The organism is Halorussus aquaticus (genome assembly GCF_024218795.1).
GTDB classification, from domain to species: domain Archaea; phylum Halobacteriota; class Halobacteria; order Halobacteriales; family Haladaptataceae; genus Halorussus; species Halorussus aquaticus.
The window spans coordinates 1,721,430-1,775,589 of the sequence record NZ_CP100400.1 but is presented as its reverse complement, the minus strand read 5'-3'; the positions used below and the strand labels follow the sequence as shown (position 1 = coordinate 1,775,589).

The window sequence follows — 54,160 nt, the reverse complement described above, 5'->3', positions numbered from 1 at the left end:
GTTCGGGGAGTCACTCGTCTTCGGTCTGGCGTTCGCGGTGGAACGACCCCGTGCCGCCGACCGACTCGATGGCGGACTCGGCGCGGGCGGCGCTCTCTTCGAGTTGGGACTCGGCGGTCTTGTAGTTGGGCGCTCGCACCCGAATCCGGTACTCGGGCGCACCCACGTAGGTCACGTCGAGTTCCACCTCTTCGGGGATGTCGCCGTTTCCTTCCGCGGCCTGCAGCGCCTCTTTGATGTCGTCGACGCCGCTTTCGGACGGGCTTTCGAGGTCCACGTAACCCGTGACGGTGACGTAGGGCACCGAGACGTTCTCGCGGGCGGTATCGACGATTCGCTCTATCTCCTCGTCGGTGAGGTCGGTCGATTCGAGCGCTTCGGGTCCGTGAATCGCGGCTTGCTCGAATCCGCCGTAGAGACCGCCGAACTCCGCGAGCATCGCGTTGGCGACGTGGGCGTACTTGTCGTCGTCCACGTCCTCGCCGAAGGCCAGTTCCATCCAGTTGTCGGCCTTCTGCTCGTTCTTCCACTCCTGAATCTTCTCGGAGTGCTGGTGGTCGTTGACGTCTTTGAGCGAGAGGTCGATCTGCTGGGCGCTCTCGTCTACGTCCAGCACCTTGCAGACGACCGTCTGGCCCTCGTTGACGTGGTCGCGGATGTTCTTGATCCATCCGCTGGCGACTTCGCTGACGTGGATGAGACCGTGCTTGCCCTCGTACTCCGAGAGGTCCACGAACACGCCGAAGTCCTCGATCTCGTCTATCTTCCCGACGACGAGTTCGCCGGGTTCGGGCCAGCCGCTGTACTTCATCGCGCTTCTACCGTCTCGGTCACTTCGCCTTCGAATTCGGCGTCGCCGCCGGTCGGCCGAGCGAGCGTCGCGCCGCAGACGGCGCAGGCGACCTCGGTCGCGGCCTTGCCGAAGACGGTCTGTTCGTTGTCACAGTCCGGACACTGAACGGTGTAAAAGTTTCCTGCCATGGGTTAGTCCTCCAGTTCGAGTCGGCCCGCGCGCCATCCCTCGCGGAGGTGGGCCTTGCCGCATTCGCTGCAGCGGTACTTCAGGTCGGTCTTCTTCGTGGGCTTGTCGCCACCGGGCACCTTGGAGAACCGGCCGCGGTTCCCGATACCCTTCGAGCCTTCGCGCTGCTTCCGCTGGTCCCACTTCATTCCGGTCGAGCGACCGGTTCGGACCTTCTGGACTTCGTGTTCTTCGTGAGCCTTACAGTGCGGGCAGTACGTGTTGAAGCGGCGTGGCATCTGCATAGATATCTACCTTGGCGTGACGTAGGGGCACGGGGCTTAAAACCCGTTTGGTTCACAATCGCCGTCGGCGACCGGAGCGGATCGTCGGTGGACCGTCCGCCCGAACCGGACGCCATCCGACCGAGCCTCGTCTGCACGACCGGCCACGTCCGCGCGACCCCCTTCGTTCGCCACTTGGGACAGTTTTACTTTCGCCGCGGGTGGCGCGATTTTAAGTTGGCTCTCCCCGTACAATTGGATAACGACCGCGGAACGGCGGACGTGGTGGTGTGACGACGAACCGACCCGCCGGACTGCGGTCGTCGGAGGAGACTATGCAATTCCGAAAGAGATTCGAACGACACGAACGGGAGAAAACGGGGTCGCCCGGACGCCTGCGCTGCAGGCGTCGACGGGGAGGTGGACGATGACCGGCGTCGTCGAACTGCTGGCCTCGGTGGGGTCGAGTGCGCCGATTCAGCGCGTTCGGAACTACCACCTGACTCGGCGAGAGGCGCGCCCACGAGCGCATGACTTCCTCACGGCGATGCGCCGGACCGACGGCGGGGTCTGCGCTCGGTGGGCCGGACCGCCCGGTGACTGCTTCGTCCGCTACACCGATCCCGGTTGGCAGCGTGCAGAGTACAATCGGTTCCGCGGCCGACGGACCGTGGAACCGCTCGACGTAGAGCGGGTGCGCGAGTGGTTCCGGAACAGTCGCCCCGAACTGGTCGCTTACGACGAGGTACGCGACGTGTTCCGGGAGTCACCGGACGCCAGCGTCGAGTCGGGAATCGGCGTCTCCGCAGACGGCGGGTGCGTCTCCGACGAGCGAGTGCGCGTCGCCCGGTACGCGGACCTGCTCGGCGACCCGACGCTCGACAGACGGGACGCGGACGCGCTCGCTGCCGCACTCCCGGCCGGGCCGCGCGAAATCGTCTTCGACCTCCCCGGAGTACTGGCCGAAGAGTCGGTCCTCGAATCGGTCGCCGCGAGCGACCGGGTGTTCGTCGCGGAGGTCGTCCCGGAACGCGAAACCGAACGGGCCTACTACGTCCGACAGGACCGCCGAGGGTGTTGGGTTCCCAAGGGAGAGGCGACCGTCTACGAACTCGCCGACGGAGCGGCACTGGACCTCGAACGTGCGGAGTCCGGCGAGTCGGTATGATGGTCGAACATCGCTTCGAGTGCGTCCACTGCGACCACCGGGTCCACGCGACCGGTGAGGACAGCGACGCCGCCCGTCAGCGGGCGCGCGAGCGAGGGGCCGACCACGTCAACGACGACCACGCCGACCGACTCGCGCGTTCGGTACACTGGCCCGACGAACTCCCGGCCGAGGAGTTGCTGACTGGCGAGGCGGCTTACGGGTCGCTCAGGGGGTGGCTCGTACCCGCCGACGACCTGCTCGTCTGCGCCGACTGCGGCTACTACTTCGGTCGTGAGACACCGGAGCGCGCGCCGGTCGGCGACGCCGGTCTCGTCTGCACCGTCTGTTACCAGCGCCGTGTGGAGAATCGGCAGAACTCGGTGACCGATGCCATCGAGGATTTCCTACGGTGACTTATTCTCCGATACGAGTTAAAATTTTATTTGATTGTAAGAAAATAATAAGTGGGCGGGTTCTTTTCGTGTTAGTATGTCGTTCAACCGACGGACGTTCCTGAAGCGTAGTGCAGTGACCACCACCGGACTGGCGCTCGTCGGGACATCGGGCACCGCGGCGGCCTACGACGTCCCGCTACTCTCGACCCGCGACCACTACAACGACGACGGGTCGCTCGTCTCCGGCGAGAGCCAGTACAGTTACGACACCAACGGACTGGTACCGGGAATCGACACGGGATGTGCCGGCGACCTCACCGTGTTCATCCACGGATGGGACAAGAACAGCAGCGAGTCCGGTGCGGAGCAGGCGGCCCGAGAGAAGATCCAGCACGCCCGCGACGAACTGACGGGTGCCGGATACGGCGGTACCGTGGTCGGGTACACGTGGGACAACGACGTCGGCGGCGGCGTGGACTTCGGGTGGGGCGAGGCCCAGACCGTGGCCCAGAAGAACGGTGCGAAACTCGCACAGTTCGCGGTCGATTACAAGTCCCAGTGTCCGGGGTCGAACGTCCGGTTCGTCAGTCACTCGCTGGGCGCGCAGGTGCTGTTGAGTACGCTCCGCTCACTGAACGGATCGTGGTTCACCGACAACGGGTACGACGTCTACTCGACCCACCTGCTGGGGGCCGCACAGGACAACGAAGCGCCGACGCAGGAGAATCCGGATACGTACGACGCCATCTCCAACGTGGTCGCGAACGCGTACAACTACCACAGCCACGAGGACGACGTTCTCCAGTGGGTGTACAACTCGTTCGAGTTCGACCAAGCGCTCGGCGAAACCGGCTACGAGGACGGGAAGACGCCCGCACCGAACTACGACGAGTTCGACGCCACCTCGCAGGTCGGGAACGACCACTCGGGCTACCTGACGAACCTCTCGGACGAAATCGTCTCGGACATGTAACGCCCGAGGACGGTCGGTCGAACTCCCTCGGCGACCGTTCCCGAAGCGTTTAACCCCGCGCCTTCCGAATCGCCGCGCATGAAGCGACTCATCATCCACGGGGACCCCGGCATCCGGAAGAACGCCGTCATCAACTACGACGGCGACGAACGCGTCTGCCTCGCCATCAGTCGGCAGGGCGACTGGCACGGTCCCGACGAACCGCAGTTGTGGTGTACTATCGGTACCGAGGACGAGCGCGAGGACTTCGAGAAGCGCAACTACGTCCCCCACTGGTTGGAAACCGAGTCCGTCGACGCCGAAGACGTCGATATCGTGAAGCGCGCCGAGGATATCGCAGTCTCGTAATCCCGCAGTTTCGTCACGAGCGTCGCTTCGGTTTCTCACGTGGTTCGAGTCGGACCCGGCAGTAGTTCGAGCAGAGCAGTCGAGACGGTCCGTAGTGGACGACGCTACTTCTCCTCGAACGACTCACACTGCCACCGTATCGTAACTGTACAGCCACGGCACCACGACGGACACGAACTACGCCAGTACCTCAGCGGAGTTGTCGCGGGGCCGGTAGTCCAGTTTCCGCATCGTCTCGGTCAGCGAGAGGTAGCGGTCGTCGTTCCGGGAGACGGCGTGGGCGGTCACTGACGACTCGGGGAGGTCGGCGTCCACCGCGGACTGGATCGCCTCCCGGCAGTCGGGGGGACTCAGCCACATCGCTCTGGCGAACCGGGCGCGCGCCTCGTCGTCCCCGTCATGGGTCTCTCCGAGTTGGTCCTCGTCCATCAGCCACCCGATGCGGAGGTTGACCACCTCGATGCCGTGGCGGTCGGCGTAGAACTCGCCGAGCGCCTCGGCCGCCACCTTGCTCACGCCGTAGTAGGAGTCGGGCCGGGTCGGGTCGTCGGGTCGGACGGCGCGGGCGTCCTCGCGCATCGACTCGGGTTCCGCGGGGTCGTCGACGTTGTGCATCTGGACCGCGTGGTTCGACGAGGCGAAGACGACCCTGTCGAGGTCGTTCTCCCGGGCGGCCTCGTAGGCGTTGTAGCTCCCGCCGACGTTGGGTTCGAAGACGCCCTCCCAGTCGGCGTCGGGCGAGGGGTTGCCCGCGAGGTGGACCAGCACGTCCTGCCCGGAGAGCGCGTCTGCGAACGCCTCGGCGTCGGTCACGTCGAGCGTCGGACCCTCCAAGTCCTCGTGTTCGCGGTGCGTGACGGGCGTCACGTCGTGGCCGCAGAGTGCGAGCAGCGCCTGTCGTCCCACCTTGCCCGCCGCACCTGTGATTGCCACGTTCACGGCGGGGGTACCACGACCTGCCGGAAATACGTGGTCGCCGACCGGCCGAAGAGACGCGGTCGGGTCCGCGTCAGTCGTCGGCCGCCGCGGCCACGTGGTCGGGCGCGGGTTCCGTCGTGAACAACCACGCGAACACGACCGACGAGACCACGATGAACCCCGCGGCGGTCCAGAAGGCGACGAGGACCGAGGTGGCGTCCCAGATGGCTCCGACGAGGACCGGGCCGCCGACCTGTCCGACCTTCCACGCGATGGACCGGAGCGAGAGGCTCGACCCAACCGCGTCGAAGTGCTCGCCCTCCTCGACGAACAGCGCCATGCTCGCGGGGAGTCGGAGGCTGTCGGCCACGCCGAGGACCGCGTAGGCGGTGAACAGGACGAAGAACGCGCCGGGGAGCGCCAGCGACTCGCCGAGGGCGGCGAGAGTCACGCCGGGGACGTACCCCTCGGCGAACCCCGCCAGCGGGATGAGCGCGGTCCCGACCGCGTAGGTCAACGCGCCCGCGAGGATGAACCGGTACTTCTCGCCGAAGCGGTCGGTCAGGTCGCCGACCTTCCCCTGCGTGAGCGACTTGGTGAGTTTGCCCCCGGCCATGATGCCGCCGATGACGAGGGCGTTGATGCCGAACTCGGTCCGGGCGTAGATGGGCAGGAAGATGATGACCGCCATCTTCCCCACGCTGAACGACCCCCTGAAGAACACGAGGGCCTTGATGGCCCGTCGTCCCATCAGGTCCGTGAGGGTCTCGTACCCGGAGGCCTCCTCGGGGTCGGCCCGGCCGCCGGGGTTGTCCCGGAGGAACGCGAACACCGAGAGGAACGCCCCGATAGTGATGACCGACAGGACCGCGTAGGTGACCTCGAAGTCGTAGAGAAACAGCAGGAGGCCGCCGAACACGTCGCCCAGCAGACTGGAGAACGCCCCGACCTGATTGTACGTCCCGATCCAGAGTCCGCGCGACTCGTCGGGGCTGATTTCGCCGACGACGGTGGTGCCGGTCAACCAGAGGATGCTCGCGGAGAAGCCCTGCACGACCCGAAGCAGGATGACGTGTTCGACGCTGGAGACGAACGCGAACCCGACGAACACGGCGACGTTGAGCGCGAGACCCGCGAGCAAGAATCGCTTGGAGTCGCGCAGGTCCACGTATCGGCCGAGCGGCAGGACGATGAACAGTTGGACCGCGGCGAACGCGGTCCCGAACAGTCCCTCGACGGTTCCCGAGGTGTCGAACATGTCGGCGTACAGCGCCAGCGCGATGAGAATCGTCGAGTACGCCTGACTCCGGGCGAACGCGGTGCTGGCGAGCGCCACGAACTCCCGATTCCGGAAGAGGCGGAGCGACCCGCCGCTCGACTCGGCCACTGTTACGAATCGAAATAGCAGATGTCCCGGTAATAAATCCACGGCTCCCGGAAAGGGAGGAAGCCCCGACAGGGTGGTAGCAGCCACGTAACCGCCGGACGGCGGGAGATTCCTCCGGAAGCGATAGCCTTCGGTGCGACCGCCGCCGTCGAATCACGCCGAGACGGAGTCGGTCACCATCGAGACGGAGACGCAGCTGCCCTCGTGGCGCGAGACGGAAAAACGGGGACCGAACGGTCTCAGTCTTCGAGCGCGTCCGCGATGCGCTGGAGCTGTCGGGTCGTGTCGCGGACTTCGTCGCGTAGCTGACGGACCTCGCGGACGAGTTCCTCGCTACCGACGGACTCGCTCTCGCCGGGTCGGCCGCCGGGGCCGCCGGGACCGCCGCCCATCGCACCGCCGGGACCGCCACCGCCGCCCATCATGCCGCCCATCATCTGTGCGAAGGGGTTGCCGCCGCCCATGCCGCCGGGGCCGCCACCGCCGCCCATCATCTCTTCCATTCGCTCGCGTCGGTCGCCTTCCTCGCCCTCGCCGTCGCCCTCCTCGGCGCGCTTCTCTCGAATCTCCTCGACGCGCTCGCGGAAGGACTTCTCCTCGCCCTCGCCGCCTTGGGATTCAGTTTCGTCCGGTGCGTTCTCGTTGGAGTCGTCGTCTGCCATGCGTCGGGCTTCGGGGTGGAAGTGGAAAAGCGTGGTGTCTCGGCAGAGGCAGAACTGGTGGGCCGTCGCGGGGTTCGGCGACGCTGTAGGGCGCGCTCCCGGGGCCCACACGCTCGAATCTGAACCCAGCGGACCGTCACGCAGCCACCGTTTCCGCCTCGGGTGTTCTCGCTCACTGCGTTCGCTGCGGGCACCGCTCGGCGTCATCAGAACGCTCTGCGTTCTGATTGGCTCACGAGACGCAAAGCCTCTCGTGAACGCAAGAGTCCAGACCGAAAATTCCGACAGCGCCACCGGTCGGGGACACGCCGCGTTTCGCTCGGCGTACAGTCGCAGTTACCGTTCCTCGCTGTCCGCTCACGGCTTCGCCGTTCGCGTGGACCGAAGCGCTATCGCTCTTCGGAGTCCAGCACTCGAATCTGGTCCCCGCGGACCGTCACCGGAATCGGGACCGTCGCCTCGTAGAGTTCGACCGTCACTTGGTCCTTCCCTTCGTCGATGCGCTGGACCTGCGCCTTCTCGCCCTTGAACGGACCGGCGATGAGTTCCACGATGTCGCCCTCCGCGATGCCTTCCACGTCCGGCGTCGGCGAGAGGAAGTGTTCGACCTCGGAGATGTCGCTCGCTCCGGGCACCATGCTCCGGGCGTGCGGAATCTCTTCGAGAACGCGGCTGATGACCGCGTCGTCGTCGGCTTCGACCATCACGTAACTCGTCAGCGAGTCGGGCGCGAGCGCGGCGTGAATCTCCGGCTCCTCCCGGTTGATGATCATGTCTGCGACGGTGCGTTCCTGACTCGCGGTCGTCTTGACTGCGTACATTGGCATTCTGAATCACCTACGCTGGGAGGAAACTCATGACGGCGAAGATGATAAAGCCGAGCAGTCCCACGAGGATGATTCCGGCACCGGCGATCTTCGAGATCTTCGAGAACTCCTCCCACGAGGGCGTGCTGGCGAGTTTCAGCACCCGCACGTACGACGAGAGGTCGAGCTTGACGTCCATGTTACCGGGGGTTAGAGACCGTCCTTTTTCTATCTATTGCTATCGGGTCGGGAGTTCGTTTCCAGACACGTTCCAGTCCCCTCGCTACCAAACGACACTCACACCGGAGTCACTTTAAGAATGCGGTGAAGGCGGTCAGCGCGTCAGTCTTCGGTCGGCCCGCGTCCGAGCGGGCGTCCTCGAAAAGCAGACGACCCAGTGCGTTACTCCCCGAGAATCAAGCGAGAGGGGAACGGGGCAGGGCGACACCCGATAGCTCCCGAATCCGCGCTCGACGGGGGCGGACGCGGCTACTCCACGTAGTCGATGTCTTGGAGTCGCTTGTTGGCCTTGGCCTGCTGGGCCTCGTTGCGGCCGTAAATCTGGGGCGACTCGACGCCGGTGACGACTATCATCGTGCGCATCTCGCCGTCGAGTTCCTCGTCGATGGAGGTCCCCCAGATGATGCGGGCGTCCGGGTCGATGCGGTCGTATATCTCCTCGACGACGCCCTCGGCTTCCTCGATGGACATGTCGTTGCCGCCGGTGACGTTGACCAGCGCGGAGTTAGCGCCCGAGATGTCCACGTCGAGCAGCGGCGAGCGCATCGCGGACTTCACCGAGTCCTGTGCCTTGGAGTCCGAGTCGCTCTCGCCGAGTCCGATCATCGCCACGCCGCCCTTCTCCATGACGGTGCGAACGTCGGCGAAGTCGAGGTTGACCAGCCCCGGTTTCGTGATGAGTTCCGTGATGCCCTTGACCGAGCGCATCAGCACCTCGTCGGCGACCTTGAACGCCTGCCGGACGGGGAGTTTGCCCACGGAGTCGAGCAGGCGGTCGTTCGGCACGACGATGACCGTGTCGGACACGTCGCGCAGGCGCTCAAGTCCGGCCTCGGCGTTGGTCCGGCGGACCTCGCCCTCCGCGGTGAACGGCGTCGTGACGATGGAGATGGTCAGCGCGCCCGACTCGCGGGCGGCCTTGGCGACCACGGGAGCCGAACCGGTCCCCGTCCCGCCGCCGAGTCCGGCGGTGACGAACACCATGTCCGACCCCTGAATCGCGTCGTAAATCTCTTCCTGACTCTCGAGGGCGGCCTCTTCGCCGACCTGCGGGAGCGAGCCAGCGCCCCGGCCCTGGGTCTTCTGCTCGCCCATGAGAATCTTGGTGTCGGCTTCGATCTCCACGAGGTGCTGTACGTCGGTGTTGGCCGCCACGAGCTTCGCGCCGTGGATGCCTTCCTCGGCCATTCGATTGACCGTGTTGCCACCGGCTCCGCCGCAACCGACCACCGTGATGTCGGTCTGGAGGTCCTGTAGAACGTCCTTGAGTTCCTCGTCGGTCATCGTCCCCGAGGCGTTGGCGGCGTTCGCCTTGGACCCAGCCCCCGAACTGGGCTGTTGGGAGTCCTGTCCCCCCTCGGCTTCCTCGATGGCGTCTTCGACTAGCGAGTCCATGCTGAAGTTGGCTTGAGAACGGAGCTTAATTATCTTTCCCCTCTATGTCGGACGAATGTCTGACATATGCTGTCATTTAGCGCGATATCACTGGAACGGGGGTTCGATTTGACAGTTTCTCGGAGACTGATACGACATTCCGGGTGCCGGACGGTCGGCGGAAGCAGTTGGCGCGTTCGAGATGCCCACCCACCGACGTCGTCCGTCCCGCTTCGAACGCACTGCCACAACCCCAAAGTCCGCGTCCGTGGAACTGAGATAGCATGCCCGGACAGGAGACCGAGAGGGACGACCGCGAGCGGAGCGAGGGGAGACGAGTCGGGGAGAGCAGTCGCCTGCGCGACGGGGCGTCCGTCGCGGTCGCGTTGTTCGCGGCAGTCTTACTCGGCAGACGAGGCGGCGAGGCGAGCGTCGAGAACGCCCGGGAAACGCGGACGGGGATGACCGACGAGACGGGGCCGACCGAGGGAACGGGGCGGACGGGCGGAACGCGACTGACGGAGGCCGTGACTCGCGTGCGCGAACGGATGCCCCCCGTCGCGACGGGAAGCCGGGACGGAAACAGGACGACAGACTGGCCGGAGGTCCTGCGGAACGTCGCGACGAACAGGCGCTTCCAGTTGGGCGCGGCGCTCGCGACAGCGCTCTTGGCGGGAATGCTGCTCGCCGGGCGAGGCGACGAGGCGAGCGACGCGGAGGCGAGCAGCAGAGCCAGCGCCGTAGAGAACCTCGCTGAGGTAGAACGCGAGCAGGACCACGAAGCGGGGACTCCTCCGGCCGACGCCGAGGTCGATGCGATTCGACCCGGGGAAATCGAGGCCTCCGGAATCGAGGGCGACGTGTCCGACTACACCGCACCGAGGACGCGCGGGATGCCGATGCTCGGCCTCGGCACCTATCAGGACGCGGACTACGACGAGTGCGTCGAGAACGTCCGGACGGCCCTCGAGATGGGGTACCGACACGTGGACACGACCGAGCGACGAGAGGCCTACTACAACGAGACCGCCGTGGGCGATGCCGTCGCGCAGGTGGACGTGCCACGCGACGAACTCTTCGTGGCGACGAAAGTCGGCCCCGAGGACCTCGACTACGACCACGTGTACAGGAGCGTCGAAGAGAGCCTCGACAGACTCGGGATGGAGTACATCGACCTGCTGTACGTCCACTGGCCGACCGGCGACTACGACGTCACCGAGACGCTCGACGCCTTCGCGGACCTCCGCGAGGAGGGCCTCATCGAGAGAATCGGCGTAAGCAACTTCACGGTCGACCTGCTGGCGGAGGCCGTCGCGGTCGCGGACGAGCCGATATTCGCCAATCAGGTCGAGATGCACCCGCTGCTCCCCCAGACCGAACTCCGGGAGTTCTGCGCGCGCGACGACGTGAACGTGGAACTGGTGGCCTACTCCCCCATCGCCCGCGGAAACGTCGAAGCGGTCGGCGAGTTGTGGGAGGTGGCCGAGAAGCACGGCGCGACGCCCGAACAGGTCAGCCTCGCGTGGTTGCGCGAGAAGGGCGTGACCGCCATCCCCGAGTCCACCAGCGAGGACCACCTCCGGGAGAACTGGCTCAGCCTCGGCGTGGACTTAGACCCCGAGGACGTCGAGACGCTGGACTCCATCGACGAGCACCGCCGCATCGTGGACCCGGACGAGGCCCCGTGGAACTGGTGACCGGGACGGACTCCCGGTGCGCGTCGGTCGGCCCGACTGCACTGCTGTCCGGCCCGACTGACCTCGACCGACCTGCCCGACTCGCGGCGCTCGTGCCAGAATCAGACCGAAAACTCGCGAACCTGCTCGCTCCGGACTTTCTGGGGGTCTATCTCTCGGCCGCCCACCGTGACAGGCTCTCCCGCCGAGAGTTTGCCGAACGCCGGACCCTCCTCGACGCCGAGCGTGCGGGCCTTCTCCGGGTCGAACGTGGTCTGTCGCGCGACGATTCGGCCGTCCTCGCGCGCGACCGAGTCGTACTTCTCGCGGAGGAAGTCGGCCAACTCGTCTACCAGTTCCTCCCGGTCGCTCCGGTCGAGGACCGCCGCGCGGCCCGCCGCGCGCGTCCCGCTCTGTTCGGTCTCGAACGCCAGCGTGCGGGCCGCGACCGCCTCGCGCGTCGCGTCGGCGTCGATACCCTGCGCCTCCACGAGCAGGTCGTCGGGCAGGTCCGCGAGTTCGTACGCCGTCGCCTCGGGGTCGCAGCTCTCGGCGGCCTCGCCGAATCGGAGACCCGACGAAATCGGCGAGAGGTCGGATTCGAGGTCGGCCACGAGGTCGAGCGGAACCCCCGTCGTCTCCCGGACCCACGTCTCGCTCACGACGCCGTAGCCGAGGTCCGCGACGGTCTCTTTGAGTTCCGGGTAGTCACCTTCGATAACTGCGCGGTCGGCCCGACTCCGCTCGAAGGCGCGCCGAATCACGTCGCGGTTGGCCTCGGGCGCGCCCATCGCGTCGAGCACCCAGTCGGCCGCGATGTGACCCACGGCCCAGTCGGTCTCGCGCTCGATTCGCTCGAACCGCGGGACGTAGTGGCCGCCGCCGAAGCCGACCAACTGCCTGTCGCGGTGGGGTTCGACGCCGTTCAGGTCGAGGACGGCCCGCGCGACTGCTCGCGCACCCTCGGGGTCGCTCCACTGCTCCTCGCCGCTCCCGAGTTCCGCGAACAGGGAAGGGACGCCTACCTCCGAGGGGCCGTGGTGGGTGCACTCCATGCCGACCTCGTAGGAGTCGGGTGCGTGGTCCTCGAAGGCGTCGAGCAGTCGCGCGTGGGCGTTCGGGCACGCCTCGGCGAGGCCGCCCGTGACGCCGCCGAACTCGGCCGGACCGAAGTTCCCCGTGAAGTGGGCGGTCAGCAGCGCCCCGGTGTCGCCGGAGTGGCGGGAGACGAACACGAGCAGGTCGGGGTCGGAGAACGGGGCCGCGGTGTCCTCGATTTCGAGGTGGAGGTCGTCGAACTCCCGGAGTTCGAAGCCCTCGCGGGAGTAGACCGTGCCGCCGCCCTCGCCGTCGGGGAGCGAGTCGTCCTCGCGGGCGTCCCAGTCGGCGAGGTCCAACAGGTGGTCGCCGATGCGTTCGGAGGCCGAATCGGCTCTGCTGACGACGATGGCAATCACGGCCGAACCTACGGCGGGAGCGAAGGAAAAGCGCGTCGGATGGGAGTCAGTCGGCGTGTTCGACTGGTTCGGACCCGCCCGGCAGAGCGTTGCGGGCGTTCGCGGCAGTGCGGTCGAAGATGGACCGGAGTTCGCCGCGCCGTAGGACGAACAGCGCCGCGCCGAGGACGAGGTAGAGGGCGGTGTAGGCGTAGAGGATGAGGATGCTCAGTTCCGTCGCCTGCGCTTCGCCCATCGTCTGGATGACCCAGAACTCGGCGACGACCTGCGAGGTGAACAGCACCAGAAGCACGACCGCTTCCCGGACGCTTATCTCGAAGTTCGTCAGCACGCCGATGGCGAAGAAGCTCTGGGCCGCGGTGATCCAGATTTCGGCGGCCTGCTTCTCGTCGAAGGGGAGCGTTCCGATACTCCCCGCGGCGATGCTGTAGACGACCGCGAGGGTCCCGATGAGGAGCGTCCACTGGTTGAGCTTCGAGGAGATGAGCGCGTTGAATCCGGCGGTCGAGCGCGCCTTGTTGACGAGGTAGGCGACGACGATGAGTTCCGGACTCTCACTCGCCAGCGGCGCGATCCACTGGATCATGAAGAACGGCGGGATGCCGAGCGACAGTCCGAGGTGTTCCAGACCCTCCGCGAACGGGTGGACCGCGGTGTAAATCATCCCGCCGGAGTAACCGAACAGCAGGAGGACGCTGGCGATGCGCGGTCCCTTGGAGTAGCTCTGGAAGTACGCCGGAACGCCGACCTGTTCCTCGTGGTCCTCCACGTCGCCGCGGATGACGATGCCGATGTAGAGCGCGTACAGACCGACGAGGAAGATGGTGTCCGTGATACCGATGCCGCCGCCGAGGGGCACGAAGAAGGCGTAGGCGGTCGCGGCGAGCAGGAACGCGATTTCGGTGGCGATGTCGCGGTCGAGTTGCACCTTGCTCTTGAGGAACCCGGATTCGCGGACGACCGCGGGGTCCTCGGAACTGAGCGTGCGATAGACGGTGAACAGAGCGATACCGGACCAGCCCAGACCGATGAGGATTCGGTTCGCGCCGGTCATGTTCGCCACCGCGAGGTTCGCGGACTGCATGCCGCTGTCGGTGCCGATGTTCGCCCCGGCCTGCCACGCGTAGAGGGCGTCCACCGCGTACTCGGGTGCGACCGCGAGGACCGCGAGGACCGCCAGTGCGAACGCACGCGGCACGTCCTTCTCGGCCGTCTCGGCGGCCCACGCGAGCATGAACGAAGCACCGAGCACTGCGACACCACTGACGGCGACCGTCTGGAAGTCGCTCAGCGAGTGCGCGTTACCTGTCGCCCAGACGAAGACCCACGGGAGTGTGAGCGCCGTCGTCAGACCGACTGCTGATAGCGGATGCCGTAAACGACTCAACATTCTGTCCGAGGATAGCTCACCCCGAAAAGTAGGTCTTGCGTTACGAGGTCAGGGAAACAAGAGGTAGACGAACCCGACGTAACCGCCGACGAGCGCGACGCCGCTCCACCGCGAGAGGTGGCGACCGTAGGCCATCAGCGCCATCGCGCCGACCGTGAAGCCGATCATCATCGGGAAGTGGAACGTCTGGACGGTGGTGCCGACCGACAGGGGGTGGACCACCGCGAGCAGGCCGATGACCGCGAGGACGTTGTAGATGTTCGACCCGACGACGTTTCCGATGCTGAACCCCGCCTCGTCGCGAATCGAACTCACCAGTGAGGTCGCCAGTTCGGGCAGCGACGTGCCGAACGCGATGATGGTGATGCCGATGAAGAGGTCGCCGAAGCCGAACGACCGGAGGACGCCGGTTCCGCCCTTCACGAGGCCGAACGAACCCGCGAGCAGACAGACCCCCGCGCCGACGAGGAGCGCGATTTCGCGCGCGCTCGCCGACCCGTCGGCGTCCTCGACCTGCATCTCGTCGGGGACGACCTCTCCGTCCGCGGACCGAGAACTGTAGAGCATGTAGCCGGTGAACACCGCGAGCAGGACGAGCATCGCCACCCCGTCGGCGGGACCGAGCATCCCGTCGCTCCCGAGGACGACGAGGAGCACCGCCGCCGCGAGCATGAACGGGCCGTGTCGCCACAGCAGCTTCGAATCGACGGACAGCGGTTGAACGAGCGCGGAGGCCCCGAGGACGAGACCGATGTTGGCGATGTTCGAACCGATGATGTTGCCGAGGCCGATGTCGCTGGAGATACCGATACCGCCGATGAGACTGACGAACAGTTCGGGCGCAGTCGTCGAGAATGCGACGATGGTGACGCCGACCGTCGCGGGCGCGATGCCGTACCCGAGCGCCAGCGACGAGGCGCTGGAGACCAGCAGTTCCGCGCCGAGATACAGGAGCAGGATACCGCCGACGAGGTAGAGCGCCTCGACGGAGACGAGTATCCCGCCCAGCGTTTGGAGTGGTATCATTTCTCTACTGCAGTCCGAACCAGACGACCGACATAAACACTCGGATAATTACCGATTCTGAGAATCGGCAGGCCGCAGGGGGTCGAACCCAGTAGTTAACCCGGTCGCAGACCTTCCGCCCGACATGGACGTATTCGGACTACTCGGTAACCCGGTGGGTCACTCGTTGTCGCCGCCGATGCACGAGGCGGCCTACGACGCCCTCGGGACGGACGCGCGCTACGTCACTTTCGAACCCGACACCGACGAACTGGGCGACGCAATCGAGGGTGCGCGGGCGCTGGGCGTGGCGGGCCTAAACGTCACGATTCCGTTCAAACAGGACGCACTGACCCACGTCGAACCCAACGACCTCGCGGCCCGCATCGGCGCGGTCAACACCATCGACTTCTCGGACGCCGACGCCGAGCGCCCTCCCACGGGACACAACACCGACGCTGCGGGCGTGCGCCGGTCGTTCGCCCACCACGACGTGACGCTCGCCGACCGAGACGCCGTGGTCGTCGGCGCTGGCGGTGCCGCGCGCGCGACGGCCTTCGCACTCGCGGACGCAGGTGCGAGAGTCCACGTCGCCAATCGGACGGTCGAGCGCGCGGAGCGACTCGTCGCGGACGTGGAGCGCGAGACGCCCGACCGCTCCGCGGAGACGACCGCTGGCGGTCTCGACTCGCTCGACGCACGCGTTCGGGACGCCGACGTTGTGGTCAACGCCACCAGCGTCGGGATGGAGGAGGACCGCTCGCCGGTCCCGGCGGACGCGCTCCACGCCGACCTCGCGGTACTCGACGCGGTGTACCGACCGCTCGACACGCGCCTGCTGCGAGACGCCCGCGAGCGCGGCGCGACGACCATCGACGGCGCGTGGATGCTACTGTATCAGGGAGTCGAAGCCTTCGAACTGTGGACAGGTGAAGATGCACCCGTGGACCGGATGAACGAGGCACTTCGGGCACGGCTTTAAGTGCCACGGCCCTCTACTGTCGCGCAAATGGGACTGCTCACGAAGCTGAAGTCGTTGCTCGGACTCGATGAGGACCGCTCGCAGGTGCGTCGGACCGAATCCGGGGTCACCATCGAGCGAGAACCCGACGAGTCGGCCGAACCGGATTCGGAAGTCGAGAGCGCCGTGAAGGGCGTCGATACCGGCGCGGAGGAGTCCAGCGAACCCGAGCGCGGCCGTACCGGCGACGACGGGACCACCGACGAGACCGGCGAAGCGGCGACCGGCGACGTCGCCGGAATCGAGGAAGCCGAAGCGAGCGAACCGGAGACCGCCGAACCCGAGACGACCGAGGAACCCGAGCCGACGGAGACGACTGACGAGACCGAATCGACCGACGAACCCGAGGAAGACGCCGAGACCGGCGTCTCCACCGAGGACGTGACCACCGCACCCGAGACCGACGAGGCGGCCGAACCCGCGGAGGCGACCCAACCCTCGACGGACGCCGCCGAACCCGACCAGACGGCGCGCGACGAACCCGAACCGACGCCCGAGGAGACGGCCGACGAGGAACCCGACGCGGCCGCCGACGAACCGGTCGGCGAGGGCGAACCCCTCGAAGACGTGAAGGGCATCGGCCCGGCCTACGCCGAGCGACTCCGCGACGCGGGCGTCGCGGACGTGACGGAACTGGCGAACGCCGACGCCGAACAGCTCGCCGAGGAGACCGGTCTCTCGGACAAGCGCATCTCGTCGTGGATCGACCGAGCCAAAGCGCGGTAATCGGACGACGCTTCGAGTCGACTCCGAACCGCCTCGTTATCTCCCGACCAGTCGTGTGCCGACAGAGAGACCCGGCGTCCTCCGTTCGGCCGCGACGCCGCGCGTGTCTGTTCTGCAGTTCTCTCCGGTCCACAGTTTCGAAGAGTCCAAGCGGTGTACTCCTTCGGCAGGTTGACGAGGGAGACCCGTAGAACCTCGGGCACCGTAATCGAGACCTGACAACACAAGTCACTCGGGTCCGAACCCCGACCCATGCAGTACCACGTCGATAGCGAACTCGTGGCCGCCGAGGACGCCACCGTCAGCGTCCGCGACCGCGGGTTCATGTACGGCGACGCCGCCTTCGAGACCCTCCGAGCGTACGGCGGTCGGGTGTTCGAGTGGGACGCCCACGCCGAGCGCCTCCGCCGGACCTGCTGCGCCCTGTCGCTCGACCACGGTCTCTCGGACGACGACCTCCGGGGCCGAATCCGCGAGACGCTCGCGGCGAACGACCTCGACGACGCCTACGTCAAACTCTCGATTTCGCGGGGCGTCCAACCCGGTAAACTCGCGCCCGGACCGGTCGAGGACCCGACCGTGGTCGTCTACGTCGCGGACCTGCCGCGCGGCGGCCGCGCCGACCGCGGCAGCGAACCAGTCTGGGACGGCCCGGCCACCGCCGCGGTGGTCGAGACCCGACGGATTCCCGACGCCGCGCTCCCGGCGCACGCGAAGACGCACAACTACCTGAACGGGATTCTAGCGCGCCTCGAACTCGGACAGGGTGGCGACAGCGAGGCCGAGGACGCGAACGGAGACGTTCCGGACGAGGCCATCGTCCTCGATTCGGACGAGAACCTCGCCGAGGGCGCGACGAGCAACCTGTTCCTCGTCAGCGACGGCGTCCTGCGCACGCCGAGTCTCGACGGACCGATTCTGCCGGGCATCACGCGCCGGGTCGTCCTCGAACTCGCCGAACAGAAGGGGATTCCCGTCGAGGAGGGCACCTACGGTCCCGCCGACCTCCGCGACGCGGACGAGGCGTTCCTGACCAACTCGACGTGGGAGGTTCGGCCGCTCGCGGCGGTCGAAGGGCCGGACGGCGAGACCGCCGAACTCGGCGCAGGGCCGGTTACCGACCGACTCGCCGAGGCCTTCGACGCTCGCGTCGAGCGCGACCACTACGAGTAGGCGCGGTCAGAGGTAGAGTGAGCGACGTTACAGGTAGTCGAACTCGCGGTCGGCGTCGGCGGCGTACCCCTGTCGCTCGTGCGCCCACTCGAAGGGATTCTCGTCGCGACGCTCGGCGAGGAAGTCCACGATGCGCTCGCCCACGTCGCTCCCGTAGAGGTCCGGACCCTCGGTCATCCGCTTGCGGGTCCGGTCGTCCTCGTAGACGTACTCGACCGTCTCGCGTACGAACTCGCCCGACACGGGCGGGACGAGCAGGTTCGTGTTGGCGTCGAACACGGTCTCGGGCCTGTCGGTGTTGAACCGGGCGGTGAGACAGAGCGCCTCGTCGATGTGGTTCAGTTCCTCCTGCATGCTCCCGGAGTCGGTCAGTTCGGCGAAGCACTGGCCGGATTCGAGGAACTCGTAGACGTGGGCGTGCTTCTTCCAGAGGCCGGTGAACAGGAAGTTGTCGTTCTCCTCGGCCAGTCGGACGAGTTTCTCGCGGAGACCGTACTCCCGGAGGGCGACTTCGGTCGCGTTCAGTTCCACGAAGTTGACGTTGTGGCCGTCCTCCACGAGGCCGACGACGGCGGCCACGATGCTCTCGAACCGCTCGGGGAGGAGGTTCGCGCGCCGGTGGACGTCCACCCGAATCCAGTCGTCGCGCTCCTCCAGCGCGGGATACACGTCGAAGACGCTCTCGTCGAGGTCCGCGTCCTTCTTCATCTCGATGGCGTCTACCACGGAGTTGCCGACGACCGGGATTCGCTCGCTTCCGCCGACCGCCTCCGGGTAGCCTTCGTCGCGGAGGTGCTGGCGATTCAATTCGGTCGGGGCGAAGTGGTACAGCGACGCCGCCGACCCGACGAACGTGTCGTACTGCTCGGGGAACGGTTCGGCCCGGTTGCGCTCCCACTCGCCGTCCCACTGCCGAGCGACGACGGTCTCGGGGTCGTCGCTCGGGTCGAACGAGACGGGGGCCATCCCGCGGAGTCCCGCCTCGTTGTGAGCGACCAGTTGGTTCGTGGCGAACATCCACGCCTGCGGGACGACGCCCGCCGCCAGCGTGTCGCCGTGGACGACGGGGAGGACGGTCGTCTCCGGGTACCGGTCGTCCAGCACCTCGGCGAATCGCTTTATCCGGGTCATCACCTGTGCGGTCTTCTCCGAGAGGTCGCCCCGAATCCCGAGGTCCACGGCGACGCGGTCCTCGATGCCGTACTCGGCGAGACCGTGGCCCAGCAAGTCGTCGTAGTGCTGGCCCGTGTGCAGGACGAAGCAGGGCAGGTCGCGCTCGTCGGCGGCAGGAACCAGCGGGGCCTGCTTGTAGAAGTCGGGTTTGGTAGCGGTCACGACCGCGAGGACGTAGTCGCCGCGTTCCATCTGGTCGGCGAGGCGGTCGTCGTGTACCGCCATCTCGGTCGGTTCACTCATTCGTTCCGGAGAGTAGCGGCGAGTCGTGTTAGTAGCTTCTCATCTCGACCGATAGCGGACGTCTGGGTTCGGTTACGCCGGGCCAGACGGATGTGGCAGTTTCGAGGGCGTGAATCGGTTGCGAGAGATGGAGCAGTTCACCCAGTTACTCAAAACGGAGAGAGCGCGGAATTGATGCCGGACGGCGGAGAACTGAGTACGTCGAACTCGCGACGAGGTAACAGGGAATGAAAGTCGTCATCGCACACGAGAGTAAGGAGAAGAATTCGGGAAGCTATCACGTTTTGAACGACGCGGAGACCGCGAGTTTATGCGCGACGGTCAGCGAGAAGAGCGAGTTCGCCGCAGACATCGTGGAGGTGTTGTCGCAGGAATCGGCGAAGCAGCACGGGTTCGACCTCTGTGGACGGTGCGCCGACATCGCCGACTGACGAGCGAAAGCGACCGCATCATCGGTGAGCAGAGACGGGCCGAGCGATTCAGAACTCGATGTTCGACTTCGAGGACAGGTCGGTCGGGTCCGTCTCGATTCCGCCCTCGCGAACGAACTCGTAGTCGTCGTCCGTGAGATACACGACACCGTCCGCGACCTCGATTTCGACCGGGTTCAGATACGCCCCTTCGCACGGCCCGTGGGTACAGCGACCGGTGTCGCCCTCGAAGAGCGCGCCGTGGTTCGCACACACCAGTTCGCCGTTCCGTTTCGGCGCACCCGACCCCTTGTCGAGGCGGATGTGCTGGAAGTGCATACACCGATTTATCCACCCGGTGACCTCCTCGTCCAATCGGGTCAGAACCGCTTCGTCGTCCTCACCCGACTCCGCGTCCCGTACCGTGAACAGAAACGTCGTGTCTGCCGGGACGTTATCGACCGAGGTAACACGTTGTCCTGTCTCCATTACTCCCGTTTAGGACGAGGACTGCAGATTTCCCTTTCGATAGCAGTTTCCGACGAGACCCGCGTCGATGGGCACCTAGACGGCCGTACTGTGAATCGCCCGATAGGCGACTCGACGAGGGCGGTTGTGCGAGCACGTCACCGAGAACCGCAGCGAGGGACTATCGACCGAAATAGAGGACTGCAACGCGACAGCGGACTCCGACAGCGGACGGCACTGCGACCTGCGCTCTACTCGATTCGGAACACCGGTTCGTCCACCGATTCGCTCTTGCACTCGGGACACCGGGAGGGACGATTCGCCGGGTCGTCGAACTCGCTGAACCCGCAATCGCCGCACTCCGGTGGGGCGACCAGCAGTTGGTCGTCGCTCGCGGACAGCGACTGGGCGATGTGTCGGACGTGGTCGATGGCGGCGGACGCCGTCACGTCGAACTCGGTCGCCAGCGCGCTCGGCGAGGCGGTCGTCTCGCGGAGGTGGTCGGTGATTCGCTCGCGGGTGGTTGCGTCGGCCTCGCGCATATTCCTGCTCGCCGCTGGTCGGACATAACCCTTTCCCGCGACCGCAATTTTGTGTGACCGAGGCGACCCAGTATCGCCGAATCGGCGAGCGAACGGCTCTGACGGTTCACCGCACAGCTAGAAGGCCTATCGAGAGCTTCTCCGGGCGTTTTTCGACTGTGACGACGGTGACCCTAGCTGTTTAGGTCCACTGTTCTTAGTGGTCGGGGAGAGAGTATCCCTCGGCGCGCCGCAACATGAGTAACGAACACGCACCGACGGGAGGAGAGGGGACGGCGACAGACGCACCCCCGTCCGTTTCCAGCGGACGGAGTATCGACATCGACGGACTTTTCGAAGTACTCGCGGATAGGCACCGCCGTCGCGTGCTCGAATACCTCGACGGGACCGACGACGGCGTTGCGGCCTTCTCGGAACTCGTCGAACACGTCGCCGACTCGGACGGAGACTCGACGGACGACCACGGACGAGTCGAGGTGGACCTCCACCACCACCACCTGCCGAAACTCGACGACGCGAACCTCGTCGAGTACGATGCCCGAAGCGAGACGGTCCGGTACCGCGCGGGTACGGCCGTCGGGGAGTGGGTCGAGTTCGCCCGGACGTACGAGTCCGGTCGCGAACGGCGGTAGCGTGCCGGTTCGCGGCGGTGGTGACCCGGCGGTCCATCGCCTCGTGTCCGACCCGAGAAATGAAAAGGGACTTATCCTGTCGGATAGACCGTCGTCGTATGAAAGCCGTCGTTCTTGCGGGTGGGTACGCGACCCGACTCTGGCCGATCACGAAGCACCGACCGAAGATGTTCCTTCCGGTCGGCGACTCGACCGTCATCGACCAGATTTTCGCCGAGTTAGAGGCCGACGAACGCATCGACGACGTGTACGTCTCGACCAACGAGCGGTTCGCGGAGGACTTCCGGGACCACCTCGCCGAGAGCGAGTTCGACAAACCCCGACTCACGGTCGAGGACACCACCGAAGAAGACGAGAAGTTCGGCGTCGTGGGCGCGCTGGCCCAACTGTTCGACCGCGAGAACATCACGGAGGACACCCTCGTCATCGCCGGTGACAACCTCATCAGTTTCGGCATCAGCGACTTCGTGGACTTCTTCGAGGCGAAGGAGTCGCCGACGCTGGCGGCCTACGACGTCGGGTCCCGCGAGCGTGCGAAGTCCTACGGTCTCGTCGAACTCGACGGCGACGAGGTGGTGGACTTCCAAGAGAAACCCGACGACCCGAAGAGTACGCTGGTCTCCATCGCGTGCTACGCCTTCACCGCCGAGACCATCCCGCTACTCGACGAGTATCTCGACAACGACAACAACCCCGACGAACCCGGGTGGTTCGTGCAGTGGTTGCAGTCCCGGGACTCGGTGTACGCCTACACCTTCGACGAGGCGTGGTTCGACATCGGCACGCCCGAGAGCTACCTCGAAGCCGTCGGGTGGAAACTCGACGGCGAGAACCGAGTCGCCGACTCCGCCACGGTCGAGAACACCACGCTCGGCGAGAACGTCCACATCATGCCGGGCGCGGAACTGGTCAACTCCAGCGTCAACAACTCCATCGTCTTCCCGTCGGCGACCATTCGGGACTGCGACATCCGCAACTCCATCATCGACGAGAAGACCCACGTCGAGAACATGGACCTCGCGGGCGCGCTCATCGGCGCGCACACCCAGATTCTGAACGGCGAGTAACCCGGCACTCGATTCAGCCACCGTTCTCCCGCACGCCCAGATACGCCTCTTGGCCTTCGTACGCACCACCGCGCAGGAGGTGGAGAACGTGAGCCACCGCGCGGTGGTTCCCGTCAGCGACGTAGGCCGGGTCGTCGCCCTCCGCGACGACGATTAGCCGACTCTGCGGCCCCTCCGAGTCGATTTCGTCGGCGAGGGCAACTACCTCTCCGAGGTCCTTCGGCGTCTCCTCGTCCAACGCAGTCACGTCCTCGGCCTCGTAAATTCGTCGGGCGATGGACTCGATTCGGTTGTCGTCGGCGAGCGCGCGCCACCCCTCGTCGTGGGGACCGACGACGACCCGGAGGTCACGGAGCGCGCCCTCCGAGAGGTCGGCGTGGTACCAGTCGGCCCGCTGGGGGGTGAACACGCGCTCGGCGATAGGTTTGCGTTCGAACAGTTCCTCGCGGAGCGCGGGGTCGGTGTCGAGCGCGTCGGGGTCCGGGCCGCCGTCCTCCTCGTCGAGTTCCGCCCGGAGCCAATAGCGAATCACCTCGGTCTCCGAGACCGGTTCCGGGTCGCCGCGGAGGCGGTCTTGGATGCTCATCGTGCTGGTGTTCGAAAGGTGGCCACGAAAAGAAGGATTACGGGCGACGGCGCGAGCGAAGGCGGCGCTCTCGACGACGTCAGCGAAATCGTCAGAACCCACTCACCCAGCCACGCGTCCTCGATTTCGAGCGTCCCGCGCGTCCCGTTCCATTCGGTGTCGTACTCCAGTTCGATGGGCCGCTCCATGTGCGGGCCGTCGGTCACCAGCGTCTCGAACTCGCCACCGAACCGTTTCCTGCGCTCGCGCCGGGAGCGGCGCTCGCTTGGAAAACGTTCATGAAAAGCCTGCACCGCTCCCTACGGTCGCTCCCCGGCACGCACGCTCACGTTCGTTCGCTCGCGGCCAAACTGCACGTGTCCTACGACTCCAAGTGAGCGTCCGTCACTCGGATCGTTCCCCGAGTTCCGTCCCACTCCGTTTCGTAGTCCAGTTCGATAGCACGGTCCATGTGCGGGCCGTCGGTCACCAGCGTCTCGAACTCGCCGCCCTCGCCGAGTACGTGGACGCCGTGGCTCTCGTTCAGGTCCTCCAACTCGGCGATGGCCGCCTCGTCCAAGGTTCGACCGAGCCACGACTCGTCGAGTCCGTACGCTGCAACTCGGATGATCGTAATCTCGAAGCCCGCGTCGAGCATCGCGTCGGCGAGTTCGCGGGGGTCCTCCTGCCAGAGCGGTGCGAACACCTCGGCGTCGAGGCGGTCGGCCATCGCCTCGATTCGGGAAGTCTGGTACTCGCTCTCGACCGCGCCCGCGGTCACGCCCGCGACGCCGTCGGGGAGTTCGGCGTCGAGTTCGCGCACCGCCGCCTCCAGCGGTCGGAGTTCCGCGTCGCCCTGCGCGCCCGACTCGTCGGCGTCGTCGGCCTCGAAGTCGTCTGGTTCGACCTCCACCAGCGGGATGCCGACGCTCTCGGCCGCGAGCGACGCGAGTCGCGTCGCCGGGACGTGGTACATGTAGGAGTCGCCCTCGGGGTGGACCGTGACGAGTCGCGTCACGTCCAGTCCCTCTTCCAGCGCGCGGTAGAGCGCCCACGAGGAGTCCTTGCCGCCCGAGAAGAGGCTCAGCCACTCGCCCTGCTGTCCGGCCGACGATGGCCCTTCGGTCATGCGAGAGAGTCGGGAGCGCGCGGATTTAGGTGCGGCGAATCGGTCGGCCGGACGACGGCGAATCGGTCGCGCGAGGTCACTCGGGGCCGACGACCTCGACTTTGATACCCTCCGGGTCCTCGCAGTAGAGAGCGTAGTAGCCACCGGCGAAGGGGTGTCGGTCCTCGTACAGCAGGGCCGCGTCCTCGCGTTCGCGGACGCCCGCCGTGAGTTCGTCCACCTGCTCGCGGGAGGCGGCGTGGAACGCCACGTGGTTGAGTCCGGCGGCGCGTCGGTCGAACGCGGCGTCAGAACCGTCGGCTTGCACGAGGACGACGTACGTCGGACCGTTGACCCACGACCGGCCGCCGTCCCACTCGTTCTTTCGTTCGTAGCCGAGTTCGCCGAGCAACCAGTCCCAGAACGCGACCGACGCGTCGAGGTCGGAGGCGTACAGTTCGAGGTGGTGGAGCTGCCCGGCGCTGTCGGGGTCTGCGTGGTCGTGGTCCATGGACCACCACGTGTAAGCCAGCGGTAAAGAACGGACGGTTTCCTACTCGACCAGTTCCTCGTCCTCGAACTCCTCGCTCAACGAGGTTTCGGTGAGGTACGACGAGAGTTGGACGCCGAGCAGGCTCACGACCACGCCCGCGACGACGAACAGCGCCATCCGCGTCCCCGAGTGGAGGACGATGCGCTCCACCGAGAGGCTGCCGAGTTCCATGTGCGGGACGACGACCGGTTCGACGTACCCCTCTCGCTGGAGGAAGTACGCCGAGAAGCCCCGCACCACCAGTCCGACCGCGAGCACGCCGAACGGGAGGTTGAGATAGGAGTTGCGCACCCGGTCGTTGCGGATGATTTCGTCGAGGAGTCGGCCGGTCGAGGCCGCCAGCGCCGCCGCGGCCAGCCACGGGACGCTGGCGAACGCGAACGCCATCGCGGGCAGGAGGACGCCCTCCGTCGAAACAGAGGAGTTCGAGACCCGCAGCGCCCCGGCGAACAGGCCGATGAGCGAGAGGCCCGCGGCGACGACGTACGTCACGATGGAGACCCGGCCGGAGTAGAGGGCGTCTTTGATGTCGGTCGGTAAGTCGGCGACGTACTCGTCCACGCCGAGTCCCTTGTAGAGGACGAACAGACCGATGACCGCGGTGATGGCGGCGACTGCGGTCGCGGGTCCGGCCGCCATCAGGATGATGGGGAACGCCAGCAGCGCGACCCCGACCGGGACGAGGACAGTCTGGCGCAGTTCCTCGTCGGCGAGGAACTGCTTGAGCAGGTAGTACGTCGATTCGATGTCGCGGGCCTGTCGGACGACCACGCGGTCCACGGCGTCCACCTGCAATCGACTCTCGATGATTGGAACGAGTCGCTCGTCCTGTGCGCTGTCGATGACGACCACGGCCGAATCCGGGTCGTATTCGGCGATGAGGTTGTCCATCTGGTCGGCGACCGCGCGGTCGCGGCCGACCATCGTCTCTGCGGCCCCGGAGATGACCGCCACGGTGACCGCCTCGTCGCCGTCGCGCAGGTCGCGGGCCACGCGCAGGGATTCGAGCAGGCAGTTGACGCTGGAGTCTTCCGGGTCCGCGAGACCGACCTCCGTGACGAGCGACCGGACCGCCTCCCACCCGGCAACCGGGGTTTCGAGACCGGTCTTGGTCCCGATGTCGTCGTTCCGGTCGACGCAGACTACCAGCGTACTCATGTCGCGTAACTGAATGCAGACGGTCGCGCGTTAAAAACCCTCGTGCTCGGGGCAATACGGCCTCCATCGAGTCACCTCAGAGAGCGCGACGGCGTCGCGCGTCGGTCGGTCTCCGGACCGCAGCAATCCGATATCCGGCAGTGGTCACAGTCGCGCGAAACTCGGCACGCTCGCGGCGACGCCGTGGCCGACCTTCCGTCCGGCACCGAGCGCGTAGTGGCGCACGCTCCGGTAGAGCGGTTGGCGGTGGCCGTGAATCTCGGCGTCGCCGTCGGTGAAGGCCCGGACGACGTGGTCGCGGTCGATATCGGCCTTCGAGGACGCCCCCTCGACGGTGAGTTCGGTGTAGGCCCGGCCGAGGTACTTCGCGGAGTGAGCGTCGCTGGCCGCGACGCCGGGGTAGTCGTTGCGGGCCGCGAACTGGCGCGCGCGCCGGTTCCGGTAGCCGGTGAAAATCCACGAGTTGTACACCTCGATGGCGTCGCAATCGGTGATTCGGCCCTTCCGAACCCCGTGACGCGTGCGCTGGAACGGGTGGGGAACGACCGCGACTCCGCCGCTGTCGCGGATTTCGGCGACCGTCTCGTCGAGCGGTCGGTGGGGTTCTGGCCGCTCCTCGACGCCGATAGCGAGCAGGTGGCCCGCCGCGGTGGAAACCTCGACCCCCGGAACGCCGACGAGTCCGTACTCCGGAGCGAGTTCGGCCGCCCGGAGCGACTCCCGAATCGTGTCGTGGTCGGTCACCACGATGCCGTCGAGACCGATGTCGCTGGCCTGCGCCAGCAGGAGTTCGACGGGTTCGTGCCCGTCGTAGGACCCCTCCGAGTGGACGTGCGGGTCGATGGTTATCGTCGTCTCTGAGGCCATTTGCAATCTCTAGCGCCCGAAACGGCAAAAGTCCAGCCATCGAACCACCCGACGGACTCGATGCCGGACCTGACCCTCGAATCGGAGGAGTGGTACGTCCTCACGAACTGGTTGCGCGAGCGAGAGAACCGACTCCAGTACGCGCTCCGGTCGAAGTCCCGGGAGTGGGAGTTCGTCCACGACCTCCGGCGGGAGATAGAGAGCCAGAACGCCGGTGGTGACACCGACGGCGAACCGCGGACCGTCGCGCTCTCGGACCGGCAGGTGGCGTACCTCTCGTCGTTCCTCCGCGACCGAGCGCGGAAACTGCTCCTCTTCCCGTGGCGCGACCGGGAGCGCCGGGACGTGCGCCACCTCCGGGACCGCCTGCTCGAAGAGAGCGGGCTACCAGAGGAGACCGAACGCTCGGATTAGTCGGCGTCCGCGGGGTCCACGACCGTGCCGGATTCGGCGTCCACGCCCACGCGGTCGCAGAGGTCCGACATGGGGCACTCGTCCAGTCCGTCGAGGCACGCGGGCTTCCGGGCCGAGCAGTACTCTCGCCCGAACTGAATCGTCGCCGTGTGTCCGAACCCGCACTTCGCTGCGGGCACGTCGCGCTCCAGCACCGCCCGGACCGCCTCGTGGTCGGCGTCGGCGGGCGCGACGCCGAGCCGCCGGTAGATTCGGTGGACGTGGGTGTCCACGGGAAAGACGCCGGACCGTCCGCCGGCGAACAGCAGGACGCAGTCGGCGGTCTTGGGACCCACGCCGTCCATATCGAGGAGGGTTGGACGGACCTCCTCGGGGTCGCGCTCCCTGACGAAGGCGTCGAACTCGGCCGCGCTCCCGTACTCGTCCAGTACCCTCGCCGCCACCGAGGTCAGCACGTCGGCCTTCCGGTTGTAGAGTCCGGCCGACCGGATGGTGTCGGCGAGTTCGTCGTGGTCGGCGTCGGCGAGCGCGGCGGCGAGGCCGGTTGTCCCGTCGTCCTCACCGCCAGCGTCGCCCGTCCCGTCCCCATCACTGCCACCGCCGTACCGCTCCATCAGCGCGTCGTGGGCGGGTTGGCTCGCCACGTCGCTGGTGTTCTGGCTCAGAATCGTCCGGACCAGACACTCGAAGGCGTCGCGTCCGCCGTAGGTCTTCTGCCAGTACAGGTCACCGAGACGGTCCACGACCGCTTCGGCGCGGGTGGCGGCCTCGCCGGGGGCGAACTCGGTGGCCGTCCCTCCCCCGGCGGAACCGCCGCTGATGTTCTGGGCGGGTTCGGGGTCGTCGAGGGCCTCGGGGTTCTCGACGGATTCGGAGTCGTCGGGCATGGTCCGTATTGATGGCGCGAGCGGATTAAAACGGTCGCTCCGACCGGCGGACCGGCGGCCCGCCGACCGACGGTCTCACGCGTCGCGTTCGACCGTCAGCGTCACGGTCAGGTCGGCACCCTCGGCGAGCGCCGCGACCAACTCCCTATCGAAGCCCTCGGCGGCGAACTCGGCACCGACGAGAACCGTGCGGTCGTCCACGTAGTCGCTGGTCCGGCCCACGGCGCTCCGGTCGCTCTCGAAGGTCAGGTCCGGGTGGCCCCGGCCCGTCACGGTCTCGCGGTACGCCTCGTCGCCCTCCTGTTCGGCGACCTCGAACGTCGCGGTGATTGTCGCGTCGGCGCTCTGGCAGGCCGCGACGAACTCGTCGTCGAAGTCGGCCGGGGCGCGGTCCGCCTCGATACCGAGGATGCAGTCGCCCGCGGGCGTGAGATAGTCGTCGGTCGTCACCTCGAAAGTGCTGGCGTGGGCGGCCGAGACGTTCTCGTGACCGCGTGCGTGGAGAACTTCGTCCATGGAGACGGGTTTCGACAGCGGACACTTGAATCGCGGGAAACCGACTGCGGTGCGGGACCGAAGTGACTGGGCAGACCGACGACGCTAGACGGACTACTGTACGACCGTCACCGTGACCGCACCGCAGGCACACTCGTAGGCGCGGCGCTCGCCAGCGTCGGTCGTCATCCGGAGCATCAACTCCTCCTCACCGAGAGTGCGCTGGCAGCTACGGGCCTCACAGGCACACCGCAAGTCTTCGAGCATACCCGAACGTGGTCCCGCCATCCTACTTAAATTGAGCCATGGGCACGGTGAAAGTGAAAGTGGTCGGCTCCGGTACGTAAAACCTATCTGGTGTGGGTGTAGTTGCCCGTGTATGTCCCTCACCGACTGGACGGGCGCGGCGGTCGAACCGTCCGCCGGAGCCGAGCCGCCCTCCCCCGACGAGTGGCACCCGGTCGAACTGCCGGGCCGTCCCGAGCGGTTCGCAGACGCCGACGCCGTGGCGTACCGAACCGAGTTCGCCGACCCGCGCGACGCCGACGAGCGAACGACCCTCGAACTCCGCGGGTTGTTCGCCCACGCTCGCATCTGGCTGAACGGCGAGTTGCTCGGCGAACACGACGCCTACTTCGTCCCCGCGCGGTACGAGGTGGACCTCGACGCCGACAACGAACTGGTGGTCGAGTGTCGCGCCCCCGAGTCGTACGGCGGCGTCTACGCGACCGACCGGGTCCCCGACGAGCGGGCGGTCCCCGGCATCTGGTGGGCCGCGGACCTCGAAACGCATCCGGAGACGTTCGTGGACGCGCTCTCGCTGACACCCCGGCGGACCGACGACGGCGCGGTCATCGACGCCGAGTTGGCCGTCGAAGCGGGCGAGGCGCTGGACGAGCGCATCTCGCTGTCGGTGCGCCCGCAGGGGTTCCGGGGCGGCGGCGTGATGGAACGCGCCAGAATCGAAGCCGAGGCGGGCGAGCGCGCCGTCGTCGAGAAGACGCTCGAACTCCGCGACCCGGCCTACTGGTGGCCCGCCGGTCACGGCCCGCAGCACCAGTACGCGGTCCGGGCGAAACTCGGCGACTCCGAACGAGTCGTGAAGACCGGTCTCTCCGAAATCCGCGACGCCCGGGACGACGGACTGGTCGTCAACGGACAGGAAGTCCGGGGACGGGGGTTCTCGCTCCTCCCGACGGGCGACCCGACGTGGGACGTAGAACGGGCCGCCAACGCCAACGCGAACGTCGTCCGGGCGTACGGTCACGTCCCGCCCGCGGAGTTCTACGAGGCCGCCGCCGAGGCGGGCCTGCTGGTCTGGCAAGACCTCCCCATCTCCGGGGCTGGCGAGTCGGCCGAAACCGACCCGGACCGCGCGACGGCGTTGGCCGAGACGCTCTCGTCGTCGGTCGAGCGCCACCCCTGCGTGGGCGCGTTCGGCGTCCGCGCCGACCCGACAGACCACCTCGCGGGCGTCGGTCCCTCTCGGTTCGCCCGCTACAAGGTCCGCTGGCGGGCGTGGCGCGCGGACTACGACGCCACCGCGGACCGCGAACTCGCCGAGACCCTACCCGACGACGCGGCAGTGTTTCCCGTCTCGGGCGCGCCCGGCATCGACCCCGACGCCGCACACGTCTACCCCGGATGGCAGTACGGCGACGCCGACGACGCCGAGTGGGTCCTCGACAAGTACGACCGTACGGGCGCGGTCGGCGCGTTCGGCGCGGGGTCGCTCACCGCGGCGGAGGGCCACGACGCCGCCGGGTTCGACGCCGACGCCCACGACGCCTACGTCGCCGGAAACGTCGAGGCGTTGGGCGGCGACGAAGCGACCCCCGTCGAGGCCTCCCAGACGTACCAGACGCGAGTCCTCAAGCAGGTCACCGAGACGCTCCGCCGCCGCGGCACCGGCCTGCTCGTAGCCGACGCGCTCCGGGACGCCGACGACGGGGCGGGCATGGGCGTGCTGGCGGCCGACGGGGAAGAGAAGGACGGGTACGAGGCGATGGCGGCCTCACTGGAACCCGTACAGGTCGTCCTCGACGGCTACCCGACCCACGGCTCGACGAGGGAGTTGACGGTCCTCAACGACACGCCCGAGGCGGTGTCGGGCACCGTCTCGTGGACCGCAGGCGACCGAACCGGCGGGTCCGACGTGGAGGTCGAGGCCTACGGTCGTTCGCAGGCCGGGACGCTGGAGGTTCCGGACGACGCCCGAGCGGTCGAACTCTCCTTCGGGCGCGCCGACGGAGCGGTCCAGAACAGCTACCCGCTGTAGCGTCCGGCGGTCTTTATTACCCCACCGAAGAGTGTGGGAGGGCGTTACACGGCCGTTAGCGGGCGTGTGAACGGTTTCCACGCCCCAAATCAACGCAACATTTATATATACACAGCGAATATTTGCAGTTACCAGAACGCCACGAGCGTTCGGCAAGCATCGCGCGACAAATGACATGGGACTATTGTCACCGGTCGATTGCCAGTTGTAGACAGCAGTTGCTGTCGTCCACTGGCTCGCCGAACGCCGAGGCGGGCATGGAATCGAGGTTAAATTAGCATGGTAAGTGTAACAGAAGAGGAACTTCAGAACAAGTCGAAAGGCGAACTAATCAAACTTGCAGGCCAGCTCCGAGACCGACGAAACGAGCTGAATCAGAAGGCCAGCAAACGCGCCTCCAAGCGCGACGACCTGAACGCCAAGACGCGCGAGAAGGTCGACGAGGCTCAGGAACACCGCGAGAAGCGCGACGAACTGAACGAGCAGGTTCAGGAGCACAAGGAGAAGCGCAACGAACTCAACGCGAAGGCCAACGAACTGTTCGACGAAGTCGAGCAGAAGAAGTCCGACCTCGAACTCAACGAGGGAAAGGACATCGAGGAACTCGAATCCGAAATCGAGGACCTCGAATTTAAGCAGCAGACCGAGGTTCTCTCGACCGAGGAGGAGCGCGAACTCATCGAGAAGATCGAGGCCAAGCGCGAGAAGCTTCAGGACCGAAAGGAGAAGCTCAACGACAGCGAGGACCTCGAAGGACTCGTCGAGGAAGCCGAAGAGGTTCGCGCCGAAGCCAGCCGTCACCACGAGAAGGTGACCGAACTCGCGGACAAGGCCCAAGAGCATCACAACCAGATGATCGAGGCCTACCGCGAAGCCGACGAGATCCGCGACGACGCCGACGAGATGCACGAGAGCTTCGTGGAGGCCCAGGAGGCCGCCGACCAGCACCACGAGGACTTCGTGCGCGTCCAGAAGCGCCTGCGCGAACTCGACAAGCAGGAGGAAGAGGAGCGCAAGACCGAGAAGGAGAAGGAGCGCGAAGAGGCCAAGGAAGAGGCCGAGGAGATCTACCAGCAGTTCAAGGACGGCGAGACCCTCGACACCGAGGACCTCATGAAGCTCCAGAAGACGGGTCTGCTGTAAACTCCGTAGTTCTGCGGCATTAGTTTCTCAGTTCTTCAGTTTCGGGTAGTAGTTACTTCATCGGTTGGTGGTCGGTGGGGGGACGGAATTTGCTACTTCGCTACTTTCGAAGCCCGCGACCGCACGTCACAGCACTACGGGTTTGGTAGTCTCGTCTGTGTGGGAGCCTCGTCTGTGTGGGAGCCTCGTCTGTGTGGGAGCCTCGTCTGTGTGGGAGCCTCGTCCGGGCTAGCTTCTGCCGGTACCAAGGAGTCAGCGCAACCGTACCGCACCGCGATAGCCTCACACCTCCCCACCCTCGTCGGCCGCCCGAACGCGGCCGACTCCACCGGCGGACAGACCGCGTCCGCCGAGCAGTCGTTCGCTACGCTCACGACGACCTCGCGCAGTGGGCGCGACACGGGGTCGCGCCCGTACGCGCCGACCGCAGTCGGTGGACGAATCGTCGGAATTTCGAAAAGGGGAGGGGACATCTCTCAGGCGGTCGTCTCACTCCCCGTTCTCAGAGTCGGACGTTCGGACCGGCGACAATGGCCTGCGGTACCTCGTGGCAGAGCTGACCAACGTTTAAATATCAAATAGGCCAACAGGAAACCGTGTCGTTCACGGTCCGAGATTCCTGCCTCACGGAATCCCAGACACTCGCCCGCGCGATGCGTATGCGCACGCCGAGCAACGCGTAACGTCGGGGGGACCCGCCCGGGCCGTGGCACGCGGACGGTCTTTCGCGGTGGCGAAACCCGACCGAGCGGTCGTATCGCCACCGAACGTCTACCAGCGAATCTCACCGACGAGCGTCATGCCCGAACACGAAAATCGGCGGGTTTTACACCCGCCACGAAGGATTGGATAGTATGAGCCACGACGACTTCCCCACGGAGAAGCCAGCGGTGGTGACCTGTGGACTGCCGTACGCCAACGGCGACCTCCACATCGGCCACCTCCGGACGTACATCAGCGGCGACGCCTACGCCCGTTCGCTAGAGAAGTTAGGGCAGGAGACCGCCTTCGTCTCCGGGTCCGACATGCACGGGACCCCGGTCGCGGTCAACGCCGAGAAGGAGGGCGTCTCCCCCGAGGAGTTCGCGCTGGAACACCACGAGAAGTACGCCGAGACGTTCCCCCGATTCGGCGTCGAGTTCGACAACTACGGCCACACCCACGACGAGACCAACACCGAACTCACGCAGGAGTTCGTCCGGTCGTGGATAGACGAGGGCCACGTCTTCGAGAAGGAGATTCAGGTCGCGTGGGACCCCGAGGCCGACACGCCCCTGCCCGACCGCTTCGTCGAGGGGACCTGCCCGTACTGCGGCGCGAAGGCCCGGGGCGACGAGTGTGACGAGGGGTGTCAGCGCCACCTCGAACCCGGCGAAATCGAGGACCCCGTGAGTACCATCACCGGCAACCCCGCCGAGTACCGCACTCGCGAACACGAGTTCCTGCGCCTCTCGGACTTCCAAGAGTACCTCGAAGGGTTCATCGACCGACTCGAAGGCACCAGCAACGCGCAAAACCAGCCCAGAGAGTGGATAGAGGGCGAACTGCAGGACCTCTGTATCACGCGCGACATGGATTGGGGCATCGACTACCCCGGAGAGGGGAAAGAAGACCTCGTCCTCTACGTCTGGGTAGACGCGCCCATCGAATACGTCGCCTCGACCAAGCAGTACACCGAGCGCGTCGGCGAAGACGTGTTCGACTGGGAGGCAGTCTGGAAGGACGGCGCTCCGGAAGCGGGTGCCGAGGGCGAGACCGACGACGCGACGTGGGCCGAGGCCGACACGGGCGAAATCGTCCACGTCATCGGCCGCGACATCATCCAGCACCACACCGTCTTCTGGCCGTCGATGCTCCGAGGCGCGGGCTACAACGAACCGCGCGCGGTGATGGCCAGCGGGTTCGTCAACCTCGACGGCGACGCGTTCTCGACGAGTCGCAACCGCGCGGTCTGGGCCGACGACTACCTCGACGAGGGGTTCCACCCCGACCTCGTGCGGTACTACCTGACCACGACCGGCGGGTTCCAGCAGGACGTGGACTTCTCGTGGGAGAAGTTCCAAGAGCGCGTGAACGGCGAACTGGTGGGCACGCTCGGCAACTTCGCCTACCGGAGTCTGCTGTTCGCGGCCCGCAACTACGGCGGCGCGCCAGACGCCGACACCTCCGCGGAGGTCGCCGAGCGCATCGAGGAGGCGGTCTCGGAGTTCGAGGCCGCGGTGAACGACTACTCGCTCAAGAACGCGGGCGACGCCGCCGTCGCGCTGGCTGGTTTCGGCAACGAGTACATCCAGCGCAACGAACCGTGGAACCTCACCGACGACGACCCCGAGCGGGCCGAGCAGGTCATCTACGACTGCGTCCAGATAGCCAAGGCCGTCGCGGTCCTCTCGGCACCCATCCTCCCCGACAAGGCCCAGCGCCTCTGGGAGCAGTTGGGCGAGGAGGAGTCGGTCCACGACGCCGACCTCGACGCCTGCCTCGAATCGCCGCCGGGCGACTTCGGCGAACCCGACGAACTGTTCGAGCAGATAGAGGACGAACGCGTCGAGGAACTGAACGAGAAGTTGCAGGAACGAGTCGAAGCAGCTACGGAAGCGGCGGACGAAGACGACGACAGCGAGGAGACTGACACCGTGAGCGACATCGAACCCGTCAGCGACGACCGCATCAGCTTCGAAGAGTTCCAAGACCTCGACGTCCGGGTCGGCGAAATCGAGGTCGCCGAACCCATCGAGGGCGCGGACGACCTCGCGCGCCTCGAAGTGGACATCGGCGTCGAGACCCGCCAGATAGTCGCGGGCATCAAGCAACTCCACGACCTCGACGAACTGCCGGGCACGAAGGTCGTCGTCGTGGCGAACCTCGAACAGGCGGAACTGTTCGGCGTCGAGAGCAACGGGATGGTGCTCGCGGCGGGCGAGGACGCCGACCTGTTGACAACTCACGGCGACAGCGTCCCGGGCACGAAGGTCAAGTGAGGGGAGTCCGGTAAGGGCAGTACGAGTTCCGCGGGGCAGAGCAGCGTTCAGAGGTCGTCCACGACCTCCGCCAACTCTTCGGTCGGGATTATCTCCATCGTCTGGGCGTCGAGACCGTGGCGCTCCAGCGCGACCCCGGCCTGATACGCCGCGGTACGGTCCGGGGCCTCCATGACCACGAGAAAGTCGTACTCGCCGAGGATGGCGTAGGTGTGTTTCAGGTCGGCGTGCTGGTCTTCCGAGGTCCGAACGGATGTCGCCCCACACCGACGTGAGTTCCTGCGCGTTCTGGAAGTCAGTCCGAACGTCCACGAGGGAGGCGTATTGTGGCATCTCTATTCCATTCGGAAGCAATGCAATAATGGGTCGTGGCTACCGGAACAACTCGATGGCGAGTAAACTCCGAGGCCAATCACCGGGGGTTTTTGGCCCGGACGGGCGTACGCCGACCTATGAGAAACGCCAAAATCGTCTGTACGCTGGGACCGGCCTCCGACTCCCGGCGTACTATCCGGGAACTGGCAGAGGCCGGGATGACGCTCGCCCGACTCAACGCCAGTCACGGCACGCGAGAGGACCGCGCAGAACTCATCGACCACGTCCGGACCGTGGACGAGACGACTACAAATCCGCTCGCGGTGATGGTGGACCTCCAGGGTCCCGAGATTCGGACCGCGGAGGTCGAGGAACCGATTCACCTCGAGACCGGGTCCACCGTCCGGTTCGTGGCGGGCGACACCGCCACGCCCGAGGAGGTCGGCCTGAGTTACTCCATCACCAACGTCGAACCCGGCGACAAGGTACTGTTGGACGACGGCCGCATCGAGACGACCGTCGAGGAGACCGACGGGGAGACCGTCCTCGCGCACGTCGAGAGCGGCGGCGAGTTGAGCAGTCGGAAGGGCGTCAACGTCCCCGGCGTCGACCTCGACCTCGACGTCGTGACCGGGAAGGACCGGCGCGACCTCGAACTCGCGGCCGAGAAGGGCGCGGACTTCGTCGCCGCGAGTTTCGTCCGAAGCGCCGAGGACGTCCTCGAAGTGAGCGAGGTACTGGAGGAACTGGGCGCAGACATCCCCATCATCGCCAAAATCGAGCGTCGGGGCGCGGTCGAGAACCTCGACGAGATAATCGGGGCGGCCTACGGCGTGATGGTCGCCCGCGGGGACCTCGGCGTCGAGTGTCCGCTCGAAGACGTGCCGATGATTCAGAAGCGCATCATCCGGAAGTGCCAGCAAGCCGGAGTGCCGGTCATCACGGCGACCGAGATGCTCGATTCGATGGTCCACGCCCGCAGGCCCACCCGCGCGGAGGCCTCCGACGTGGCGAACGCCGTGTTGGACGGCACCGACGCGGTGATGCTGTCGGGCGAGACCGCCATCGGCGACAATCCGGTCCGGGTCGTGGAGACGATGGACCGAATCGTCAGGGAGGTCGAGGAGAGCGGCGAGTACGACGAAATCCGCGAGCAGCGCGTCCCCTCGGCCGAGGACGCCCGGACCGACGCGCTCGCCCGGTCGGCGCGCTACCTCGCCCGCGACATCGGCGCGTCGGCCATCGTCGCGGCCAGCGAATCCGGGTATACCGCTCTCAAGATATCGAAGTTCCGGCCCCAAGTCCCCGTGGTGGCGACCACGCCCAACGACGACGTGCGCCGCCAACTCGCGCTCGCGTGGGGCGTCAACGCCCAGTACACGCCCGTCGCCGAGGGCGTCGATACCATCATCGAGGACGCCGTGCAGGCCGCGCTCGACGCGGGCGTGGCCGACAGCGGCGACACCGTCGTCGTCGTCTCGGGCATGATGTCGGAACTGGAGGACACCAGCACGACCAACATGCTCAAGGTCCACGTCGCGGCCGAGACCATCGCGACCGGACGGAGCGTGGTCCGGGGTCGAATCGCCGGACCGGTCGCGCGGACCGAGAACGGCGACCTCTCGGAGGTGGCCGAGGGGTCGATTCTGGCCCTCGACCCCGAGTTCGACGGCGAGTTCACGGGCGACCCCTCGAAACTCCTCGGCATCGTGGACGCCCGGCCCGGCATGACGGGCTATCCCGCGATGATCGCCCGCGAACTCGACATCCCGATGATGAGCGGTGCGCCCCTCGACCCCACCATCCGGAACGGCGACGTGGTGACCCTCGACGCCGAGCGCGGCGTCGTCTACGACGGCGACGTGACCCACGCCGAGCGACCGTAGCCGCCGCGGAGACTGCAGTCCGCGTCGAGCGACCGGAGGCCGCGACGAGTCTCCGCAGTCGGAAACCGACCGCGGTCCCCCGAAACGCGCCGCGGTGGGAGCCAACCTTTTAGCGGTGGGACGCCTACGCGGGACTATGTCGGATTGGAAGTACGAGACCGACGAGGTCGGCGAGGACGGGTACGAACCCGAAGCGGCGGACGAGTCGCTCGAACCGCTCGAACCGGGGTCCCCGACCGTCGAGAACGCCTTCTTCGTCGCACTCGGCGTCGGGACGATGCTATTCGTCTTCGCTCGCATCGTCCTGCTCGCCGGATGAGGTCGTTGGTGGCACGCTCGGGCGGTCGTCGGTACTACCGTCGGCGACACTGCAAAACGTTAACCCGTCCGAATTCCAAGACGATGGTATGGCACCGCTGTTGGACTCGCTCCCGCTGTTGCTCCTCGTCGCCGGTATCGGTCTCGCTATCGCCGAGGCGCTGATTCCGGGCGCACACTTCGTCGTCCTCGGCGTCGCACTCGTTCTCGCGGGACTGGTCGGACTACTTCTCGGTCCGGCCGCCTCGCCGCTCCTCTTGGCCGCGCTGGTGTTGGGTTTCGGGGCGGCCTCGCTGTACGCCTACCGCGAACTCGACCTCTACGGGGGCAAGGGAGTCGCGCGAACCCGGGACTCCGACTCGCTCAAGGGCCAGACCGGTCGCGTCACCGAACGGGTCACGACGCAGGACGGACAGATAAAACTCCACGAAGGCGGCTTCAACCCGTACTACGCCGCGCGGAGTATCCACGGCGAGATTCCGGAAGGGACGGAGGTGATGGTCGTGGACCCCGGCGGCGGCAACGTCGTCAAGGTGGAGGCCCTAGAGGCCATCGAGGACCCCATCGACCGGGAGTTGCGCGAGGACCGACAGAACGTGGAGACCGACGCCGAACCCGAACGCGAGACCGACACCGAGGGGGCCTGACGAAAATTCCGTCGGCCGAACGGCGGTCGTGAGGGGAACGCTTAACATTCATTCTTGCTAACAGACCAAGTATGTTCGTTCCACTACAGGCCGCCGCGGTCGGTGGCTTCACGATAGTCGCCCTGCTGGTACTCGCACTGGCAGTAATTACCATCTGGCAGTCGGTCGAAATCGTCGACGCCACCGAGAAGCGCGCACTGACGGTGTTCGGCGAGTACCGGAAACTCCTCGAACCCGGTATCAACTTCGTGCCGCCGTTCGTGAGCGCGACCCACCGGTTCGACATGCGAACCCAGACACTTGACGTGCCCCGACAGGAGGCCATCACCCGCGACAACTCGCCGGTGACCGCCGACGCCGTGGTCTACATCAAGGTCATGGACGCCAAGAAGGCGTTCCTCGAAGTCGAAGACTACAAGCGCGCCGTCTCGAACCTCGCCCAGACCACCCTTCGCGCCGTGCTGGGCGACATGGAACTCGACGACACGCTCAACAAGCGACAGGAGATAAACGCCAAAATCCGCCGCGAACTCGACGAACCCACCGACGAATGGGGTATCCGCGTCGAGAGCGTCGAAGTCCGAGAAGTCAACCCGAGCAAGGACGTCCAGCAGGCGATGGAGCAGCAGACCTCCGCCGAACGGAAGCGCCGCGCCATGATTCTCGAGGCGCAGGGTGAGCGACGGAGCGCCATCGAGACCGCCGAAGGTGACAAGCAGTCGAACATCATCCGCGCACAGGGTGAGAAGCAGAGCCAGATTCTCGAAGCGCAGGGTGACGCGGTCTCGACCGTCCTCCGCGCGAAGTCCGCCGAGTCGATGGGCGAGCGAGCGGTCATCGACAAAGGCATGGAGACGCTCGAATCCATCGGTCAGGGCGAGTCCACCACCTTCGTCCTCCCGCAGGAACTCTCGTCGCTGGTCGGTCGGTACGGCAAGCACCTGACCGGGAGCGACGTGGAGACCGACGGCGAGAAACTCGACAGCCTCGACTTCGACGCCGAGACCCGCGAACTCATCGGTCTCGACAACATCGAGGAGATTCTGGGTCAGATAGACGAGGAGGCCGAGATGGACGTCGAAGCGATGGAGAAGGAGGCCCAAGCCATCAAGGAGGGCGAGGACCCCGCCAACATCAAGAGCGCCGACGAGGTCATCGAGGAGATGGACGAGGAGGACCCCGACCTCGAAGACGTGCAGGCCGAGATGGACGCGGAGCTAGAGAAGTAGCCCCCACGACATTTCGTTTTCCGAAACGTGCGTAGCCTCCGACGAACCTATCCGTAATTTTTAGGAAAATTATTACTCGTCCTCCGGAGTGGTGACGAGTAGCGCGGCGAACCGACTTCACCGTCGGGTCTGCGCCGCTCTGTCGTACCATGGCACGCGAGAACGTAATCGAAGAGCCGACCCCGACGAGTAGTAGCGACACGGAATCGAACGTCGCCGACCTGACCTGTCCGGAGTGCGGGTCGGAATTAGAGCGCATCGACCGCTCCAATCCGGCCTGTACCGACTGTCAAACGGTGTTCTCGGTGAGCGTCCACGACGAGTTCGCGCTGGTCGAACGCGCCGGGTGGGCCGTGGCGTTGTCGCTCGGCGGTCCCGAGACGGACAGAGGACCGTGAATGAGTGACTTCCGGAGCGCAGTCGAGGACGCGCTCGACGGTCCCGACGTCGAGAGCGTTTACGAGTGCGCTCACTGCGGCGCGGGTCACGACGACTGGCGCGACGACTGTCGGCGTTGCGGCGGCGTCCCGATGCGAATCGTGACCGACGCCCGAAACGACGACACACCGACTTCCCCCTGACCGGCGAGGTGGCCTCTCTCCGGCCCGTCCCCGATACCTCACCCGTGCGACCGTCTCGCAAGCCGAAGGTGTTTTAATCTTCGACCACGACCATTTTCTTGTAGATGGTTGAGCGCTCCGAAGTGGATGAAAATAAGCGGGCAACCCTTCGCCGGTTCGCGGTCCTCGGGGCCGCGACGCCGCTGACCAAGTTCGGCGGCGACGACGAAACCGGCGGCGAGAGCGAAGCCCGCGACGCCATCGCGGGCTACGTCGCCACCACGCCGGGCGCGCACTTCTCGAAGATTCGTGACGACCTCAAACTGGGGACCGGGGAAGCCCAGCACCACCTCCGACAGTTACTCGAATCGAAGGTGGTCGAGAGTCGCCGCGACGGCGACTACCGGCGGTTCTACCCGGCCGAGCAGTTCGCCTCGTTCGAGCAAGTCGCGTTGGGCTATCTCCGCAGGGACACGCCCCGCGGGATGCTCATCGAGTTACTGCGCGACCCTGACGCGACGGGAAGCGACCTCGCGGAGGCGTTGGACGTGTCGAGACCGACCGTGAGCAAGTACGCCGCCGACCTCGAAGAAGCGGGCCTGTTGGACCGCGAGGACGGCTACGCGGTCCGGAACCCCGAGACGGTCATCACCCTGCTCGTCAGGTACGCCGACTCGTTCGGCGAGGACGCCGCGACGTTCGCCACGCAGGCCGACGGCTTCATCTCGTTCGACCCGTGAGGTCCGCTCGGTCCCGAAGCACGAGGGTGTAGCCCCGCAGATTCCGTACCTTTTCGGACGTTCGTACTCGTTCTCTCTCTATGGACACCGTCGCAGTCACCGGCGGGAACGGCGAATTAGGCTCCGCCTTGCTCGCGGAACTCGCCGAGCGCGGACACCACACGGTCAATCTGAGTCGGGGCGAGCGCCGCGAGTCGGTCGCCGACGAGTACCTCCGGACCGACCTCCTCGACCCCGGCGAGGTGTACGGGTCGCTCGCTCGGGCGGACCCCGACGCCGTGGCTCACTTCGGGACGATTCCGCGACCCGACGAAACCCCCGATCACGTCACCTTCCGGAGCAACGCCCAGACCCCGTATCACGTGCTGGACGCCGCCGAGGCGCTCGGCGTCGAGACGGTGGTACTCGCGTCTAGCCTCTCGGCGATGGGCGCTGGCTTCGAGGACGAGGTGGACGTGCGCTTCCTCCCGGTGGACGAGACCCACCCGCTGACGCCGTCGAACCCGTACGGTCTCGGCAAGCAAGTCGCCGAAGCGGTCGCCGACGGGTTCGGGCGACGCGAACGAGCGCCGAGGACCGTCGCGTCGCTCCGGTTTCCGCTCGTGACCGGCGAGGCGCAACTCCGGACCGTCTTCGCGGAGGCCGACCGCTCGCCGGAGGCGGTTCGAGACGCCGGGTTCTTCCGGAAGGCGCGCAAGACCCTGTTCGCCTACCTCCACGTCGAGGACGCGGTGGCCCTCGCAGTTCGGGCGCTGGAAGCCGACTTCACGGGCCACGAGGTGTTCTTCGGGGCCGCCCGCGACACGACCGTGGCCGCGCCGAGTTCCGAGTTAGCGGACCGCTACGACGCCGAGGTTCGGGAGTCGTTCGAGGGGTACGAGAGCCTCATCGACACGAGGAAGGCCGAAGAGTGGTTGGGATGGTCGGCCGACCGGTCGTGGCGCGACTTGTGAGCGGGTACGTACCGAATAAGAAGCGAGACGGGTCAGGGACGGACGATAGCATCGAGAGACCGGAAACCGCACTCCCCCGAGCGCGTGCCAGCAGCGTCTCCGTCTGGTCGAGTCTCCGGACCGGGCCGAACGCGTGGACCGGGCCGAAAACCGGTTCGAGTCGAACCTCGCCGTCAGGTCGTGACCTTCCACGTCGTGGAGGAGGAGTAGCCCCACTTCTCGACGTCCACGTCGAACTCGCCGTCGGCGATGGCGGTCATGTTCGCGCCGACTTCCTTGGCGGTCATGCCCAGTTCCTCGCCGATGAGTCGGGACTTGAAGTACGTCTTCATCTGGCCCTTCTCCCGGAGGAACTGGAGGATGCGCTGTTGTTTGTCGGTCAGGGCGGTCGTGCCAGCAGTTGCGGTCGTGCTCATGACTATTTCTCCATTGGTCGGAAACCGCCTTAGTGGATTTGGTACGTGGAGTTAACACGCAGCCCTCTTGCGATTTCTATCCATATATAGTTGAAATAAACCACCCCCGAGGGGCCTGTTGGTACAGCTGGTTAATCGGGGGTTTCGGCGACCGGTTCGACCCGAGGTCGGGGGCCTCGGTGACGCGTCGATCGCCGCTCTCGTCCGAGCAGTTCGGAATAATCCGGGATTACCGAGCGTAACGTCGTCGCAACTCCACTCCACGGACCGTTTCCGCGTGAATACGCGTGAACGACGCCGCAAGGACCGGCCTAGAGGCGTGAAGCGTCTGGAACGGAGCAGAAGGTACTTAGGCGGTGGGACTGTCTCAATTCGATAATGAGCGGTCGTGCAGTCGAGGTGAGCGTCGTCCTTCCGGCCTACAACGAGGAGGCCACTATCGAGAACACGGTCGAGACGACACTCGCCACGCTAGGCGAATTCCTCCCCACGGGGACGTTCGAAGTCATCGTCGCCGAGGACGGGTGCGACGACCGCACCCCGGAGATAGCCGACCGGATGGCCGCGGACGACCCGCGGGTCCGGCACTATCACAGCGACGAGCGACTGGGTCGGGGGGGCGCACTGAATCGCGCGTTCGAGGCCGCCGACGGAGACACGCTGGTGTACTTCGACACGGACCTCGCAACCGACATGAAGCACCTCGAAGAGTTGGTCGAGAGCGTCCGGTCGGGCGAGTACGACTTCGCCACCGGGTCGCGCTGGATGCCCGGCGAGCAGGCCGACCGGCCCGCCAAGCGCGACGTGGCGAGTCGCGGGTTCAACGGCCTGACGCGGACGTTCCTCGGGTCGGAGATGCGCGACCACCAGTGCGGGTTCAAGGCGTTCGACCGAACCGCGCTGTTCGACGTGCTGAACGAGGTGGAAGACGAACACTGGTTCTGGGACACCGAAGTCCTCGTGCGCGCCCAGCGCCGGGGCTACGACGTCAAGGAGTTCGCGGTCGATTGGACGCCGAAGGGCGACTCGAAGGTCGACATCGTCCGGGACGTGTTCGGGATGGGGAGCCAGATTATGCGGTGCTGGTGGGAGTTCTCGGTCCAACCCCGCATCACCAAGCGCGTCTCCATCGCGGCGGGCATCTTCCTGACCGTTATCGCGGTCATCCTGATGGGACAGTACCTCCCGCTCGGAGAGGTACTGACCCGGATGAGTCAGGCCGACCCCGTGCTGGTCGGTCTCGCCGCGCTCGTCTACGCGATTTCGTGGCCCCTGCGCGGGACGCGCTACCGCGACATCCTCGAAGAACTGGGCTACACCGAGGACGCCAACTTCCTGACGGGAGCCATCTTCGTCAGTCAGACCGGCAACCTCGTGTTCCCCGCGCGGGCAGGCGACGCGGTCCGCGCGTACGTCGTGAAGGCACGGCGCTCGATTCCCTACCCCACGGGGTTCGCCTCGCTGGCGGTCGAGCGCGTCTTCGACCTGCTGACCATCACGATGCTGGCGGGCGTCGTCCTCATCGGCCTCGCGCTGACGGGCGCGACCGCCGGACTCGAATCGACCCTGTTCGGGTCGCCGCCCGCCGGGGGCGCGTCTGCCTCGGGCGGCGAGTACGGCGCGGCCGGACAGACCGCCCTCTACGTCGCGGGCGGCGTCGGACTCGCGGCCATCCTCGCAGTGGTGGCCATCGTGGCGAGCGCTCGGTCGGACCGCAACCTCGTCCGCGAGGTCGTCTCCCGACTCAGTAGCGACTCGTACGCCGACTACGTCGCGGGCGTCGTCGAGCGGTTCACCGGCGACGTCCAGACCGTCGCGGGCAATCGGAGCGCCTTCCTCACGGTGGGGGCGAGCAGTCTGGCTATCTGGACCCTCGACGTGGTGACGGCGCTGCTCGTGCTGAGCGCGTTCCCGGGCGTCACGCTCCCGATTCCCATGCTCGCGGCGGTGTGTTTCTTCGCGGTCAGCGTGGGCAACCTCGCCAAGGTCCTGCCGCTGTCGCCGGGCGGCGTCGGTCTCTACGAGGGCGCGTTCACCCTGCTCGTGGTCGCGCTGACGCCGCTCGGGTGGAGCGTCGCGCTGGGCGCGGCCATCCTCGACCACGCGGTGAAGAACGTCGTGACGCTGGTCGGCGGCGTGGCCTCGATGCTCTGGCTGAACGTCTCGCTGACCACGGCGGTCGAGGAGAGCAAGGAGGCGCGGGCCGCGGCCGACCCGGCGGAACCGACCGACGACTGAGCGGTCTCTTCTAGTCGAGCAGCAGTTTCGCCCAGTCGGCCGCCTTCCCCGAGAGGTGCGGTCGAAGCGCGAACGCGACGCCGAACAGGAACAGCGGGACTCCCGCCTCGGGAGAACTCGCGGCGACGAACGCGCCGACCACCGCGACTGCCGCGCCGAACAGACGGACGAACACGCCGAGCGCGCGGTGTAGAAAGCCGGTCACTCGTACAGGTCCGTCACGAAGGGGCCGAGCGCACCAGCGACCGCCTGCCGGAGCGCGCTCTCGCGGTCGATGACGTGGCCGGTCAGCGCGCCCGCCGCGCCCTCCTTCTCGGCGACGTTCTCCATGTCCAGCACGTCGTCCATCACGGGGCCTAACTCCTCGCCGTCCCGGACCCTGCTGGCGATGGACGCTGGCAGACGGAGGCGCGGTCCCGCGCCGCGGCCGACGCGTTCCCCGTCGGTGGCGGCCGCCCACATTATCAGGAAGAGACCGTCCGTGCCCTCGACTTCCGCGACGCCGCCCTCCAGTCCGACGCCGAGGTCGTAGTCGCCCGCCGCGAGAACGTTCCGAGCGCGGTTCGCCGCGCCTTCGACGGTCTCGCGCTCGCCGACGGGTTGTTCGCTCACGTCCGACTCGACAGCGACCGATTCGACCACCGTGTCGGGGAACTCCGTCAGGGCGGATTCTGTCGCGTCACGCTTCACCGGGTTGGTGCTACCGACGCCGACTCGCATGGGCGTGGAGAGACGCCCGGCCGACTTGGGGATTGCGCTCCGGACGGGGACGACTCGCTCGCGGGGCCAGACTGTCGCCGGGAAGCGAACCATCGTGCAGGAGTCGGGCGTCACTCGGGAGTCGAGCGCCACTCCGGAATACAGCATCGCTCAGGCGTCGAGCGCGTCGGGGTGGAGCAGGGCCGCGAGCGTCTCGATTCCCTCCACGAGTTTCGGACTCGGCTGATTCAACAGCGAGTCGTCCACGACGGCGACGTTTCCGCGCTCGATGGCCGGGAGCGCCCAGTCGCGCTGGCGAACCGCCTCCGGGTCGGCGCACTCGCCGTGCCCGCAGACGTGGAGGACGACGTGTTCCGGTCGAGCAGCCTCGACCTCGGTGGCCGAAACCTCCCGCGAGCGCTCGCCCGCGTCCACGAAGGGGTACCGTCCGCCAGCGGCCTCGACCGCGTCGGGCACCCAGTTGCCCGCGGCCATCGGCGGGTCGGACCACTCCTCGCAGTAGACCACGGGGCGGTCGGCGTCGGGAGTGAGACGTCGGACGCGGTCGAGGCGGCTCCGGGCGCGCCGGGCGAGCGCCGCCCCTTCGTCGGCGAGTCCGACCGCCGCCCCGAGGTCGGTGAACGACTCGACCACCTCGTCGAGGGTGGCGGGCGCGGCGTGGAACACCTCGTGACCGCGCTCGCGGAGGTCGGCCGCGACGTCGGCCTGCAAGTCGTCGGCGGTCAGAACGAGGTCCGGGGTCCGGTCGGCGACGGCCTCGTAGTCGGGGTTGAGCCACCCGCCGACCGCGGGCGCGTCGGCGTCGCAGTGGTGAGTCACGCCGACGAGACGGTCGGTCGCGTCGAGTGCCTGCAGAGTTTCGGTCGCGCTCGGGGCCAACGAGACGACTCGCTCCGTCTGAGCTACCATCGACCGGGAGTTCGGACCCCCCGCGGTTAAATCGACCGACCGACTCGCTCGGCCCAACGGAGGGGTGTTTAAAATTTTCCACCGGAAGACCGAGACCGGCGTTTCGAGGGTGTATGTGACCTGTTCACGAGACTCTGGAAAGTAAATTCCGAAAATACTAAATAGCTTTCGGAACAACACAAGGTCAAGGAACCGAGTCCGGGGTTTTCCAGGTTTTCCCTGCCCGGTAGCCCGCGCCATCTCCGGCAACGAGGAATCAACATGTCAGACGTAAGCACGAGAGTCAAGCGAACCGAAGAGGAAGAGGAACGAACCGAACAAGAGTCCGAGGAGTCCACCGCCTGCCCCGAGTGCGGCGGTAACCTCATCTCCGACACCGAACACGGCGAGACGGTCTGCGAGGAGTGCGGACTCGTCGTGGACGAGGACCAAGTGGACCGCGGGCCGGAGTGGCGCGCGTTCGACTCGAAGGAGAAGAACGAGAAGTCCCGCGTCGGCGCGCCGACGACGAACACGATGCACGACAAGGGTCTCTCGACCAACATCGACTGGCGGAACAAGGACGCCTACGGTAACTCGCTGGGGTCGCGCCAGCGAGAGAAGATGCAGCGTCTCCGCAAGTGGAACGAGCGCTTCCGCACCCGCGACTCCAAGGAGCGCAACCTCAAGCAGGCGCTCGGCGAAATCGACCGCATGGCCTCCGCGCTCGGCCTGCCGAACAACGTCCGAGAGACCGCGTCGGTCATCTACCGCCGCGCGCTCGACGAGGACCTCCTCCCCGGCCGCTCCATCGAGGGCGTCTCGACGGCCTGCGTCTACGCCGCCGCGCGACAGGCGGGCGTCCCCCGCAGTCTGGACGAAATCGCCGACGTGAGCCGAGTCGAGAAGAGCGAGGTCGCACGGACGTACCGCTACGTCGTCCGCGAACTCAACCTCGAAGTCAAGCCCGCCGACCCCGAGAGCTACGTCCCGCGGTTCGCGTCGGGACTCGAACTCTCGGACGAGGCCGAACACCGCGCCCGCGAACTGCTCCAGACCGCCAAGGAGAAGGGCGTCCACAGCGGTAAGTCGCCGGTCGGTCTCGCCGCCGCGGCCGTCTACGCCGCCGCGCTCCTGACCAACGAGAAGACCACGCAGGCCGAGGTCAGCGAAGTCGCCGACATCAGCGAGGTCACCATCCGCAACCGCTACCACGAACTGCTGGAGGCCGAAGAGGCCCCCGCGATGGCCTGATACCGTCGGCCGGTCCGTACCCGTCACGACGCCGCGGCCGACGAACGAGTCGCACACGACCGTCGGAGTTTTCTAGTTACACATAATTCGAAACCGAAAGAGAAATCTGTCGTCCCGGCGACTGCGCTACAGAGCGGATGGAGACCGAACACCGGATTCACGTCGGCGACGCCCGCGAGATGGCCGCGCTCGGTGACGACGCCGTCGAACTCGTCGTGACCTCGCCGCCGTACCCCATGATAGAGATGTGGGACGACCTGTTCGCCGAGTTGGACCCCGAAATCGAGGACCTGCTCGCCGCGGGCGACGGCGAGGCCGCGTTCGAGGCGATGCACGCCGCGCTCGACCCGGTGTGGGACGAACTCGCCCGGGTCCTCGTGGACGGCGGCGTCGCCGCGATTAACGTCGGCGACGCGACCCGGAGCGGCGGCGACGGCTTCCAACTCTACCCGAACCACGCGGAACTCATCACCCGGTTCCGGGAGCGAGGGTTCGACCTCTTGCCGGACGTCCTCTGGCGCAAACCGGCCAACGGTCTCACCAAGTTCATGGGGTCGGGGATGGTCCCCCCGAACGCCTACGCCACGCTCGAACACGAGTACGTCCTGTTGTTCCGAAACGGCGACTCACGGTCGTTCGAGACCGGGGCGGACCGGCGCTACGAGGCGGCCTACTTCTGGGAGGAGCGCAACGACTGGTTCTCGGACCTCTGGACGGACGTGCAGGGCGAGGGCCAGCGACTCGACCACGACGACCTCCGGGCGCGCTCGGCCGCGTTCCCCTTCGAGGTCCCCTACCGCCTCGTGAACATGTACTCGGTGTACGGCGACACCGTGCTGGACCCCTTCTGGGGCACCGGCACGACGACGCTGGCGGCGATGGTCGCGGGACGCAACTCGGCGGGGTACGAACTCAGTCGGGAGTTCCGCGAGGTGTTCGACGACCGCCTCGCGGACGTGAAAGGGTTCGCGGCCGAGAAGAACCGCGGGCGACTCGACGCCCACCGCGAGTTCGCGGCGGGGCGGGACCTCGCGTACGACGCCGAGAACTACGACTTCCGGGTCAAGACCAAGCAGGAGCGCCAGTTGCAGTTGTACGCGGTCGAGGGCTACGAGCGCGAGGGCGACCGCTACGTAGTCGAACACCGGCCGTTCGGCGGCGATTGAAGGCGATCTTGACTATGTGAGATGCTACGTCTTATTCTCCCTAAATTTAAATTAGGAATAATTATATAAGTTTAGAATACGAACGGTTTTCGATGGCCGAAGCCACGCTCCTCGAGGTACGTAGTCTCGATGCAGTTGCAGACTGGTTTCGAGTGACGTACGACGTGAACCTAACCGTCACAGAGGGTGAAGTCGTAGGTATACTCGGCCCCGATGGCGCCGGAAAGACGACGGTCACCAAAGGAATTCTGGGATACCGCAAACCGCGGTCGGGGTCCGTTCGACTTCGCGGCGTGGAGTTGACCGAACAGTCCCCGGAGGTCAGACAGGGAAACGGAATCGGATATCAATCCGACTCGGAACAGTTGTTCGACGACCTCACCGTGGACGAAAACTTACGGGTACCGATATGGAAACGCGGAGATATCTGTGGCGTCACCGATGGGCCGGACGCCGTCGACCATGTCTACGAGCGTTTCGAGAGCCTATCTACTTGCAAACACAAGAGAATCGAAACGTTCGATGATGGTGATAAAACACGCAAGGCCGCTATCGGACAGTCACTCGTGTTACAACCTGATCTGTTGGTCCTTGACGAACCTCTCCGAGGCGTTTCGCCCGACGCAGCGGATGACATCTGTGAGACTCTCCGGGAATTAAAAACCGAGGGTCTCGGAATACTGCTGACCGACTCGGGCATTGACGATCCGCCGGACATTCTCGACCGAGCGATAGTCATGGAGCGAGGCGAAATCATCGACGAGGGAGGCCCCGATCGAGTCTCTTCTCGCGTCGACGAAGCAGACCTTGACCGAGGATGGGCCGAAATGAACGCATGACTCACGGCCACCAGACAGTATTTGCTCGATAATGTCTGATACCGAGTACTGCCGTTACGAAATCGACGAATCGCTACCGGGTGAACTTGAAGGACGACCTTGCAATCGAACGGTCTGGGAAGACGCGTCGAATGGCTACTGCATATGGCACACTGATCAGAAGGACAAACCGGCGAAGGAACTACTCACGGCACGTGTCGACGACCAGGAGCGACTTGACAGAGCAAAGCTCCGGGCGACCGACCTGACCGACGTACCGTTGAAATCCGCTGGGCTGGTGAAGGCAAACCTCAGGTACACAAACCTCGAAGAGAAGGACCTCCGAGAGGCGGACCTTCGGAAGGCCGATCTCCTTGGTGCGAACCTCGCAGGAGCGGACTTTCGCGCCGCCGAGATGTGGCAAGTCGATTTCCGTGAAGCGGACGTATCGAACGCGAACTTCCGATGCGCCGACTGCACCGGTTCGATTCTCCGTGGTGTCGACCTCAGTGGAGAAAATTGTCATCGGGTAGACCTCTCGGAGGCCGATTTGCAGAACGTGTCCGCAGAACGCGCGGGACTGTTCGAGGCCGATATTCGAAAAGCCGACTGTCGAGATGCGACGTTGACCGAAGCGAATCTTCGCCACGCCGATTGCTCGGGCGCCGACTTTTCTGATGCGGACTTACGCCACGCGTACCTCACGGGGGCCGACCTCTCGAACGCGTCTCTCCGGGACGCCGACCTCTCGAACGCGACGCTTCGAGACGCCGACTTCTCCGGTGCGGACCTACGAAACGTGGACCTCCGAGATTGCTCGATGGAGCGGGCGACGCTCTCCGGTGCAGATTTACGCGGAGCGGACCTGACGGGTGCCGAAATTCACGACGTCGATTTCAGCGGAGTTGAAGTCGACCGTCGCACCGACTTCGACGTTGCTTCGGTGTACGAACCGCGGGGCGATAGGGCCGCGACCGGCCACGACGGTTCGCTACCCTCGTTCGGAGACGCACCGTTGAAGAGCGCGAGACTCAGGGCGAAGCGATTTCTACATCGCCTCAAAAACGGGGGTGAGGACTTCGCTGGTAACCAAGCGTTGGAAAAATCAGTCGACAGTAATCGGACTATCCAACGACTCCTGCGAAACAACTCAGTGACCGAACAGATACCGGAGTATCACGTACAAGAGAAACAGGCTCAACGAAAACTGCGCCTCAGCGAAGGCCAGCGGCTTCGATGGATGGGATTGGCAGCCCACAGGTGGGTGATGCTATACGGGGAACGACCGTGGCGAGTTGTCGGAACGTCGCTTTTGATCATTATCGGGTCAGCCTACGTGTACACGATAGCCCCCTTCAAACCGAACGGTACCTTCTTAGATAATCTGTATTTCAGCATGATTACGTTCACCACGCTCGGGTACGGTGATTTGACTCCTCAAGGCTGGGGCCGGGCGTTAGCGATGTTCGAATCGTTCATCGGGATGCTATTGGCGTCGTTGCTCCTGTTCGTCCTCACGAGGCGCGCGACGCGGTGAGACAACGAGAACACTTTTCCACGCCCTCGCCACACACTCACGCATGGACTTCGAGGAGTTCGTCCTCACGGCCAGCCTCACGGACCTCGACGCCGAGGCCCGCGCCCGCGACCACGCCGACGCCGTGGAGTTCCGGATGGACCTCGCCGACGACCCGCTCGCGGCGCTCGACGACTACGACGGCGAACTTCCGGTCCTCGCGACCAACCGCGCGTCGTGGGAGGGCGGCGAGGCCGAGGACGACGAGGCGCGACTCGCCGAACTCGCGGAGGCCGCGGAACTCGCTTGCGTCGGCGCGGTGGACGTCGAACTGAAGAGTCTCACCGCGAGCGACGGGGAGCGCGTCGCCGAGCGCGCGCGCCGGACCGGTACGACGGTGGTCGCCTCGGTCCACGACTTCGAGCGCACGCCGCCGAAACAGGACCTGCGGGGTCACCTCGACGCCGCGACCGAACGCGCCGACCTCGGCAAACTCGCGGTCACGGCCGAGAGTCGCGGCGACGTGCTGGACCTGTTGGCTGTCACGCACGAGTACGCCGCCGCGGGCGAGCGCGTGGCGACGATGGCGATGGGCGCGCCGGGTCGCCACTCGCGGGCGGTCGCACCGGTCTACGGGTCGAAAATCGGCTACGCGCCGGTGGACCCCGAAGACGCGACCGCCCCCGGCCAGTACGACCTCGAAACGCTAGCCGGACTCGTCGAGCGACTGTCCTGACGGCCGACGTAATCGCTCGAAGCCGACCTCCTGCCGAGACGGACCTCGCCCATCTACGTCGTGGTAATTGCACTCCGTCGATACTGTCTCCCCGCTCCGACCGCTTCGACAACCGCAGAGCGGAAAATTAGGACGTTCAGACACTCGAGCAGCCGAATACTGACAGGGAAGACACCCCGGCGGAGGTGTGGGCACGCCGAAACGTCGCAGGGACAGCATTTATTAACGTCGGTCGGCTACCCGCCAGTAGTGACCCATACGAGATCCGAAAAGCGTCCGTGGTTGGGCGCGCTGCTGTCGTTCCTTCTCCCCGGACTCGGCCACGTCTACCTCAAGGAGTGGCTCCGTTCGGCCATGTGGTTCGCCTTCATGGTCAGCGCGGTGCTGCTGTTCATTCCGCTCCCCGACGCCGCGACCACCGGCGCGACCAGCATCGGGGCGGCGTTCGACGCGGCGATGAAAGCGACCCAAGACCTTCCGCTGGAGGCGCTGCTTCCGATGTGGGTCGTGCGAACGTTCAGCGCCGTCGACGCGTACTGGCTGGCGCTCCAGACCGGGTCCGACGAGGAACCCGGCGAGCAGTGTCCGTCCTGCGGCAAACCCGTGGACGAGGACCTCGACTTCTGTCAGTGGTGTACGACGCCGCTTCCCGAGCGCGACGGTCCGAACGGTCCGACCGAGAACAACGCGGTCTCTCGCTGAACGCCTCGCGTCTCGACTGAGAAGTTAGTGCCCGCTCGCTACTGTTCTTACTGCTCGATGATGCTCTCCTCGACCGTCTCGCCGAAGTGACGAGCGCCGCCCTCGCGGTAGACCCGGAGTTCGTCGCCGACTTCGAGGTCGGTGACGGCGGTGCGACCCTCGCGGGTGGCGACCTTGATGGTCTCGGCGTTCTGGAGCAGGGTCTCGACTCTGTCCCCGTCCTCGAACTCGGCGACCACTCGGAACATCGGCCGCTTCTCGATTTTGACCCGACCGACCGTCGCCTCGCGGGTGTGGCCCTCGGTGTCCACGACTTGCACGTCGTCGCCCGATTTGAGTTCGGCGAGGTACTTGGTCCCGCCGTCGGGCGTCCGGACGTAGGCGTGGACCGCCCCGGCGTTCACGCGGAACGGTCGGGACGCCACGTAGGGCGACTCGGCGGTCTCGGCGTGGACGAAGAACAGGCCGCGGGACATCGACCCGACGAGCATCCCCTCGTCGTGTTCCATCAGCGTTCCCGTATCGACGCACACTCGGTCGGCGCTCCCGGTGCGCTCGACCGCCGTGACCTCGGCCCAGTCCAAATCGAGCGTCTCGCGCTCGGCCTCGTCGCGCACCTCGACGGTCCTGCGAATCTCGTCGGGGTCGCCGCTGTCGAGCAGGACCGCGTCGCTCCCGATTTCGAGGGTCTCGAACGCGGTCTTGGCCTCCTCGGCGCTCGTGACGCCAGCGACGAGGTCGGTCTCCTCGCCGATGCGCGCGATGAGGTTTTCGAGCGGGATGATGGTCCAGTCCTCGCCGACGACGATGGTGTAGTCGGCCTCTCCGGCGGCCGCCTCGGCGAACGCCTCGTACTCCTCGCTCAGGATGCGGACGTACGCGCCCTCGGTCCGGTCGTCGTCGCGCCGGAGCGTCGAGAGGTCCGCGGACCCCGAGAAGTCCGACGGGAGGTCCACCGTGCCGTCGCCCTCGCCGTCCTTGCCCACGACGAAGACGTCGGGGTCGGCCCGCGTTTCGGCCTCGTCTATCACCTTCGCGTCGCCGTCGGCGAACGCCGCGACGTTCACGTCGCCGAGTTCCCGAACGCGTTCCACGTCGGCGGCGTCTACCAGTACCCAATCGACGCCTGCTTCGAGTCCCGCCGTGATTCGCTTCCGGCGGTCGTCCCAGTCGCCGACATCGTCGTCGGCCTTGAGCCAGACGGAGCGTGTCATACTCCCACGCTTGCAGCGAGTGGGCTTGAACGTGGCGGATGCGACGAATCGTGCGTCGGGCGTCGCCCGCGGCGGCCGTCACTCGGCGCTCGCCGTCGCGTTCCGCTCGGAGACCGTCGTCGCGGTTCCCCCGGTCCGGGTCGGCGGTGTGGCGGCACTGACCCACGTCGGACGCTCCACGGAGACCGACCCGAGGTCGGTCAGTTCGAACTCGTAGTGGATCCGAGTCTCGTCGTCGCCCGCGTAGGCCGCCGTCAGCGAGAGCGAGTGGACCCGGCCCTTCGCGTCCACGACGGCCGTCGCGTCGAAGTCGGTGAAGTTATCGGCCGACACGGCCTCGGTCGCCCGGAGGACCGCCACCTTGCGACCGTCGTGGCGCTCGATTCGGTCGAACTCGAACTCCCCGGCGGTCAGCGCGAGTTCGACCAGCCACGCCTGCGTGACCTGCGAGTCGAGGTCGGCCCGCGGCAGGTGCGCCCACGTCTCGTCGGCGAGATTCCCGCCCGTGCGGTTGTACCGGCGGATTTCGGTCCGGTTCTCTCCGCTGTACCGGACGACGACCGCCGTCTCGTTGGCCCAGAGGTCGGTGGCGACGCGGGTCGTCCCCTCGTCGAACCGACGCACGCTGTCGGAGTGGACCACCAGCGGCGAGAGGCCCGCCTCGACGGTGCCGCGCTGTCGGGTCCACTGGTTGGCGGGACCCACCGAGACGTTCGCGTGGAACCTGAACGCGAAACTGGTGTTGTTCAGCGCGCTCCGGTGGGCCGCCACCAGCGCCGAGGCGTCTTCGACGCCCGACGCGTTCACGCCCGGCGGGAGCGACGCGTTCGGCGGTGGCGACAAGGTTGTGGTCGCGGCGACTCCGGAGGTAGTCGTGGCCGTGGAGGAGGCGTTCGCGACCGTCTCGTTCCGGG

The 54,160-nt window shown here is 66.2% G+C and carries 61 protein-coding genes (1 of these 61 running past the window's edge); 30 read left to right on the top strand and 31 right to left on the bottom strand.

The features are described 5' to 3' along the window. Nucleotides 1-10 precede the first annotated feature (10 nt). From NGM06_RS09130 to NGM06_RS09120, 3 genes are read right to left on the bottom strand one after another with little or no spacing between them, the layout of a single operon-like run. Complete coding sequence (locus NGM06_RS09130; RefSeq protein WP_254269966.1) at nt 11-811, bottom strand: translation initiation factor IF-2 subunit alpha; 801 nt, start codon at nt 809-811, stop codon at nt 11-13. After that, nucleotides 808-981: a 30S ribosomal protein S27e gene (locus tag NGM06_RS09125; protein WP_163522280.1), complete on the bottom strand. Its 174-nt coding sequence runs from the start codon at nt 979-981 to the stop codon at nt 808-810. Before NGM06_RS09125 ends, NGM06_RS09130 begins: the two co-directional genes overlap by 4 nt. A 3-nt stretch (nt 982-984) precedes the next feature. Next, nucleotides 985-1,266, bottom strand: coding sequence for a 50S ribosomal protein L44e (locus tag NGM06_RS09120; RefSeq protein WP_248649343.1), 282 nt, complete (start codon nt 1,264-1,266; stop codon nt 985-987). Between the two features lie 406 nt (nt 1,267-1,672). On the opposite strand from NGM06_RS09120, the gene NGM06_RS09115 reads away from it, so the two are divergent. The 4 genes from NGM06_RS09115 (at nt 1,673) to NGM06_RS09100 (ending at nt 4,111) form a co-directional block, all read left to right on the top strand. Then, nucleotides 1,673-2,413, top strand: coding sequence for a hypothetical protein (locus tag NGM06_RS09115; RefSeq protein WP_254269965.1), 741 nt, complete (start codon nt 1,673-1,675; stop codon nt 2,411-2,413). Continuing rightward, on the top strand, nt 2,410-2,808 hold the full coding sequence (locus NGM06_RS09110; RefSeq protein WP_254269964.1) for a hypothetical protein: 399 nt from the start codon (nt 2,410-2,412) through the stop codon (nt 2,806-2,808). Before NGM06_RS09115 ends, NGM06_RS09110 begins: the two co-directional genes overlap by 4 nt. 76 nt (nt 2,809-2,884) lie before the next feature. Next, the gene (locus tag NGM06_RS09105; protein ID WP_254269963.1) at nt 2,885-3,763 is read left to right on the top strand and encodes an alpha/beta hydrolase family protein; all 879 of its coding nucleotides are present in this window, start codon (nt 2,885-2,887) and stop codon (nt 3,761-3,763) included. Nucleotides 3,764-3,841: 78 nt separating this feature from the next. Then, nucleotides 3,842-4,111 carry an HAH_0734 family protein gene (locus NGM06_RS09100; protein WP_163522284.1) on the top strand — a complete coding sequence of 90 codons (270 nt, stop codon included), beginning with the start codon at nt 3,842-3,844 and terminating at the stop codon, nt 4,109-4,111. A gap of 177 nt (nt 4,112-4,288) precedes the next feature. Here NGM06_RS09100 and NGM06_RS09095 read toward each other — a convergent pair whose 3' ends face one another. The 6 genes from NGM06_RS09095 to ftsZ all read right to left on the bottom strand — a co-directional run bounded on the left by NGM06_RS09095 (nt 4,289) and on the right by ftsZ (nt 9,519). Next, nucleotides 4,289-5,050, bottom strand: a complete 762-nt coding sequence (locus NGM06_RS09095; protein ID WP_254269962.1) for an NAD-dependent epimerase/dehydratase family protein — start codon at nt 5,048-5,050, stop codon at nt 4,289-4,291. Nucleotides 5,051-5,120: 70 nt separating this feature from the next. After that, a complete protein-coding gene (locus NGM06_RS09090) occupies nt 5,121-6,416 on the bottom strand; it encodes an MFS transporter (protein ID WP_254269961.1) in 1,296 nt (431 codons plus the stop codon). A 239-nt stretch (nt 6,417-6,655) separates the two neighbouring features. Then, entirely contained in the window at nt 6,656-7,078 is a 423-nt protein-coding gene (locus tag NGM06_RS09085) for a hypothetical protein (RefSeq protein ID WP_254269960.1), read from the bottom strand. 389 nt (nt 7,079-7,467) lie between these two features. Continuing rightward, nucleotides 7,468-7,905 carry a transcription elongation factor Spt5 gene (locus NGM06_RS09080; RefSeq protein ID WP_163522288.1) on the bottom strand — a complete coding sequence of 146 codons (438 nt, stop codon included), beginning with the start codon at nt 7,903-7,905 and terminating at the stop codon, nt 7,468-7,470. Nucleotides 7,906-7,915: 10 nt separating this feature from the next. Next, the gene (locus NGM06_RS09075; RefSeq protein ID WP_115795056.1) at nt 7,916-8,083 is read right to left on the bottom strand and encodes a protein translocase SEC61 complex subunit gamma; all 168 of its coding nucleotides are present in this window, start codon (nt 8,081-8,083) and stop codon (nt 7,916-7,918) included. Nucleotides 8,084-8,373: 290 nt separating this feature from the next. Beyond that, on the bottom strand, nt 8,374-9,519 hold the full coding sequence (ftsZ, locus tag NGM06_RS09070; protein ID WP_163522289.1) for a cell division protein FtsZ: 1,146 nt from the start codon (nt 9,517-9,519) through the stop codon (nt 8,374-8,376). Nucleotides 9,520-10,391: 872 nt separating this feature from the next. Between ftsZ and NGM06_RS09065 the strand changes: the two genes are divergently transcribed. After that, complete coding sequence (locus NGM06_RS09065) at nt 10,392-11,195, top strand: aldo/keto reductase (protein WP_254270012.1); 804 nt, start codon at nt 10,392-10,394, stop codon at nt 11,193-11,195. Nucleotides 11,196-11,296: 101 nt separating this feature from the next. On the opposite strand, the gene NGM06_RS09060 is transcribed toward NGM06_RS09065, so the two are convergent. From NGM06_RS09060 to NGM06_RS09050, 3 genes are read right to left on the bottom strand one after another with little or no spacing between them, the layout of a single operon-like run. Then, complete coding sequence (locus NGM06_RS09060; RefSeq protein ID WP_254269959.1) at nt 11,297-12,631, bottom strand: D-aminoacyl-tRNA deacylase; 1,335 nt, start codon at nt 12,629-12,631, stop codon at nt 11,297-11,299. 46 nt (nt 12,632-12,677) lie between these two features. Then, nucleotides 12,678-14,021: a calcium:cation antiporter family protein gene (locus NGM06_RS09055; RefSeq protein ID WP_254269958.1), complete on the bottom strand. Its 1,344-nt coding sequence runs from the start codon at nt 14,019-14,021 to the stop codon at nt 12,678-12,680. A gap of 48 nt (nt 14,022-14,069) precedes the next feature. Further along, complete coding sequence (locus NGM06_RS09050) at nt 14,070-15,047, bottom strand: calcium/sodium antiporter (RefSeq protein ID WP_254269957.1); 978 nt, start codon at nt 15,045-15,047, stop codon at nt 14,070-14,072. Between the two features lie 124 nt (nt 15,048-15,171). Here NGM06_RS09050 and NGM06_RS09045 point away from each other — a divergent pair, with 124 nt between their 5' ends. The 3 genes from NGM06_RS09045 (at nt 15,172) to NGM06_RS09035 (ending at nt 17,946) form a co-directional block, all read left to right on the top strand. Continuing rightward, complete coding sequence (locus tag NGM06_RS09045) at nt 15,172-16,008, top strand: shikimate dehydrogenase (RefSeq protein ID WP_254269956.1); 837 nt, start codon at nt 15,172-15,174, stop codon at nt 16,006-16,008. A gap of 27 nt (nt 16,009-16,035) precedes the next feature. Next, nucleotides 16,036-16,773 carry a helix-hairpin-helix domain-containing protein gene (locus NGM06_RS09040; RefSeq protein ID WP_254269955.1) on the top strand — a complete coding sequence of 246 codons (738 nt, stop codon included), beginning with the start codon at nt 16,036-16,038 and terminating at the stop codon, nt 16,771-16,773. 252 nt (nt 16,774-17,025) lie between these two features. Then, complete coding sequence (locus NGM06_RS09035; protein WP_254269954.1) at nt 17,026-17,946, top strand: aminotransferase class IV; 921 nt, start codon at nt 17,026-17,028, stop codon at nt 17,944-17,946. 27 nt (nt 17,947-17,973) lie between these two features. On the opposite strand, the gene NGM06_RS09030 is transcribed toward NGM06_RS09035, so the two are convergent. Beyond that, nucleotides 17,974-19,362, bottom strand: a complete 1,389-nt coding sequence (locus NGM06_RS09030; protein ID WP_254269953.1) for a UDP-N-acetyl glucosamine 2-epimerase — start codon at nt 19,360-19,362, stop codon at nt 17,974-17,976. Between the two features lie 227 nt (nt 19,363-19,589). Here NGM06_RS09030 and NGM06_RS09025 point away from each other — a divergent pair, with 227 nt between their 5' ends. Further along, on the top strand, nt 19,590-19,793 hold the full coding sequence (locus NGM06_RS09025) for a hypothetical protein (protein ID WP_254269952.1): 204 nt from the start codon (nt 19,590-19,592) through the stop codon (nt 19,791-19,793). 48 nt (nt 19,794-19,841) lie between these two features. Here NGM06_RS09025 and NGM06_RS09020 read toward each other — a convergent pair whose 3' ends face one another. Together NGM06_RS09020 and NGM06_RS09015 are read right to left on the bottom strand one after the other, a co-directional pair. After that, nucleotides 19,842-20,261, bottom strand: a complete 420-nt coding sequence (locus NGM06_RS09020) for a Rieske (2Fe-2S) protein (protein ID WP_254269951.1) — start codon at nt 20,259-20,261, stop codon at nt 19,842-19,844. A 230-nt stretch (nt 20,262-20,491) separates the two neighbouring features. Further along, the gene (locus tag NGM06_RS09015; protein WP_254269950.1) at nt 20,492-20,782 is read right to left on the bottom strand and encodes a transcriptional regulator; all 291 of its coding nucleotides are present in this window, start codon (nt 20,780-20,782) and stop codon (nt 20,492-20,494) included. A gap of 236 nt (nt 20,783-21,018) precedes the next feature. Between NGM06_RS09015 and NGM06_RS09010 the strand changes: the two genes are divergently transcribed. Then, nucleotides 21,019-21,414, top strand: coding sequence for a DUF7344 domain-containing protein (locus tag NGM06_RS09010; protein ID WP_438267633.1), 396 nt, complete (start codon nt 21,019-21,021; stop codon nt 21,412-21,414). A 98-nt stretch (nt 21,415-21,512) separates the two neighbouring features. Continuing rightward, the gene (locus tag NGM06_RS09005; protein WP_254269948.1) at nt 21,513-22,481 is read left to right on the top strand and encodes a nucleotidyltransferase family protein; all 969 of its coding nucleotides are present in this window, start codon (nt 21,513-21,515) and stop codon (nt 22,479-22,481) included. A gap of 13 nt (nt 22,482-22,494) precedes the next feature. Here NGM06_RS09005 and NGM06_RS09000 read toward each other — a convergent pair whose 3' ends face one another. The 6 genes from NGM06_RS09000 to NGM06_RS08975 all read right to left on the bottom strand — a co-directional run bounded on the left by NGM06_RS09000 (nt 22,495) and on the right by NGM06_RS08975 (nt 26,732). Further along, a complete protein-coding gene (locus NGM06_RS09000) occupies nt 22,495-23,067 on the bottom strand; it encodes a hypothetical protein (protein WP_254269947.1) in 573 nt (190 codons plus the stop codon). Beyond that, the gene (locus NGM06_RS24460; RefSeq protein ID WP_497007248.1) at nt 23,064-23,360 is read right to left on the bottom strand and encodes a hypothetical protein; all 297 of its coding nucleotides are present in this window, start codon (nt 23,358-23,360) and stop codon (nt 23,064-23,066) included. Before NGM06_RS24460 ends, NGM06_RS09000 begins: the two co-directional genes overlap by 4 nt. A 68-nt stretch (nt 23,361-23,428) precedes the next feature. Continuing rightward, on the bottom strand, nt 23,429-24,175 hold the full coding sequence (locus NGM06_RS08990) for a diphthine--ammonia ligase (RefSeq protein WP_254269946.1): 747 nt from the start codon (nt 24,173-24,175) through the stop codon (nt 23,429-23,431). Between the two features lie 76 nt (nt 24,176-24,251). Then, nucleotides 24,252-24,665, bottom strand: coding sequence for a VOC family protein (locus NGM06_RS08985; RefSeq protein WP_254269945.1), 414 nt, complete (start codon nt 24,663-24,665; stop codon nt 24,252-24,254). Nucleotides 24,666-24,707: 42 nt separating this feature from the next. Then, a complete protein-coding gene (locus tag NGM06_RS08980) occupies nt 24,708-25,865 on the bottom strand; it encodes a DUF373 family protein (RefSeq protein ID WP_254269944.1) in 1,158 nt (385 codons plus the stop codon). A gap of 144 nt (nt 25,866-26,009) precedes the next feature. Further along, complete coding sequence (locus tag NGM06_RS08975; protein ID WP_254269943.1) at nt 26,010-26,732, bottom strand: PHP domain-containing protein; 723 nt, start codon at nt 26,730-26,732, stop codon at nt 26,010-26,012. 60 nt (nt 26,733-26,792) lie between these two features. Between NGM06_RS08975 and NGM06_RS08970 the strand changes: the two genes are divergently transcribed. Beyond that, nucleotides 26,793-27,146 carry a hypothetical protein gene (locus NGM06_RS08970; protein ID WP_254269942.1) on the top strand — a complete coding sequence of 118 codons (354 nt, stop codon included), beginning with the start codon at nt 26,793-26,795 and terminating at the stop codon, nt 27,144-27,146. On the opposite strand, the gene NGM06_RS08965 is transcribed toward NGM06_RS08970, so the two are convergent. The 3 genes from NGM06_RS08965 to NGM06_RS08955 form a co-directional block, all read right to left on the bottom strand. Further along, nucleotides 27,143-28,033 (bottom strand): endonuclease III domain-containing protein, encoded by an 891-nt coding sequence (locus NGM06_RS08965; RefSeq protein ID WP_254269941.1) that lies wholly within the window; start codon nt 28,031-28,033, stop codon nt 27,143-27,145. The genes NGM06_RS08970 and NGM06_RS08965 overlap by 4 nt on opposite strands. 75 nt (nt 28,034-28,108) lie before the next feature. Beyond that, the gene (locus NGM06_RS08960) at nt 28,109-28,549 is read right to left on the bottom strand and encodes a DUF371 domain-containing protein (protein WP_254269940.1); all 441 of its coding nucleotides are present in this window, start codon (nt 28,547-28,549) and stop codon (nt 28,109-28,111) included. Between the two features lie 93 nt (nt 28,550-28,642). After that, nucleotides 28,643-28,795, bottom strand: coding sequence for a hypothetical protein (locus NGM06_RS08955; RefSeq protein ID WP_254269939.1), 153 nt, complete (start codon nt 28,793-28,795; stop codon nt 28,643-28,645). Between the two features lie 112 nt (nt 28,796-28,907). On the opposite strand from NGM06_RS08955, the gene NGM06_RS08950 reads away from it, so the two are divergent. From NGM06_RS08950 to metG, 3 genes are all read left to right on the top strand, one after another. Next, the gene (locus NGM06_RS08950; protein ID WP_254269938.1) at nt 28,908-30,806 is read left to right on the top strand and encodes a glycosyl hydrolase 2 galactose-binding domain-containing protein; all 1,899 of its coding nucleotides are present in this window, start codon (nt 28,908-28,910) and stop codon (nt 30,804-30,806) included. A 279-nt stretch (nt 30,807-31,085) separates the two neighbouring features. Further along, nucleotides 31,086-31,949 (top strand): coiled-coil protein, encoded by an 864-nt coding sequence (locus NGM06_RS08945; RefSeq protein WP_254269937.1) that lies wholly within the window; start codon nt 31,086-31,088, stop codon nt 31,947-31,949. A gap of 854 nt (nt 31,950-32,803) precedes the next feature. Further along, a complete protein-coding gene (gene metG / locus NGM06_RS08940; RefSeq protein WP_254269936.1) occupies nt 32,804-34,930 on the top strand; it encodes a methionine--tRNA ligase in 2,127 nt (708 codons plus the stop codon). Between the two features lie 47 nt (nt 34,931-34,977). Here the strand turns inward: metG and NGM06_RS08935 are convergent, their stop codons facing one another. Further along, nucleotides 34,978-35,133, bottom strand: coding sequence for a GYD domain-containing protein (locus NGM06_RS08935; RefSeq protein ID WP_254270011.1), 156 nt, complete (start codon nt 35,131-35,133; stop codon nt 34,978-34,980). A 249-nt stretch (nt 35,134-35,382) separates the two neighbouring features. Here NGM06_RS08935 and pyk point away from each other — a divergent pair, with 249 nt between their 5' ends. The 8 genes from pyk (at nt 35,383) to NGM06_RS08895 (ending at nt 41,578) form a co-directional block, all read left to right on the top strand. Then, nucleotides 35,383-37,131 (top strand): pyruvate kinase, encoded by a 1,749-nt coding sequence (gene pyk / locus NGM06_RS08930; protein WP_254269935.1) that lies wholly within the window; start codon nt 35,383-35,385, stop codon nt 37,129-37,131. Nucleotides 37,132-37,267: 136 nt separating this feature from the next. Then, nucleotides 37,268-37,450, top strand: a complete 183-nt coding sequence (locus tag NGM06_RS08925) for a DUF7312 domain-containing protein (protein WP_254269934.1) — start codon at nt 37,268-37,270, stop codon at nt 37,448-37,450. Nucleotides 37,451-37,538: 88 nt separating this feature from the next. Continuing rightward, nucleotides 37,539-38,096 (top strand): NfeD family protein, encoded by a 558-nt coding sequence (locus NGM06_RS08920; RefSeq protein ID WP_254269933.1) that lies wholly within the window; start codon nt 37,539-37,541, stop codon nt 38,094-38,096. 71 nt (nt 38,097-38,167) lie between these two features. Further along, complete coding sequence (locus NGM06_RS08915) at nt 38,168-39,325, top strand: SPFH domain-containing protein (RefSeq protein WP_163522320.1); 1,158 nt, start codon at nt 38,168-38,170, stop codon at nt 39,323-39,325. Between the two features lie 149 nt (nt 39,326-39,474). Beyond that, a complete protein-coding gene (locus NGM06_RS08910; RefSeq protein WP_254269932.1) occupies nt 39,475-39,723 on the top strand; it encodes a hypothetical protein in 249 nt (82 codons plus the stop codon). Beyond that, the gene (locus tag NGM06_RS08905; RefSeq protein WP_254269931.1) at nt 39,724-39,906 is read left to right on the top strand and encodes a hypothetical protein; all 183 of its coding nucleotides are present in this window, start codon (nt 39,724-39,726) and stop codon (nt 39,904-39,906) included. Nucleotides 39,907-40,010: 104 nt separating this feature from the next. Continuing rightward, nucleotides 40,011-40,625 (top strand): winged helix-turn-helix transcriptional regulator, encoded by a 615-nt coding sequence (locus NGM06_RS08900; RefSeq protein WP_254269930.1) that lies wholly within the window; start codon nt 40,011-40,013, stop codon nt 40,623-40,625. 80 nt (nt 40,626-40,705) lie between these two features. Then, nucleotides 40,706-41,578 (top strand): NAD-dependent epimerase/dehydratase family protein, encoded by an 873-nt coding sequence (locus NGM06_RS08895; RefSeq protein ID WP_254269929.1) that lies wholly within the window; start codon nt 40,706-40,708, stop codon nt 41,576-41,578. Between the two features lie 173 nt (nt 41,579-41,751). Here NGM06_RS08895 and NGM06_RS08890 read toward each other — a convergent pair whose 3' ends face one another. Then, nucleotides 41,752-41,994, bottom strand: a complete 243-nt coding sequence (locus NGM06_RS08890) for a DUF7123 family protein (RefSeq protein ID WP_163522325.1) — start codon at nt 41,992-41,994, stop codon at nt 41,752-41,754. 378 nt (nt 41,995-42,372) lie between these two features. Here NGM06_RS08890 and NGM06_RS08885 point away from each other — a divergent pair, with 378 nt between their 5' ends. Further along, nucleotides 42,373-44,232 carry a flippase-like domain-containing protein gene (locus NGM06_RS08885; RefSeq protein ID WP_254269928.1) on the top strand — a complete coding sequence of 620 codons (1,860 nt, stop codon included), beginning with the start codon at nt 42,373-42,375 and terminating at the stop codon, nt 44,230-44,232. A gap of 10 nt (nt 44,233-44,242) precedes the next feature. On the opposite strand, the gene NGM06_RS08880 is transcribed toward NGM06_RS08885, so the two are convergent. From NGM06_RS08880 to NGM06_RS08870, 3 genes are all read right to left on the bottom strand, one after another. Next, nucleotides 44,243-44,437, bottom strand: a complete 195-nt coding sequence (locus NGM06_RS08880; protein ID WP_254269927.1) for a hypothetical protein — start codon at nt 44,435-44,437, stop codon at nt 44,243-44,245. Next, on the bottom strand, nt 44,434-44,952 hold the full coding sequence (yjjX, locus tag NGM06_RS08875; protein ID WP_368410476.1) for an inosine/xanthosine triphosphatase: 519 nt from the start codon (nt 44,950-44,952) through the stop codon (nt 44,434-44,436). Before yjjX ends, NGM06_RS08880 begins: the two co-directional genes overlap by 4 nt. Before the next feature lie 150 nt (nt 44,953-45,102). Beyond that, a complete protein-coding gene (locus NGM06_RS08870) occupies nt 45,103-45,861 on the bottom strand; it encodes a cobalamin-binding protein (RefSeq protein ID WP_254269925.1) in 759 nt (252 codons plus the stop codon). A 261-nt stretch (nt 45,862-46,122) separates the two neighbouring features. Here NGM06_RS08870 and NGM06_RS08865 point away from each other — a divergent pair, with 261 nt between their 5' ends. The 6 genes from NGM06_RS08865 to NGM06_RS08840 all read left to right on the top strand — a co-directional run bounded on the left by NGM06_RS08865 (nt 46,123) and on the right by NGM06_RS08840 (nt 52,032). After that, nucleotides 46,123-47,094 (top strand): transcription initiation factor IIB, encoded by a 972-nt coding sequence (locus NGM06_RS08865; protein ID WP_254269924.1) that lies wholly within the window; start codon nt 46,123-46,125, stop codon nt 47,092-47,094. 137 nt (nt 47,095-47,231) lie between these two features. Continuing rightward, nucleotides 47,232-48,260: a DNA-methyltransferase gene (locus NGM06_RS08860; protein WP_254269923.1), complete on the top strand. Its 1,029-nt coding sequence runs from the start codon at nt 47,232-47,234 to the stop codon at nt 48,258-48,260. A 92-nt stretch (nt 48,261-48,352) separates the two neighbouring features. Further along, a complete protein-coding gene (locus tag NGM06_RS08855) occupies nt 48,353-49,099 on the top strand; it encodes an ATP-binding cassette domain-containing protein (RefSeq protein WP_254269922.1) in 747 nt (248 codons plus the stop codon). Between the two features lie 31 nt (nt 49,100-49,130). Then, complete coding sequence (locus tag NGM06_RS08850; protein WP_254269921.1) at nt 49,131-50,615, top strand: pentapeptide repeat-containing protein; 1,485 nt, start codon at nt 49,131-49,133, stop codon at nt 50,613-50,615. A gap of 43 nt (nt 50,616-50,658) precedes the next feature. Next, nucleotides 50,659-51,330, top strand: coding sequence for a type I 3-dehydroquinate dehydratase (locus NGM06_RS08845; protein ID WP_254269920.1), 672 nt, complete (start codon nt 50,659-50,661; stop codon nt 51,328-51,330). Nucleotides 51,331-51,579: 249 nt separating this feature from the next. Next, a complete protein-coding gene (locus tag NGM06_RS08840) occupies nt 51,580-52,032 on the top strand; it encodes a zinc ribbon domain-containing protein (RefSeq protein ID WP_254269919.1) in 453 nt (150 codons plus the stop codon). 47 nt (nt 52,033-52,079) lie between these two features. On the opposite strand, the gene NGM06_RS08835 is transcribed toward NGM06_RS08840, so the two are convergent. Together NGM06_RS08835 and NGM06_RS08830 are read right to left on the bottom strand one after the other, a co-directional pair. Continuing rightward, nucleotides 52,080-53,246 (bottom strand): 3-dehydroquinate synthase II, encoded by a 1,167-nt coding sequence (locus NGM06_RS08835; protein ID WP_254269918.1) that lies wholly within the window; start codon nt 53,244-53,246, stop codon nt 52,080-52,082. A gap of 78 nt (nt 53,247-53,324) precedes the next feature. Next, a protein-coding gene (locus tag NGM06_RS08830; protein WP_254269917.1) for a hypothetical protein crosses the window boundary here: on the bottom strand, nt 53,325-54,160 show its 3' portion. It continues 154 nt past the right edge of the window; 836 of the gene's 990 nt are visible here — the last part of the coding sequence; its start codon lies beyond the right edge, outside the window; its stop codon occupies nt 53,325-53,327.

Excerpts from the sequence above, each read along its gene's own strand:
- NGM06_RS09130 (WP_254269966.1), bottom strand. The coding sequence starts at position 811 with ATGAAGTACAGCGGCTGGCCCGAACCCGGCGAACTCGTCGTCGGGAAG.
- NGM06_RS09125 (WP_163522280.1), bottom strand. The coding sequence starts at position 981 with ATGGCAGGAAACTTTTACACCGTTCAGTGTCCGGACTGTGACAACGAA.
- NGM06_RS09120 (WP_248649343.1), bottom strand. The coding sequence starts at position 1,266 with ATGCAGATGCCACGCCGCTTCAACACGTACTGCCCGCACTGTAAGGCT.
- NGM06_RS09115 (WP_254269965.1), top strand. The coding sequence starts at position 1,673 with ATGACCGGCGTCGTCGAACTGCTGGCCTCGGTGGGGTCGAGTGCGCCG.
- NGM06_RS09110 (WP_254269964.1), top strand. The coding sequence starts at position 2,410 with ATGATGGTCGAACATCGCTTCGAGTGCGTCCACTGCGACCACCGGGTC.
- NGM06_RS09105 (WP_254269963.1), top strand. The coding sequence starts at position 2,885 with ATGTCGTTCAACCGACGGACGTTCCTGAAGCGTAGTGCAGTGACCACC.
- NGM06_RS09100 (WP_163522284.1), top strand. The coding sequence starts at position 3,842 with ATGAAGCGACTCATCATCCACGGGGACCCCGGCATCCGGAAGAACGCC.
- NGM06_RS09085 (WP_254269960.1), bottom strand. The coding sequence starts at position 7,078 with ATGGCAGACGACGACTCCAACGAGAACGCACCGGACGAAACTGAATCC.
- NGM06_RS09080 (WP_163522288.1), bottom strand. The coding sequence starts at position 7,905 with ATGCCAATGTACGCAGTCAAGACGACCGCGAGTCAGGAACGCACCGTC.
- NGM06_RS09075 (WP_115795056.1), bottom strand. The coding sequence starts at position 8,083 with ATGGACGTCAAGCTCGACCTCTCGTCGTACGTGCGGGTGCTGAAACTC.
- ftsZ (WP_163522289.1), bottom strand. The coding sequence starts at position 9,519 with ATGGACTCGCTAGTCGAAGACGCCATCGAGGAAGCCGAGGGGGGACAG.
- NGM06_RS09065 (WP_254270012.1), top strand. The coding sequence starts at position 10,392 with ATGCCGATGCTCGGCCTCGGCACCTATCAGGACGCGGACTACGACGAG.
- NGM06_RS09055 (WP_254269958.1), bottom strand. The coding sequence starts at position 14,021 with ATGTTGAGTCGTTTACGGCATCCGCTATCAGCAGTCGGTCTGACGACG.
- NGM06_RS09050 (WP_254269957.1), bottom strand. The coding sequence starts at position 15,047 with ATGATACCACTCCAAACGCTGGGCGGGATACTCGTCTCCGTCGAGGCG.
- NGM06_RS09045 (WP_254269956.1), top strand. The coding sequence starts at position 15,172 with ATGGACGTATTCGGACTACTCGGTAACCCGGTGGGTCACTCGTTGTCG.
- NGM06_RS09040 (WP_254269955.1), top strand. The coding sequence starts at position 16,036 with ATGGGACTGCTCACGAAGCTGAAGTCGTTGCTCGGACTCGATGAGGAC.
- NGM06_RS09035 (WP_254269954.1), top strand. The coding sequence starts at position 17,026 with ATGCAGTACCACGTCGATAGCGAACTCGTGGCCGCCGAGGACGCCACC.
- NGM06_RS09030 (WP_254269953.1), bottom strand. The coding sequence starts at position 19,362 with ATGAGTGAACCGACCGAGATGGCGGTACACGACGACCGCCTCGCCGAC.
- NGM06_RS09025 (WP_254269952.1), top strand. The coding sequence starts at position 19,590 with ATGAAAGTCGTCATCGCACACGAGAGTAAGGAGAAGAATTCGGGAAGC.
- NGM06_RS09020 (WP_254269951.1), bottom strand. The coding sequence starts at position 20,261 with ATGGAGACAGGACAACGTGTTACCTCGGTCGATAACGTCCCGGCAGAC.
- NGM06_RS09015 (WP_254269950.1), bottom strand. The coding sequence starts at position 20,782 with ATGCGCGAGGCCGACGCAACCACCCGCGAGCGAATCACCGACCACCTC.
- NGM06_RS09010 (WP_438267633.1), top strand. The coding sequence starts at position 21,019 with ATGAGTAACGAACACGCACCGACGGGAGGAGAGGGGACGGCGACAGAC.
- NGM06_RS09005 (WP_254269948.1), top strand. The coding sequence starts at position 21,513 with ATGAAAGCCGTCGTTCTTGCGGGTGGGTACGCGACCCGACTCTGGCCG.
- NGM06_RS09000 (WP_254269947.1), bottom strand. The coding sequence starts at position 23,067 with ATGAGCATCCAAGACCGCCTCCGCGGCGACCCGGAACCGGTCTCGGAG.
- NGM06_RS08990 (WP_254269946.1), bottom strand. The coding sequence starts at position 24,175 with ATGACCGAAGGGCCATCGTCGGCCGGACAGCAGGGCGAGTGGCTGAGC.
- NGM06_RS08985 (WP_254269945.1), bottom strand. The coding sequence starts at position 24,665 with ATGGACCACGACCACGCAGACCCCGACAGCGCCGGGCAGCTCCACCAC.
- NGM06_RS08980 (WP_254269944.1), bottom strand. The coding sequence starts at position 25,865 with ATGAGTACGCTGGTAGTCTGCGTCGACCGGAACGACGACATCGGGACC.
- NGM06_RS08975 (WP_254269943.1), bottom strand. The coding sequence starts at position 26,732 with ATGGCCTCAGAGACGACGATAACCATCGACCCGCACGTCCACTCGGAG.
- NGM06_RS08970 (WP_254269942.1), top strand. The coding sequence starts at position 26,793 with ATGCCGGACCTGACCCTCGAATCGGAGGAGTGGTACGTCCTCACGAAC.
- NGM06_RS08965 (WP_254269941.1), bottom strand. The coding sequence starts at position 28,033 with ATGCCCGACGACTCCGAATCCGTCGAGAACCCCGAGGCCCTCGACGAC.
- NGM06_RS08960 (WP_254269940.1), bottom strand. The coding sequence starts at position 28,549 with ATGGACGAAGTTCTCCACGCACGCGGTCACGAGAACGTCTCGGCCGCC.
- NGM06_RS08955 (WP_254269939.1), bottom strand. The coding sequence starts at position 28,795 with ATGCTCGAAGACTTGCGGTGTGCCTGTGAGGCCCGTAGCTGCCAGCGC.
- NGM06_RS08950 (WP_254269938.1), top strand. The coding sequence starts at position 28,908 with ATGTCCCTCACCGACTGGACGGGCGCGGCGGTCGAACCGTCCGCCGGA.
- NGM06_RS08945 (WP_254269937.1), top strand. The coding sequence starts at position 31,086 with ATGGTAAGTGTAACAGAAGAGGAACTTCAGAACAAGTCGAAAGGCGAA.
- metG (WP_254269936.1), top strand. The coding sequence starts at position 32,804 with ATGAGCCACGACGACTTCCCCACGGAGAAGCCAGCGGTGGTGACCTGT.
- pyk (WP_254269935.1), top strand. The coding sequence starts at position 35,383 with ATGAGAAACGCCAAAATCGTCTGTACGCTGGGACCGGCCTCCGACTCC.
- NGM06_RS08925 (WP_254269934.1), top strand. The coding sequence starts at position 37,268 with ATGTCGGATTGGAAGTACGAGACCGACGAGGTCGGCGAGGACGGGTAC.
- NGM06_RS08920 (WP_254269933.1), top strand. The coding sequence starts at position 37,539 with ATGGCACCGCTGTTGGACTCGCTCCCGCTGTTGCTCCTCGTCGCCGGT.
- NGM06_RS08915 (WP_163522320.1), top strand. The coding sequence starts at position 38,168 with ATGTTCGTTCCACTACAGGCCGCCGCGGTCGGTGGCTTCACGATAGTC.
- NGM06_RS08910 (WP_254269932.1), top strand. The coding sequence starts at position 39,475 with ATGGCACGCGAGAACGTAATCGAAGAGCCGACCCCGACGAGTAGTAGC.
- NGM06_RS08905 (WP_254269931.1), top strand. The coding sequence starts at position 39,724 with ATGAGTGACTTCCGGAGCGCAGTCGAGGACGCGCTCGACGGTCCCGAC.
- NGM06_RS08900 (WP_254269930.1), top strand. The coding sequence starts at position 40,011 with ATGGTTGAGCGCTCCGAAGTGGATGAAAATAAGCGGGCAACCCTTCGC.
- NGM06_RS08895 (WP_254269929.1), top strand. The coding sequence starts at position 40,706 with ATGGACACCGTCGCAGTCACCGGCGGGAACGGCGAATTAGGCTCCGCC.
- NGM06_RS08890 (WP_163522325.1), bottom strand. The coding sequence starts at position 41,994 with ATGAGCACGACCGCAACTGCTGGCACGACCGCCCTGACCGACAAACAA.
- NGM06_RS08885 (WP_254269928.1), top strand. The coding sequence starts at position 42,373 with ATGAGCGGTCGTGCAGTCGAGGTGAGCGTCGTCCTTCCGGCCTACAAC.
- yjjX (WP_368410476.1), bottom strand. The coding sequence starts at position 44,952 with ATGCGAGTCGGCGTCGGTAGCACCAACCCGGTGAAGCGTGACGCGACA.
- NGM06_RS08870 (WP_254269925.1), bottom strand. The coding sequence starts at position 45,861 with ATGGTAGCTCAGACGGAGCGAGTCGTCTCGTTGGCCCCGAGCGCGACC.
- NGM06_RS08865 (WP_254269924.1), top strand. The coding sequence starts at position 46,123 with ATGTCAGACGTAAGCACGAGAGTCAAGCGAACCGAAGAGGAAGAGGAA.
- NGM06_RS08860 (WP_254269923.1), top strand. The coding sequence starts at position 47,232 with ATGGAGACCGAACACCGGATTCACGTCGGCGACGCCCGCGAGATGGCC.
- NGM06_RS08855 (WP_254269922.1), top strand. The coding sequence starts at position 48,353 with ATGGCCGAAGCCACGCTCCTCGAGGTACGTAGTCTCGATGCAGTTGCA.
- NGM06_RS08850 (WP_254269921.1), top strand. The coding sequence starts at position 49,131 with ATGTCTGATACCGAGTACTGCCGTTACGAAATCGACGAATCGCTACCG.
- NGM06_RS08845 (WP_254269920.1), top strand. The coding sequence starts at position 50,659 with ATGGACTTCGAGGAGTTCGTCCTCACGGCCAGCCTCACGGACCTCGAC.
- NGM06_RS08835 (WP_254269918.1), bottom strand. The coding sequence starts at position 53,246 with ATGACACGCTCCGTCTGGCTCAAGGCCGACGACGATGTCGGCGACTGG.